The organism is Corynebacterium sp. HMSC055G02 (genome assembly GCF_001809065.1).
GTDB classification, from domain to species: domain Bacteria; phylum Actinomycetota; class Actinomycetes; order Mycobacteriales; family Mycobacteriaceae; genus Corynebacterium; species Corynebacterium jeikeium_D.
Map to the genome: position 1 here is coordinate 1 of NZ_KV795660.1, position 57,671 is coordinate 57,671.

The following is a 57,671-nucleotide window of genomic DNA, read 5'->3' on the forward strand; positions in this document are numbered from 1 at the left end:
CCCGGAAAAGACACACTTTTCTTTACTTAACCCACGATCCCCGCGACAAACACCTGGTAAAACAAAGAATCCCCAGCCCGTTTCCGGACTGGGGATTAATTGTGGCCAGAAGCGGGATCGAACCGCTGACCTTCCACTTTTCAGGCGGACGCTCTACCGACTGAGCTATCTGGCCAGACTTGAAATTAATCAAGTGGCGACCCTGACGGGACTTGAACCCGCGACCTCCGCCGTGACAGGGCGGCGCGCTAACCAACTGCGCCACAGGGCCTTAAATGCCGTGCTCAACTTTCTGGATTACCAGCGCTGTGCACGAGTTGTTACTCTACAGAACAGCGTTGAACATAAGCAAATCGCCAGTTCATGGCGGATATTTTAAGTTGAAAACTGACATCCAGCCCCGGGTCTCGGGACAACCTAGACTGTGGCAAAAGCTCTCCCCACCAAACCCGGGTAAAGCCCCCCCTCTCGCCCAGTGACACCGATGCGAGTTACTGACTACGTTTATGACTGGCGGCGTTGGGGCGATGCAAGTTACTGACTACGTTTATGACAAAAATAGCCCGAAAAATGGCCTGAAAGTGTCATAAACTCATACAGTTTCACATTTGCAGCCCGTAGTTTTTGGCTTCTCACCAGTCACCATCTTGAGAATCAGACACACTTTTTGTCCATTACCCACGCCGACGCCCAGCGCACCACTAACCAAAAGCAAAAAACGCCAGCTCCAACCGGAACTGGCGTTTAGAATTGCGACCCTGACGGGACTTGAACCCGCGACCTCCGCCGTGACAGGGCGGCGCGCTAACCAACTGCGCCACAGGGCCATCATGATTTTTAGTGGTACTCCCAACGGGATTCGAACCCGTGTTGCCGCCGTGAAAGGGCGGAGTCCTAGGCCTCTAGACGATGGGAGCCCGACTTAACGCTGCAAAGAGTTGGCCACTCAATGGCATATTCCGCGTACATCTGCAGTGTATGAACATTGCAATTGCGCGCGCTCTTGGCAACGTAAAGAACTATAGAGGATAAGTACCCTTTTCCCAAAATCCACGGTTGAACTGGAGTTTCTTACTATTTCCGCGGACGCTACTAGTACTCAGATAAGCTCGCAACTATGGCAATTCCGGATTTCATTGTTCAGCTCCGCGAAAAAGTGGGCCACGCTCCGCTCTGGCTCCCCGGTGTCACGGCTATCGTCATTCGCGATGTTCCGCCGAATGCACCGATGTACGCCTTGCCCGAGGTCTTGCTGGTTCGTCGCTCCGATAATGGTGAATGGACCCCAGTCACCGGAATTATCGACCCGGACGAGCAGCCTCACGACGCCGCCGTGCGAGAGGTAAAGGAAGAAACGGGACTCGATGTCACAGTTGAGGCCCTGCTTGGCACTGGCGCCGTTGGCCCTATCGAACACCTCAACGGCGATGTTGCCTCATATCTGGATATCTCCATGCGCTGCAGTGTTGTTGGCGACGACGTCCCCTATGTCGCTGATGATGAATCCACTGATGTCGGATGGTTCCAGATCTCACAGATGCCACCGATGAAGCCACGCTTCCGCCTGATAGTCGCCGATGCAGTGGCGCAGCTCAAGCACCCGGCGGGCTTCAAGCCACGGATGGGCTACCACAAGCGGGAGAAGTAGGTGCCGCAGAAGGAAAAATACAGGCAAGATACGACAAAACCCCAGGCCGTTGATGACCTGGGGTTTTTCGTGCTTGTGGGCCCTGCGGGGCTCGAACCCGCGACCTGCGGATTAAAAGTCCGTAGCTCTACCAGCTGAGCTAAAGGCCCGCGCAACAAAATAGCCTAGCAATAGCGCGCCGATTTTTGATAATTGCCCCCTCGAGAGTCGATAAGTTCACGCCCCGGAACTTTTTACCCCTCCTGTCCGACTGAATTAATAAGCAGGAATACTGCGGACACTTGATGCAGGCTTCGACAAATCCGTCGGAGTACACGCATCGTTTATGTCTACTTTTTCAGTCGAGGAAACATGGATGTCGTCGATATATCTCGTTGGCAATTTGGCATAACCACCGTCTACCACTTCATTTTTGTCCCGCTGACAATTGGTCTAGCTCCGCTCGTCGCGCTCATGCAGACACTGTGGGCCACGACGAAAAATGACCTCTGGTACCGAGCGACACGATTTTTCGGCACCATCTTCATTATTAACTTCGCCATGGGCGTAGCCACGGGTATCGTCCAGGAATTCCAGTTCGGTATGAACTGGTCGGAGTACTCCCGCATGATCGGTGATGTCTTCGGCGGCCCGCTGGCTCTTGAAGGACTCATCGCGTTCTTCCTGGAATCCACCTTCCTGGGCCTATGGATTTTCGGCTGGGGGCGTATCCCCACCTGGATGCACACGCTCTCGATTTGGATTGTCGCTATTGCGGTGAATATCTCGGCGTATTTCATCATCGTCGCCAATTCGTTCATGCAGCATCCTGTAGGCGCGGTCTACAACCCGGAAACCGGCCGCGCAGAGCTTACAGACTTTGGCGCACTGTTGACCAACTCCACTGCCTTGGCAGCTTTCCCGCATGCCGTGGCCAGCTCTTTCCTTACCGCCGGCACGCTCGTTGTCGGCGTCAGTGGCTGGTGGCTGGTTCAGAGCCGCCGCGGTGGCCAGAGCAATACTGTTCACGAACGGACGTTTCACAAGTCCATGAAGGTCGGGCTCTGGACAACTGTGCTCAGCTCGCTGGCGGTGTTTATCACCGGCGATATCCAGGCCAAGCTTATGTTCGAGCAGCAGCCGATGAAGATGGCATCGGCCGAGTCCCTGTGCCACACGCAGACAGATCCAATGTTCTCGATTCTGACCGTCGGTACGCACAACAATTGCGACTCGGTGCTGCATCTCATCGAGGTGCCATGGGTGCTGCCTTTCCTGGCCGAGGGCAAGTTCAGTGGCGTCACGCTCCAGGGCGTGCAGGACCTGCAAGAAAAAGCTGAGGCGGTCTTCGGCCCAGGCAATTACTCTCCGAATCTGTTCGTCACATACTGGTCTTTCCGCGCCATGATTGGGCTCATGGTCGGTTCTCTGGCTATCGCGTTTTTCGCTTGGCTATTTACTCGCAAGGGGCGCGTGCCGACGGGCAAGCGAGCCCGCATTTTCGCCGCTTGCAGTATCCTCGCGATTCCGTTCCCGTTCTTGGCCAGCAGCGCTGGCTGGATCTTTACGGAGATGGGCCGTCAGCCCTGGATTGTGCACCCGAACCCGGATCACGCGGGCGACCCGCGCACCGAGCTGATTCGCATGACCGTCGATATGGGTGTGTCCGACCACGCACCGGCCACGGTGATTATCACCCTGGTGGGCTTTACCCTGCTCTACCTGATTTTGGCAGTGGTGTGGTTCTGGTTGATTCGCCGCGCAGTTATTGCCGGACCTCCGACCGAATCCGCTGAGGCAATCAACGCCATCGGCAATGACCCCGAGCACGCTGGCCCATCGTCCCCAATCGCTACCGATCTGGGCGCGATCATCTCGTCTCCGGTTCGATTCAACAAGGTCCATGCCCAGTCCGCTGCCAGCCCCGACTCCGAAGTCTCCGCGACTGAGGACACAAAGTAGATAAGGATGTATCTCTGACATGTTCGGATTAGATCTTCCCGTTTTGTGGTTTATCCTGATCGCGTTCCTCTTCGCCGGCTACTTCCTGCTCGAGGGCTTTGACTTCGGCGTCGGAATGCTGCTGCCGTTCGTTGGCCGCGATGAACCGCGTCGTAAAGCGATGCTCGGAACTATCGGGCCGGTATGGGACGGCAACGAAGTGTGGCTAATTACCGCTGGCGGCGCGCTCTTCGCGGCATTTCCGGAATGGTATGCGTCCATGTTTTCCGGCTTCTACCTGCCGCTCTTCCTGATTCTGGTGGCGTTGATTGTCCGTATTGTCGGGCTGGAATGGCGCTTCAAAGTCAACGATGAGCGCTGGCGCGCCTGGTGCGACCGCGCAATCATCTTCGGCTCCTGGTTGCCGCCGATTCTGTGGGGCGTAGCGGTCGCGAACCTGGTGCGCGGTGTCCCGCTGAATGCCGACAAGAACTTGGACTCCGGCTTTAGTACCCTGCTCGGGTTGCTGAACCCGTACGCCCTGGTCGGCGGGATTGCGTTTGCGGCTGTGTTCGCTCTTCACGCAGTTACGTTCCTGCGGCTGAAGACCGCCGGCAAGCTACGCGACGAGGTCGGCAACGCCGCTCGAATTCCGGCACTGTCGGCGCTGATATTTGGCGGCGTGTTCCTCATCTGGACACAGCTGGGCTACGGAAAGACCTGGCTGTGGGCTGTTGTCGTCATCGCCGTCGCGGGGTTGGTCATTGCCATCTCCGCAACCGTAGGCAACCGCGATGGCATCGCTTTTTCCGCAACCGCGGTCACCGTGACTGCCGTCACCACCGTTGTCTTCGGCGCCATGTACCCGTACCTGATGCCGACGACGCTTGCCGACGGAGTCTCCCTCGATATCTGGAATTCCGCCTCTAACCCCTACACGCTGAAAATCATGACCTGGACCGCGCTGGTGATTACCCCACTGGTGATTGCCTACCAGGCGTGGACATACTGGGTATTCCGCAAGCGGTTGATGGCTGAACGTAAGGTCTCACAGTAGACCGTCCGTTGGAGGTTAGTTTCTAAAAAGTGGCACCTGTCGATCCGAAACTATTCAAGCTGTCGGCCCCAGCCTGGCGTTGGGTCATTTTCGCGGGCGCACTGACCGCCGCGAGCACAGGTGCCACAATCGCGTTGGGGCTGGCAATCGGCACTATTACGGCGCAGGTTCTGGGTGAGGCAACTCCTAATTGGACATTATTCGCGCTGATAGCCACGGCCGCTGTACTCGTTCGGGTGGCCTGCTCCTACGCGCTCGTGCGTTTCGGCCAATCTGCGGGTGCACGCGTGGCCACAGACCTGCGCAGCCGGGCACTGCGAGCCCTGGCTCTGCGCGATCCTCGCACTGTCGACACCGCGCACTGGCGCGCATTGCTTTCGGTCGGGCTCGATGGTGTGGCCGTCTACGTGGCGGAATTCCTCCCCGCACTGGTGGCCGCAGCGCTGGCTACCCCGATGGCACTGGTCGCAGTCGCATGGTTGGACCTCCCATCGGTTGCCATCGCGGTTGTAACGCTGCCACTCATTCCACTGTTCATGTGGCTGGTAGGTCGCCTCACTGAGGGCCGCACAGAACGCCGTCTGGCCGACATCGGCACGGTGCGTGGTCAGATTCTCGACCTGGTCATCGGCCTGCCAACGCTCAAAGCGCACAACATGGCCGACACCCCCAGCGAGGAAATCAAGCGCCTGTCGACCCGCCACCGGAAATCCACCATGGAGGTCCTGCGCATCGCTTTCCTATCCGCGTCGGTCCTGGAATTCCTCACCACCCTGTCAATCGCCCTCATCGCCGTCGGCATCGGTTTCCGACTTCTGGGAGGCCACATGACGCTGGCAACCGGCCTGGCAGTGCTCATCATCGCCCCAGAAATCTATGGCCCGGTGCGCCAGGTTGGCCAGAAATTCCACGCCGCCCAGGACGGTGTGGTCGCTGCCACCGAAGTCACGGAACTGTTAGACAAGGACGCTGGCCAGACTCCAAACTCCACAGACACCACCTCTGAAACTGTGGAAGAGGTGGCCGAAGGAACGTCGTCAAGCAGTGTCCACAGCGCCCCCACGGTCGTGTTCGAACGCCTTTCCGCGCCGGGGCGAGACGGCGTGCGGCCAAGTGAATTAAGCGCCATCGCGCAGCCAGGCACAGTGACGGTGCTGGCGGGGCCGAACGGCGTGGGCAAGACGACAGCGCTGCTTGCGGTCGCCGGCATCGTGCACGAGGGGTTGGAAGGCTCCGTAACTATTCGCGACGGCCAGCGCATTCTCCGTGACCAGGATCTGCTGCGGCGCATCGCGTGGCTGCCCCAGCGCCCAGTGTTGGACGCAGCGACGGTGGGAGACAATTCGCGGCGCTCGCTCGGGCAACGTCAGCGGGAGGCGCTTCGGCGCGAGCTTGCCGACGACACCCGCGACCTCGTCCTCCTCGATGAACCGACAGCTCACCTGGATACCGACAGTGCGCAGTCCGTGATTAGGCTCCTGCACGCACGTGCCCGGCGCGGAGCCACAGTGATTGCCACCAGCCATGATCCGCTGTTGATTGCGGCCGCCGACGGCGTGGTGGAGGTGCAGTCGCGATGACTACTCTGCAAGCGCTTCGTCGCCTGGTGAAACCCCGCGATCTGGTTTGGCCGGTGTTGGCGGGCACCATCACGCTGCTGTCCGCGCTGAGTCTGACCGTGGTGTCGGCGTGGCTGATTACGCGTTCTTGGCAGATGCCACCGCTGATGGACATCACCTTGGCGGTGACGTCTGTGCGCGCGCTGGGTATTTCGCGAGCTGCGTTTCGATACCTCGACCGGTTGGTCTCCCACGATGTGGCGTTGCGCACCGCCGAGCGCTCGCGCGTGAAGCTATGGGAGCATTTCGTGGCCGACCGTACGCTGGCGCTGCGTGAGCGTTCCGATATTGTCACAGCGCTTGGGGCGAATATTGACGCACTTGCCGATGCCGTCGTGCGATCAATAGTGCCCGCATTGGTGGCGCTGATGACCTCTCTCATCGCCGTCATTTTTGTGGCTCTACTCTCGCCTGCCGCTACGGTTCTCCTGGCGGTGGGACTGCTTCTGGCCGGCGGTGTTGCTCCTTACCTGACGTATCGCACCACTGCGCGCTCAAGTCAGCGTCGCGCGGCCGCGCTTCAGTCGCATGCCGCTGCCGTCGAAGCGCTGCTTTCCGACGCCGCCGGCCTGCGTATCCACGGCCAGTTGGATGAGGCAGTCTCTGCCGCGTCATCCTCCAGCAAAACGGTTGCGGCCATCGATGACGCCGCAGGTCGAGCAAATGCCCGCGCCTCCGCACTGAGCACCGCGGCTAGCGTGTTGACCGCTGTCCTGACCGTGGTCGTAGCGTCATGGTTGGTGACGGATTCGGCCGGGGGCGCTGGAGGCGGTTTGCTGCACTCCCCCGAGTGGCTGACAGTTCTGGTTCTGGTGCCGCTAGCTGCTTTTGAAGCGGTTGGTCCGCTGCCAGCTGCTGCGCAAACACTGGCGCAATCGAGGGAAGCCTTGCTGACGCTCGCGTCAAGTGCGAGCGAATCAGAGGAAGCGGATGCCATGCGCTCGTCCCCAGCCCCCACAGCGCCAATTCACACGTCCACGCTCCCTCAGAACCACCTGGCAGTTCGGCCAACTCTGCAGGTTCAAGACTTGATCGTGGGCTACCCCGACGACAACAGCTCGAATACTGCGGAAGGGCCCGCTGCCCAGCCAGCTCAACTGCCGATGCAAAACTTCGAGGTCACCTTTGGCGACTACCGGGAGATCACGGCGCCGTCGGGAAGCGGAAAGACCACGCTGCTGAAAACAATCGCCGGACTAATCCCGCCGGTTGCGGGCACGGTGACTATCACTGACGGAGACGGACGCGAGCTGTGGCGCAGTGCGACAAGTGCCGGAGAGCCCCACGAAAGCACGCAGCAGTGCGACCTGGTGCGCTTCGTCGCCGAGGATGAGCACATTTTCGCCACGACGGTGCGGGACAACATCTCTATTGGTAACCCGCAGATCAGCGACGATGACATCTACTCCGTGCTGGACGCCGTGGGCCTGCGCAATTGGGTCGATGCCGCACCCGACGGCCTGGACACGATTCTGGACAGCGGCGCGGACAGTCTCTCGGGTGGTCAGCGGCGCAGGCTCATTCTTACCCGTGCGCTTGTCAGCACAGCGCCAATCCTGCTTCTCGACGAACCCACCGAACACCTCGACGAAGAGTCGAACCACATCCTGGAAATTCTCCGCAATACCACCGACCTGCCCGGTGGGAGGGGGCGCCGAACGGTGATCGTCGTCAGGCATCCGCGGACGCAGCGCTAACCGGGGCGATCCGATCCGCCAGATAAAACAGATTCGAAAACGGCAGTTCAGCGTGACACAATACTGTACGTGTTAGATACCTCCACGAGTCCACTCAGCGCCGCCAAGCCCGCCGATGCCACGTCCGCGCACATGCGCATCGGCCCCTTTGAGCTCGCTTCCCCCGTGGTACTCGCTCCGATGGCCGGTGTCACCAACGTGGCATTCCGCACGCTGTGCCGCGAGCAGGAGCTGCAGCGTACAGGCACGGTCTCGGGCCTCTATGTCTGCGAGATGGTCACCGCGCGAGCACTGGTCGAGCACAACGAGAAGACCATGCACATGACCACCTTCGCGCCCGACGAGAACCCCCGCAGCCTGCAGCTCTACACCACTGACCCGAAGTGGACCTACGAGGCCGCGAAGATGATCGTCGACGAAAACCTCGCCGACCACATCGACATGAACTTCGGTTGCCCGGTACCAAAGGTCACCCGCAAGGGCGGCGGCTCGGCGCTGCCATATAAGCGTCGCCTCTTCGGCAACATCGTCGCCGCAGCGGTCAAGGCCACGGAGGGCACGGACATCCCGGTGACCGTGAAGTTCCGCGTCGGCATCGATGACGAGCACCACACGCACCTCGACGCCGGCCGCATCGCCGCCGAGATGGGCGCCCAGGCTGTGGCTCTGCACGCCCGCACTGCAGCGCAGCGCTACTCCGGCCACGCTGACTGGTCACAGATCGCGCGGCTGAAGGAGCACATGGTCGACTCCGGCTTCAGCGATATCCCAGTGCTTGGCAACGGCGATATCTTCGCCTCCACCGATGCCCGCAAAATGCTCGACGAGACCGGCTGCGACGGTGTCGTCGTCGGTCGCGGCTGCCTTGGCCGCCCGTGGCTGTTCGCGCAGTTGTCCGCCGAGCTGCGTGGCGAAGAAGTGCCGCCGGCACCAACATTTGGTGAGGTCGCGGGGATTATCCGTCGTCACGCGGAACTGCTCGTGGAGCACGAGGGCGAGCGTAAGGGCTGCCGCGACCTGCGCAAGCACATTGCCTGGTACCTGCGGGGATACCCTGCCGGCAGTGAGGTGCGGAAGTCTCTTGCGCGCGTCGATTCGCTGGCAACGCTCGACGAGATTCTCGCACCGCTTTACGACGGCCCCAGCGCCCACGCCCGCCCGGAGGACGCCGACGGCGCCCGCGGCCGACAGGGGTCCCCTGCAAAGGTGGTATTGCCGGAGGGCTGGCTGGACGACCCGGAGGACGACACCGTGCCCGAGGGCGCGGAGATTATGCACTCCGGTGGCTAAGCTTCGGTTCTGAGCGAGTGTTTACATAACTTTACGAGGGGTAATTGGGGGCTCCCCACTAACGCGCGACGTTGTTGAGGATTGCCTACTATGGAACGCATGCGCACTGTCTACCGAGAACAAATGGACAACTTGGCTCACAGCCTGATTGTGATGTGTGACCGAGTTGGCTCCATGCACAAGCTTGCGAACAAGGCTCTCTTCGAGGCTGATTTGGTCTCGGCTGAAACAGTTCTTTCCCAGATTGATTCTCTCGAGGACCTGCGCCAGGATGCGGAGCAGCGAGCCTTCGAGCTGTTGGCCCGCGAAGCTCCTGTGGCTGGTGATCTCCGACAGATTGTCAGTGGCCTCTACATTGTCGAGGACATCTCCCGCATGGGCGCGTTGAGTGTGCATATTGCCAACGTTGCCCGGCGTCGCCACCCGAACAAGGCACTGCCGGAGCCCGTGGAGGGGTTCTTCCGCGAGATGGCCTCCGTATCTGAGCAGATGACGCATGAAACCCGTCAGGTGCTCATCGACTACGACGTTGACCAGGCATTGGCCTTGGATAAGACCGATGACAGCATCGATGACATTCACCAGCACCTGTTTACGCTGACCAACGACGATAATTGGCCGCACTCCCCTGCGCAGACAGTGGATGTCACTCTGCTGAGCCGCTTCTACGAGCGTTACGCGGATCACGCTGTCGAGGTTGCCGCCCGGATTATTTACCTGGCCACCGGTTACAAGCGCGATGTCTACCTGGACAAGCTCGAGGATGAGCGCGACCAGCGCAGCTTTAACCAACGCCTGCAGGCCTTGGAGCGTCACCTGCGGATGTAGGTTCGTGAAGCTGCAGGCTGTTGGGGGGGGCTGTTGGGCTGCTCGGCGGGCTGGGTGTTGGGCTGAGCTGTAGGGATGTCGGGGTGGCTGCTGGCCTGGGGCGCGGGTTTTTAGGCCGGAGTGGAGCCGTTTTTAAGCCACACTGGGCTAAACACCTCCCCAGCCAAACACTGTCTCAAACCGAGAAACTGACTAGGTTTATGACACTTTACTGCGAGTAAACGCTATTCATCTGACATAAACCTAGTCAGTAACTGTTTGTGCGATTACTTTTCGCGTTAGATGTCTGGAGAATGCCGATTCTTATATCGTGTCCATCCCCGCGACCCAAGAGACAGCCGCTACTCAAGAGACAGCAACAAAAGACTTCTTTGACATTAAATCTGGGGTGACTGCCAGAACTCCCTGATCTGCCCCATCAATGGGCACAACGATTACCACGTTACCTGCGATTTCGCCGTTCTCATACACCGTCTCGAGGGTGTCAAACTCGTCAGGCGCCACCGCCCAAAGCTCCGTTTCGTCCGTGGTTTGGCCACCTGCAGTTACATAATTAATACCAAGCCAGGAACTCTGCCCCTGAGGGTCATTCCCCTTGTACTTTGCAGTAACATGCACAAGTCCGTATACAAACCCCTCTGGAGCAGGGTCATTGAACTGATTTTCCGCCAGAACCTCATCGTTAGCGTTTAGATTTACGCTATCGATAGTAATGGCCCACTGCTCACTTTCGATGGTCGTTCCAATCGGCAACGGATTCTCCCGACTACTGCCCGCAGCACCAGAATCGGAAGAATCAGATTTGCTTCCATCCGGGCTAGAGGCAGTCGTATCCCGATTGAACGCATCATCCACGGCATTGCCTACCGAAGAAACAAATACAATTGGCGCAATGAGCAATCCCAACACAGAAAGAATCAGAGCGATAAGAGCTGGTTTTTTGGTAGTTGCGCGCTGAAACAGTCCGACGACCGATAAAATAAATGCAACCGGTAGCGCCACCCAACCAATAATCAAAGCCCCCGGGATACAACCGAGTAAACCAATAATCGCAACTACAAGTGCAATGTAACCGACAATTGGCTTCGGCGCTTTCTCTTCGGCGATTACTGGCCAAGATTGCTCACCCACAGGGGAAAACTGAGGATTGAACTGCGCGTTTTGCTGGTTATCCATAATTGAATAACTCCTATGTAAATATATTTACCCAGATCCCTCTACAGTTTTCCGGGGGACGCTCGATTGCGTCTTCGGAAGATTACCCCGCCCGATAACAAACAGACAATTCCGCCCCAAAACAAACATTATTTTCACCCCCGGCCCCACACCGAAACAAACAGCAATCTCATAAACTGCAACAACAAAAAGAACCCCGTACCTCGCGTGAAGACGCGTGAAGTACGGGGCTCTTTCTTTTTGCTTATTACGGCATACGCAAAGCGTTTAACCGAAGCGACCGGAGATGTAGTCCTCGGTTTCCTTCTTGTCTGGATTCTCGAAGATCTTCTTGGTCGGGCCAACCTCGACCAGGCGACCCGGCTTACCGGTTGCCTCGAGGGAGAAGAACGCAGTCTGATCGGACACACGAGCTGCCTGCTGCATGTTGTGGGTCACGATGACGATGGTGAATTCTTCCTTCAGCTCATGAATCAGGTCCTCGATTGCCAGAGTGGAAATCGGGTCCAGTGCGGAACACGGCTCGTCCATCAGCAGAACTTCCGGCTCAACTGCAATTGCGCGTGCGATGCATAGACGCTGCTGCTGACCACCGGAGAGGCCACCGCCCGGCTTGTCCAGGCGGTCCTTCACCTCATCCCAGAGGTTGGCGCCGCGCAGGGACTTCTCGGCAACCTCCTGGAGACGAGCCTTGTTCTTAACACCGGCCAACTTCAGGCCAGCCACGACATTGTCCTCGATGGACATGGTCGGGAACGGGTTCGGACGCTGGAACACCATACCGATGGTGTTACGAACGGAGACCGGGTCAATCTTCGGGCCATAGATGTTTTCGCCGTCGAGAAGCACCTCGCCAGTGACGTAGGCACCCGGGATGACCTCGTGCATACGGTTCAGCGAACGGAGCACGGTGGACTTACCACAGCCGGACGGGCCAATGAATGCGGTAACGGAACGCGGCGGGACGTGCAGGTCGACGTTCTGCACAGCGTGGAAATCGCCGTAGTAGATGTTGACATCGTTAAGGTCTAGGCGCTTAGCCATGGTCTTTCAAAAACCTTCCTTGAAATAGCGGACGTTAGGCGCCCAGCATTAACTGCTCTTGACGGAGAACTTGGCGGATACGACGCGCGCCAGGATATTGATGAGGGCAATGATGAGAACCAGCGTGAGCGCTGCGCCCCACATCTTGTCGAATGCCGCACCGGTATTACCGGCCTTGTACATGTCCAGCATGAACAGTGGCAGCGAGGACTGCGACTGGCCGAACGGGTTGTAGGTAATGATTCGCGAGGTTGCAACCAGGATCAGCATCGGTGCGGACTCACCCATGACGCGGGCGACGGCCAGCATGATGCCGGTGACGATGCCCGACAGTGCGGTCGGAAGCACGATCTTCAAAATGGTCTTCCACTTCGGAACACCCAGAGCGTAAGAGGCTTCACGCAACTCGTGCGGAACGATACGCAGCATTTCCTCGGTGTTGCGGACAACGATTGGCAGCATCAGCAGAACCAGTGCCAGCGACACGGCGAAACCGGAGCGGCTCATGCCGAACATGACCACCCACATCGAGTAGATGAACAGCGACGCAACAATCGACGGCACACCGGAGAGGATGTCGACCATGAAGGTGGTGACCTTGCCCAAGCGGGAGTTACCTGCGTACTCGACCAAGTAGATAGCGACGAAGATACCGAATGGCACGGTCATGAGAGTTGTGACCAGAGCCTGAACCAAGGTACCGACGATTGCGTGAGCAACACCACCGGCAGATGCACCAAGGGTGACACCGCGCTGGGAAGCAGTCCACCACTCACCACTCAGCAGTGACGGGGTACCTCGGACGACAAGCTCAAAGAGAACCCACACCAGCGGGATCAGGGCAAGAGCCATGCAGAAGTAAATGAGGACCGTGGAGACGTTGTCCGCTACCTTGCGGGAACCCTTAATCTGGGTGAATGCCGACTCCGTGGTGGGGACCATGTCTGCGGGGCCGTGAGGCGAAGAATCAGTAGTTGAACTAGTCATTGTTACTTCTCGTTTCTTTTCCTACGACCTTGCTACTTCTTCGCAATGATTCGGGCTGCGGAGTTGACCACGAAGGTCAGCAAGAACAGCACCAAACCTGCGGACATGTATGCGCCGGCCTTGAGGTTGTCATTGAACTCCGGTGCCGCATTGGCAATTGCGGTTGCGAAGGTGGTACCGCCGTCGAAAAGCGAACCACGGAATGCCGAAGACGGAGAGATTACGAGGTACAGAGCCATCGTCTCACCGAGGGCACGTCCCAGACCCAGCATCGAGCCGGAGATAAAGCCAGAACGACCGAATGGCAGAATGGCCAGCTTGACCATCTCCCAACGGGTCGCACCGAGAGCCAGCGATGCCTCAATGTGACCACGCGGGGTCTGAACAAAGACCTCGCGGGTGGTAGCCGCGATAACCGGCAGAATCATAATTGCCAGCACAATGCCACCGGTGAAGAGGTTTCGACCAGTCTCGAAGGCCGGCGAGTTTGGGTACAGGGCAAACATCGGGATAAAGCCCAGTGTCTTAGCCAACCACCCGTACAGACCGGCCAATGCCGGACCGAGAGCCATAAAACCCCACAGACCGTAAACAATCGACGGCACTGCGGCCAGCAAATCCACGAGGTAGCCCAGCGGCTTGACCATCTTCTTTGGAGCATAGGCAGTCAGGAAGATGGCAATACCCAGCGCAACCGGCATCGCCAGAATCAGCGCCAGGATGGAAACCGCGACGGTCACCAGAAACATGTTCGGAATACCGAAGTACATGGCGGAGGTATCCGCCAGGTTCCATCGTTCGGTGTAGGTGAAGAAGTTCGCTTCGTTACGGGACATTGCCGGAACTGCGCGCAGGAGCAGGAACACTGCAATTGCGATGATGGCAGCAGTCACCAATGCGGAAGATCCTACCGCCAGAATCTTGAAGATTCGGTCACCAGGACGAACAACGCCGGACTGAATGGCTTGCTCTTCCGAGCTCTCGTCGCCGGAGGAATCCACCTGCGGTGCTGAGGACTGCAACAGACTGCTGTCTACAGCCTCCTGCTTCCCTTCAATGGGAGTCGAGGAACTCATGATCTCATTTCCTAAGTAGAAGTGATTTGTGCTTCAACGCACATGAAGACCGATTGGCCTCAGTACCCCTCTACGAGCGGTACCCAATCAACTGAGGTGTCGATATATAAAGCCAACCGGTCTACGTCAGGTTTTCGGCCTACAGCTCAAATCTGCGTGGCCGGCTGAAGTAATCCTCGCGCCAATCGGGTAACAACAGAGCCAACTCTGCTTTCACCCGCGTTGCGCGCAACGAATTACTTGATAGCGTCAACCGCTGCGGACAACTTGTCCTTGAACTCACCCTGAACCGGGATGTAACCCCGCTCTTCGAGCTCTGGGCCCTGGCCCTCTTCCAGAACAACCTTCAGGAAGCTCTTAACCAGGTCACGAGTCTCCTCGTCGTAACCAGCGGAGCAGACGATTTCGTAGGTGGTCAGAATCAGCGGGTAAGCGCCATTCTCATCCATTGCGAACAGAGCGTCGGTGTCAACAACCATGTCGTGACCCTCAGTCTTGAACGTGACGGAATCCAGAGCCTTACCGACGGTGTCGTTGTTCAGCTCAACCGGGCCATGACCAAAGTCCATCTTGGCAATGCCCAGGTCCTTGTCCTTAGCGAAACCAGCCTCAACGTAGGTGATAGCACCGTCGATGTTGGAAACCTCGTCGACAACACCAGCCGAGCCGTTAGCGCCCTGTCCAGTAGCAGTCGGGAAGGACTTGGAAGCCTCGTGCTTCCACTGCTCCGGAGCAGCTGCGCTCAGGAACTTCATGAAGTTATCAGTAGTACCGGACTCCTCAGAGCGGTAGACAACCTTGATGTCCTTCTCCGGCAGCTTCGCGTCCTTGTTGACCTCAGCAATCTTCGGGTCGTTCCACTTGGTGATCTTGCCGTCGAAGATTTCAGCAACCAGAGCCGGAGTCAGAGTGACATCAACGCCCTCGAGGTTGTAGGCAACGGCAACCGGACCGATAACCATCGGCAGGTGCCATGCATCGTTACCATCGCAGCGCTTCTTAGCCTCTGCAACCTGGTCCTTGCCGTCCTTCTCCTTCAGCGGAGAGTCGGAGCCAGCGAAAGCAACGGTGCCGGCAATGAACTGAGTTTGACCGGAACCAGAGCCAGATGCGTTGTACGACAGGGTCGAGCCGGCCTCTTCAAACTTGGTGGCGAACAGGTCCATTGCACGCTGCTGCGAGGTAGCGCCCTCGCCCTGCAGCGTTGGCCCTTCAGCACAAGCAGCCAGGGTAAGGCTTGCAACAGCGGCCAGGCCAATGACGGATGCCGCACGGTTCTTCTTCAGCACAGTAAATCCTCCGGGTTTACACAATGAGTGAAACAGTTCTCGTGGAACCGCCACACTCCGGTCCACTGCGCTGAACCTATCTAGCGATAGTAACCGGAACCTTTTCAGAACATTAACAATTGGTGAACGTCGCAAGTAATTCTTTATATATCCTCATTTTCCCTGTAAGAGGCCCTAAAATGCGCCCCTGAAACACTGAAGTTTGGACAGCATCTCCCCAAAATCACAAATATCATTGCCCCGCGACAGAGGAAAACCACCTAAAACTGAGACAAACCTAAGCTCACCCTCTCCAATAAATCACCCCTCCCCAACAACTCGCCTCCAATAAACCGAACCGTCACATTTACGCGCCGTACATCACATCACGGCGAGCCACTTCAAAGCCGACCGCACGGTAAGTGCGCACTGCCGGCGCATTGTCGCCTTCGACATAGAGAATTACCTTTTCCGCTCCCCGGCTCCGGAGATGGGAAAGTCCAACATTGGTCAACCATCGCCCCAGACCGCGTCCGCGCGCCTTCGAGCGCAGTCCAATCACATAGACCTCACCAGTTGGCACAGACTCCTCAGCGTGCCACTTCGTCCAGTGGAAACCGCAAATCTCCTCCGCACTGTCGCGCGCCCCGGCCACATCCGCAGCAAAGAACACGCCCTCCGGGTCGAACCACTGCACATCCCGAGCGCGATCGAGTTGTGGCTGTGACCAACCACCCTGCTCCGGATGCCAATCAAACGCCTCGTTATTCACTGCCAACCACGCTCGATCTACCGCTGCCGCGCCCCACTTCGCACGTGCCGCAGTCAGGGTCAAGGCTTCAACATCATCACGCTTATCGACGTCCCCCGCCGCCTTCTCCAACGCTGAGCCCGAAACGGACATCTGCAACAGCTCGCGGACAACCTTGCGTCCCGTCAACTCTGCCAAGCGGCTGGCACCGGCGACATCACCGTGAGCCCAGATAGGCAGACGCTCGCCGACCTCAGCATCGATGTGCGCAAGCAGCTTCGCCCCCACTCCTTGCTTACGAAACTCCGGGTCAACAACCATCTCCACAGCATCCGGCGCAACGGCGGCCAGGCCCAAGTAACGGTCGTTCTCAATAATCGCAAAGTGTCGATGCCCGAAAGATTCGTCGTCAAGCCCTCGGACGAAAGCCTCGCCGAACGCCTCCACGCCGTCGGCGGAGTGGGCGTGCTGCAGTAGCGTATCGGCGGCGGTGGTGTCTACGTCAAGCAGTTCGGTTACGTTCATACGCCCCACCCTATACACAGCAGCGAATTCAACACTTCCCCGATGTCGTCTGAGCCAAAAGCGATGGGGTACTAATAGAGTGTGTCCATTTCCCGACGACAGAAGAAGATCGGTGGCTCTATCCTCGCCGTTGCCGCGCTGGTGATTGCCACCGACATGGGCTTCGCCAGCCATGCGGAGTACAAGCTCTCCGAGCATATTCAGGAGACTGCTCAGCTGGAGATGACCCCATACGTCGCCATTGGTGGCAAGGCCTACTTGTCCTCTTTTGTTACGGGAAAATGGAGCTCCGTAACCTCGCGCATCCGCGATGTCGAGGTGCCCGACTTCGGCTTGGTATCTCTGGAGTACGGAGCCTCCAACGTTAAGGTCCCGGCATCGGCGGTGCTCAGCGGTAATTTCCCAGAATCGCCGACGAAGCAGTACTTCACTAAGCTCTCGCTCGACGGTGTCTCTCTGGGAAACAAGCTGGGACTGACAGACTTGAGTATCCAGAGCCTGAAGGACTCCTCCCCCACCGGCGGCTGGGAGACCGAGGCTATCTTCGAGGCCACGCCAGCCGGATGGCAGGGAAAAACCCAGGTTACGGCGAAGTTGCGCATTGTCAGCCGCGACGTGGTCATTACGCCGATGGAGATTATTTCTGCGCCCTCGTCCCCAACGGATTCTAAAAGCCACATCAAACCTGAGCTGTCTGAGGCTGATACGCAGCACATCATGGACACCTTCGCTCTGACGCTGCGGGATTCAGAGATACCGATGGGCATGCCGGCGACTCGCGTGTACGTGTCGGGCGGTTCTATCACCATCGAAGGCGAACAGATTCTGTGCACCGTGTCGCCAACAAACTTCATGCCGCCGACATCCCAGCAGGATGCCGAGGCGTCAGCTCAATCCACGGAGAAGCTGCCGGAGAAGAACTGTCGGGTGCGTCGCTAAGGCCGTCGTCAAGCATCGCCGTTAAGCGTCAGTGCAGCGTTAGCACCATGCGACAACAGCCCATACATGGCCACAAGAGCTTCAGCGGTAGAGTGTGAAGCATGACCGAGAAGAATGGCAGCAACCAGACAGACGCCGCTGCACAGGAGCCTGCAGCTGCGGAAGCCCCTCGCCTCGACGGCAACGAGGCCATCAACCGCGCGGCCGAACAGGCCAAGAGCACCGCTACGCGCAACATCACTGAGCTTGAGGGGCTCCCGATCCCCGACGAGACCGCTAACCTGCGCTTCGGCCCGAATATTCACGACGGCCTGCTGGCACTACTGCCGCTGGTCGGCGTGTGGCGCGGTGAGGGGCAGGCGAACACTGTCGTCGACGGCGAGTACAACTTCGGCCAGCAGCTCATTTTCAGCCACGATGGCGAGAACTACCTGAAGTATGAGTCGCGCATCTGGAAGCTGGACGAAGAAGGCAAGCCGACCGGCCCTGACCAGCGCGAAACAGGATTTTGGCGCATTAACAACGAGGACGAGATTGAGTTCATCTGCGTCCACTCCACCGGCGTCACTGAGATCTACTACGGCAAGCCGGTTTCCGAGCGTGCATGGGAACTGCAGGCAGCCTCCACAATGGTCACTGCTACCGGTCCTGCATCCCTTGGCCCGGGCAAGCGCCTCTACGGTCTGATGCCGAACAATGATCTCGGGTGGGTAGACGAGCGCCTGCGGGATGAGGAATTCGCTCCCCGCATGTCCGCGCAGCTCAAGCGCTACGCGGGCTAGGTTCTCCCCGCTTTACGACGGGCGTTGTGGGGCCCTACTGCGTCGCCCAACTGCATCAAGCCCTACTATTTGGGGCCCTACTGCGTCGCCAGCGCCTTGTCACACAGGTCGCGGAATTCCTTTTCCGCGATTGCATCCGGCTGCCGGATGGGCTCACCATCGATGGACTTAACCACGACCGCGATACGCACCGAAGACACCAGCCATACCGCATCGGCGGTGAATAGGTCCCCGGGCACCAGGACCGTCGGGGTGACTTCCCAGCCGCAGTTGGCGGCTGTTTCAAACAGCGCTGCCTGAGTTGTGCCCGGCAGCACTCCTTCACCGGGGTTGGGAGTCAGCAGTTCATTGCCGCGCTGAACGATGATGGTCGATGTTGGGCCTTCCAAGAGCTTGCCCTCTGCGGACGTGAAGATGACATCGTCAAAACCCTTGGACTTGGCATAGCGCAAAGCGGCCATATTAGCTGCGTATGACAACGTTTTCGCGCCGATGAGCGCCCACGGTGCACGGGAGCCAAGGTCGAGCGCGAAACCGCGCTCTGCAAGCATGACCGATACCGGCTTCAGACGGTTTTCCGCCACCTTTTCCGCGGAGCTAGCCAAAACGTAGCCAGTCGGCTCTCCGGTGGACTCACGACCACGCGAGTACACCCACCGCAACGTCGCATCCCCCTCAATTGACCTATCGCGCAACTCCTGTAGTGCGACCTCGGTAGCCGCCCGCCACTGCTGCAGATCTGGGGTTGGCAAATCCAGCATTAGCGCTGACGATGCGAATCGCTTCTCGTGCCGGTCAGTATTACAGGTATGACCACCCCTGACCAGGAGTGTTTCAAAAACTCCGTCGCCGCGAATAGCTCCGAGATCATCCGCGTAGAGGAACGGCTGTCCTGCCTCGACAGCAACCGGGCCGCCGTCTGCGAAGACGTCGATAAGCACTAGAGAAGAAAGCGAATCCGTCATGCACACAAGCTTAATCCATGCTTAATTTGAGGATTTCTGGTTAACATGAGGGAGTGAGTGTTGAGTATGTAAGTCCTTTGATGTCTCACGTGGCTGGCGCCGCTGCCCTCGAACTGGGCGGACAGATGGAAGGTTTGGAGAAGGCCTCAGAGAACGCCCCAGACGGAAACTCAGCGAAAAACGTTGAGCAAACCACAGGGCAAGCTAGCGTGGCATGGCACTACGGCCGTCCGCTGGTAGAGCAACGTCACCTGCAGGAGGACTGCGGCGTAGTAGATCGCTCGTACTACCGCGTTATTGAGGTCACTGGCGAGGATCGCCTGACCTACCTCAACACACTTTTTTCGCAGAAGGTCGACGAAGCCGCTCCCGGCACTGTCACTGAAGCACTGAACCTGGATGCAAACGGTCACGTTCTCCATCACATGACGTTGACTGTTTTGGACGATTCCGTGCTTATCGACGTGCCCCCTGCCGGCTTCGACTCCCTGTTGAAGTACCTGAACATGATGGTGTTCTGGTCCAAGGTGGAAATTGCTGAGGTAGAAAGGGCGATTATTTCCGTCATGGGGCCGAATGCCCCTGAGGTCCTGGTAGCCGCTGGTCTCGCATTCCCGCAGGTGGGTAAAGCTACGACTGTGGGACATTCCTACGTCCGGCACCTGCCGTGGCCACGCGGCGGGCGTGTGGATGTGCTCGTACGCCGACAGGATTTAGTCGGTGCTTGGGACGCGCTGGTGGCCGCTGGCGCCTCCCCAGTCGGCCTGATGGGCTGGGAGGCCGAACGCGTAGTCTCCTTGCGGCCCGAGCTGGGAATCGACGTAGACGAGAAGATGATTCCGCATGAGGCTCCCCGCTGGATTGCTTCTGAATTCGACACGGCTGCCGTGCACTTGGACAAGGGCTGCTATCGCGGCCAAGAGACGGTATCACGTGTCCACAATGTTGGTCGCTCCCCACGAGTTTTGGTGATGCTGCAGCTCGACGGCTCGGCCACCCTGCCGGAAACCGGCAATCCAGTGATGATGGGCAAGCGCGCCGTGGGCCGCGTGGGCACCGTCGTGCAACATGCCGATTACGGCCCGATTGCTTTGGCTCTGCTTAAACGCTCAGCTCAGGAGCGCGAGGGCCTTGTGGTGGGTGACTGCGCCGTGGCCGTCGACCCTTCCTCCATCGACCGCGTTGAGCAGCTGCCGCCGGGCCGTGTGGCCATCAACCGCCTGCGTGGGAAATAGGTAACAGGAAATAGGTAAAGCCACCAGACAGAGTGGTGAAAAAATAACTTTTTCCATTCTTTTTCAGAAAGGACATTTCCCCAGGTCACTACGCATATTGAGTTGCCTGAGCGCGAGGACACGACCCACTATGGGCCTCCCCGCGTAACCCCTTCGTCTAAAAATCAGCTATGGTGTCTTACAGGAATTAACGCAATAAGACATAAGTGGGTCGGCCGTATCCCCGTGCCGTCCCACGGATTACACAAGGGGGTCAGGCCATGGGTCGCGGCCGTGCGAAAGCAAAGCAGGCGAAGGTTGCCCGGCAGCTCAAGTACGATTCACCAGAAATGGATTTGGAACGTCTGCAGCGGGAACTCGTCGGCAAGTCGAACGAGTCCGATCGAGACGACTATTACTCTGACTGGGAGGAATGGGCCTCAGGCGCTGGTCGCGACAGCTAGCGCAAGCTAACCGCTGTCGTATTTTCCGCAAAGCGTTTCTATTTCAATAAAGCAAGCACCCACCAACGATTCCGTTGGTGGGTGCTTGCTTTTGCTTCGTCGACTGCGTTTATGCTCGGCCGATTATGTTCGGCCGCGGCGAATCAATCCGAGTTACTGACTGCGTTTATGACAAAAATCGCCCGAAAAACGGCTCGAAAGTGTCATAAACTCATACAGTTTCACATTTGCAGCCCGTGGTTTTCTGGGATCTCCGTTGTGCAACCCGCATCCCGGCCGCCCGTCGCAGTAAACCGACGGCCGGCCGACGCTTAGAAGCGCGGGTGGCTGCCGCGCAAAACAGCCCCGTCCTCGCCCGCCTCGCTCTTGCGGACAGTACCCAGCTCCCAAGCGTTGATGTGGCGGGCAGTCAGCAGAGCCAGTGCACGATCGCGGTCCTCTGCAGAAACAATCGCAACCATACCAACACCCATGTTGAAGGTCTTCTCCATCTCCTCGCGGGAGACGTTGCCGAGCTCAGCAATGGTCTTGAAGATCGGCCCCGGGGTCCATGTTGCGCGGCTCATGTCAGCGGTCAGGCCTTCCGGCATGATGCGAACCATGTTGCCAGCCAATCCACCACCGGTGACGTGGCAGAAAGTGCGGACCTCGGCCTCGTTCATCAGAGCCAGGCAGTCCTTCGCATAAATCTTGGTTGGCTCCAGCAGCTCCTCCCCGAGGGTGCGGCCGAAGTCCTCGACGTAACCGTCGAGCTCCAGACCGGCCTTCTCCAGGAGAACGTAGCGAGCCAGCGAGTAGCCATTGGAGTGAAGTCCAGAGGACTCCATGGCGATAATGACATCGCCCTCACGCACGCGGTCCGGGCCGAGAAGCTTGTCCTCTTCCACGACACCGACGCCGGTAGCGGAGACATCGTACTCACCCGGTTCCATCACACCCGGGTGCTCTGCAGTCTCGCCACCAAGGAGGGCGCAACCCGCCTGGACGCAACCCTCGGCGATGCCGGAAACGATCTCGGCGACGTGCTCCGGCACGACCTTGCCAATTGCAATGTAGTCCTGCAGGAACAGCGGCTCGGCGCCGCACACAACCAGGTCATCGACGACCATGGCGACCAGGTCCAGGCCAATGGTGTCGTGCTTGCCGACGGCCTGCGCCACGGCCAACTTGGTTCCCACACCATCGGAGGATGCGGCCAGCAGCGGCTTTTCGTAGTTGCCCAGTGCAAACAGGCCGGCAAAACCACCGAGCCCGCCACGGACCTCTGGGCGAGTGGCCTTCTTGGCAATCGGGGCGAATAGTTCAACGGCGCGGTCGCCGGCTTCGATGTCGACACCGGCTGCAGCGTAGGAAGCACCAGAAACGTTCTCGGTCATTAGAGGCTCTCGCTTTAAACTTTCTCCCCCGGGCGGCGTTACTGCCGTATCCGGGAGTATTGGCGGACCGGGAACAAAGCAACGGCTGCAATCTACAGCACCGCTTGCGCTTCGTTCTCGGTTCAGTTCTCGTAGTTCATTCTAAGGAGGTTTCGAGGCTAATTGCTCGTTGCGGCTTTGGCAGCCTGGGCTGCCTGCATCCTCTCAACCGCTGCCGCATTCGGATTGCCCTCCGGCAGACCCAGCGGGTACTTGCCATCGAAGCAGGCACAGCACACTTCGCTCTTTGCCTGTTCGGAAGCGGCGACCATGCCATCGATGGAGACAAATCCCAGGCTGTCGGCACCAATCGCGGTTGCGATACCGGAGACAATGTCATTCTCATCGACACCGTTGGCCAGCAGCTCGCCCGGAGAGGCGAAGTCAATGCCGTAGAAGCACGGCCATTTCACCGGCGGTGCGGCGATGCGCACGTGCACTTCCTTTGCACCGGCCTCACGCAGCATGCGAATCAGGGCACGCTGGGTGTTGCCGCGGACAATGGAATCATCGACCACGACCAAGCGCTTACCGGCGATAACTTCCTTCAGCGGGTTCAGCTTCAGTCGGATGCCCAGCTGACGAATCGTCTGCGAAGGCTGAATGAAGGTACGCCCCACGTAGCCGTTTTTGGTCAGCCCCTGTCCAAACGGGATGCCCGATTCCTGGGCGTAGCCAACAGCGGCCGGGGTACCGGATTCCGGCACCGGCATCACCAGGTCACCGTCAGCCGGGAACTCACGTGCCAACTGGCGGCCCAGCTCAAGACGCACCGCGTTGACGGAGCGACCACGGATGTTGGAGTCCGGGCGCGCCAGGTAGACGTACTCAAAAATGCATCCAGCGTGGGCGGTCTCGGCAAAACGCTGCGAACGCACACCAGAAGCATCAATGGTCACCATCTCGCCTGGCTCGATCTCGCGGACGAACGATGCACCGACGATATCCAGCGCGCAAGTCTCGGATGCGACTACCCAGCCACCGGACAGGCGCCCCAGGCACAGCGGGCGCACACCGTATGGGTCACGCGCGGCGTACAGCGTCTCGCCATCGGTGAAAGTAAGACAGAAAGCACCCTTCAAACGCGGCAGCAGTGCCATCGCGGCCGCTTCTACATTGGTGCTGCAGCCGTAATCTTCGGGGTGGTCAATCTTGCCGGTTTCGTCGGCAAGCAAAGTGGTCATGATTGCGGAGTCACTGGGCAGCTCGCCCTCTTCACGCAGCAGGCCCTTGTCGACCGCCTCATGGAACAGCGTGAGGTGGTTGGTCAGGTTGCCGTTGTGCCCCAGCGCGATGTCCGTGCCGTCAGAGGCCATCTGGAACATCGGCTGTGCATTCTCCCACGCAGGAGCGCCAGCGGTGGTGTAGCGCGTGTGCCCCACCGCTACGTGCCCCTTCAGGGCGTCGAGCGTCTGCTCATCAAAAACCTGGGAAACAAGCCCGAGATCCTTGAATACGAGAATTTGGTCGCCGTCGCCGACTGCGATACCGGCGGCTTCCTGGCCGCGATGCTGCAGGGCAAACAGGCCATAGTAGGTGAGTTTGGACACGTCTTCGCCAGGTGCCCAAACGCCAAAAACGCCACATTCTTCGCGCGGGGATGTCTCCCCCAGATCGTCGTAAGGCGAAATTGGCAAAAGTTTGGACTTTGGTGCACCTGAAATGTTGGTATCGGCCACGACATTCACACTAATAGCCCCACCCGCCTAGGCACCAATTCAGCACCCCCCCCACGGGCTTTAAGAAATGCGCGCCACCGGCAGATGATTCCCAATTTCCGCCGCGCGCGTGCCCGACATATCGATGTGCGCCTGCACCTGCTCTAACGTGATCATTCCGCACGCGAGTCCCAGCCAAATCTCCGGCGACATCTCCACGACATTGGGCGGCGTACCGCGTGTGTGCCTGGGCCCCTCAATACACTGGACCGCGACGAAGGGCGGCACACGCACCTCGACGCTATGCCCCGGCGCCTCTTGGGCGAGCATCCGCACGGACAGACGCACCGCTTTGGCAAGGCTCGCACGCCTTAACGACGACCCCTGCGCCCCATCCGCCCCGATGAAGGGGACAGCCTCTTGGTCAGACAGCAACTCGCGGCCGAGAAGCCGTTGCGCCGCCCAGGGTGCGGCGGTGGAAAGAGCGCTGCGAACGTCGAAAGGCGAGATTTTGGATACCATAACCTCATCCTAGAGTTATGCTTTCATATATGGATACGCAGTCAACTGAAAAAGCTGAACAGGTGCATGCTCCAGCGTCACCATCTCTTGTACTCCGTTTTATGGCGTCGCCGACCGATGTCATTATGGCCGGAACCAATTCCGTCCACGGCGGCCGTGTGTTGCAGTGGATTGACAAGGCCGCTTACGCCTGCGCGACCGGCTGGTCGGGACGCTACTGCGTGACTGCGTACTTCGGTCACATTCACTTCACTCGCCCGATTCCCAGCGGCCACATTGTTGAGGTGCGCTCCAAGATTGCGCATACCGGCCGCAGTTCCATGCACATCGTCAATGAGGTGCTCTCGGCTGATCCGCGCGAGGGCAAGTTCACCCGCGCAGCTGACTGCCTGGTGATCTTCGTAGCCATGGATGAAAACGGTAAGTCGACTCCGGTGCCGAAGTGGGTGCCGCAAACAGAGGAAGAAGAGCGCGTTGAGAAAGCCGCTCTTTCCCGTTTTGAGCTCCGCCGCGACATCGAAGCCAGCATGCGCGCGCAGACCTACTCCGCGGACTCTTCCGCACCCGAACTGACCACACGTTTCCTGGCAAAGCCGACCGATGTCAACTGGGGCGGAAACGTCCACGGCGGCACCGCCATGGAGTGGATCGACGAGGCTGCGACGGCAGTTACCACCAACTGGGCAGGGCGCCAGACCATTTCTGTCTACGCAGGTGGTATTCGCTTCTACAGCCCAATCCACATTGGCGACCTGGTTGAGGTGCGCGCACGCATCCTGCGTACAGGCACGACCTCGATGCACCTGTCGGTGCAGGTCTACTGCTGTGAGCCCCGCAAGGGTGTCGGCGGCCTGCGCAAGGCACTGCATTCGACCATGACGTATGTCGCAATTGATGACGATTTCAACCCGCAGCCGGTACCGCACTTCCAGCCGACGACGGATGAGGACAAGCGCCTGCACGCTCACGATCTGTCACTGAAGGCATTGCGTGACAAGTACAGCCCGCTGCCGCTGATTGAGCGCGAACAGGATTAAGCCGCCTGGCTACCCGGCTTCCTGTTTTTCCACCAGATGGATAGGAACATCCAGCCAATCAGCGCGAAGGTGATGTAGGTGACGTACCGGTCAATCGTCTGCAGGGAGCCCTGGATGCTTGGGCCAAACTTCAGGCCCAAGTACAGGTAGAAGCACTTGAGCATTGCGGCACAGAAGAAGAGGTACACGCCTACTACCCAGCCGCGCACCTTCGCAATACCACCGATGGCCACGACAATCGTGGCCGGAATCGGCGAGAATGGCACAAACGATGCCAGCACACTCAGCCCGATGCGTTCATAGATGAAGTTCTCCATCTTCTTAAACCATCGCGGTGGGTGTCCGCCGAAACTCATCGTTATGAATTCCGGCCCCCACTTCTTGCCCATCCAGTAGAAGAACGGCATGAACTTGATTGTCGAAAGCGCCGCAATCACTACAACAGCGAAGAGGAAGAGCGGCCGGTCCTCGTTTTCCGACGCGAGAATCAGCACCGACAGATTCGATCCTGTCAGCCATGTGTGCAAGAACGTGTACTTGAGCAGCAAAACCGCACGGAACGGGATGATTGCAAAGCCGTACACGGCAACCAGCATCAGCGATGCATAGAGAAGCTTGTCTATTTTGTCCGGCTCACGCAGGAAGCTCGGCAGATCCTCACGAGGGTCGTGCTCGGCCTCGTTACGCATGTCGGGTGAAGTCATGAACCACAGTTTAACTGCACGCCCTCTTCTGCAGCAGGAGCCGCAGACTAGGCCATTACGTACGGCTCAGACGCACTCGCCAAGGACGAGCGCAGCGCCGCCTACTATCCTGAGAAGATATGACCACCGATTCACCCGCGCCTGTGCCCGCACAGCAGCCTCACGCAGCACGGTCTGAGTCTTCCTCACCATCGCTTGACGACGGCCAGGAGAACGCATCCTCACCGAGCATGCTGCAACGTGTTCGCGCCGCTATCCCGCCTGTTTCCATCCTGGTACTGACGGCGGTATTCCTCTTCGCCGGGTGGTTCACGCTCTTCGGTCCTATCAATGTTCTGGCGTGGCGTGGTGGCACGTTCCCCCGCACCGAGGCAGACCGCCCTTACTATCAGCAGGCTCTGAAGGATGTTGCGCGCTATCAGTACGAGGAGCAGCCCTCCCCTGAGGTTTACTTCGGCCTGGCGTGTGGCGCTACTGATGACGACATCCGCAGCGTTATCCCCAAGGTCGGCGAGCACCCGAATTCAGACGCAGACCCAACTGCTGATGCAGATGCCGTCGCCGCCGCTGCTGCCACCAGGCCGGGTTCTGCACCCACAGCTGCGAACCAGACCGCGAAGCTGAATCCAAACCTTGACGCATTCGGCAACACGGTCGACTGCTCCGGTTCCTGGACTGCGCCATTCTTGTCATTCCTGCTCGCGTCCGCGGGTGTTCCGGTCTTTGATACGCCCGAGGATTCGGCTGCCGCAGCCGAGAACCCATGGCTGGTTACGGATGTCGAACAGCTCATGGATGCCTACAAGGCACATGATGCTTTCGTCACCGACAAGGACTTCTCTCCTCAGGTGGGTGACATCATTTTCTACCGCTACCCCGCAGGCCTTGGGGTGCACGCCAACATGGTTGTCGCGGTTCAGGGTGACTGGGTCACCATCGGTGGCGATGAGCTTGGCAAGGTCGGTCTAGCTAGCATGACCCTGCGCAACCGAGGTGGCATCGTGGGCTACGGTGCCACGGGCTACTTCGAGCAGGCACCGCTGGACGCCACCAAATAGCCAAGTTTAAATAGGCAAGTTTTCCTCGATGAGGTCGCGCAGAGCATCGTCGTCAGGCGAGACCTTGGAGCGGAAACGGCCGATGACCTCACCCTCGGGCGAGACAACGAACTTTTCGAAGTTCCACTTCACATCCCCAGCCTCGCCGTCGGCGTCCGGGGTTTCCTTCAACAGCTTGTACAGTGGGTGCGCGCCATGGCCGTTGACCTTCGTCTTTTGGAAGAGCGGGAAGGTAACGCCGAATTCGCGCTGGCAGAACTGCTTGATTTCCTCGGCGTTGCCGGGCTCTTGCCCACCGAACTGATTGCAGGGGAAGCCGAGGACGAAGAAGCCACGGGGTGCGAATTCGTCGAAAAGTCCTTGCAGATCGTCGTACTGATCCGTGAAACCGCACTCCGAGGCGGTGTTGACGATAAGCAGAACGTGGCCTGCCCAGTCATTCATCGTTGCTTCGTTGCCGTCGATGGTGGTCACTGGGATGTCGAAGAGATTGCTCATAAACCCCACACTAGGGCAGTCCCCCGATAGCCGTCAGAGGTAGCGACTAGCCGACCTGCTCCATGCCTTCAAAGAGCTCGCGGCCCAGCGGCACCGAAGAGTGGTTGACCGGCTGCGCACCCCCATCGACCGCCTGGTCAATGATGCCGACAACATCCTGGCGCAGCTTGTGCTCCCGCAGTTTCGAAGCGTTAACGGAGATGCGCACCGCGCGGCCCTTCTCCAGCGAGCGCTGCACCGAGGAGCGCACCGCACGGCGCCACCAACCGGCGCCGCCGAAGCCCTCGCCGATAGCCAGCACGCGAGTCGGATCAACAGCACCAGTGGTCAGGTCGCGGACACCATTTCGGTCCGCTGCCACTCGGAAGCCCAGCTCCGGCAGCACGTTCATGGTCTCGGGCGACATGGTCCACTTCGGTGGTGCAAAGACGTCCGTCTCAAAACCCATCGCACGCATCTGGCGCGTTGCGGCGGTCAGGCGCAAACGCGCTTCATGTTCGCTTAACGACGCAAATTCCGCGCCTCGGCCTCGAACTGACTGATCGAACCCCGCGAGAACAATCTCGATGCCGTCATCGCTACGACGGCGGAGCCAATCCAGCACCGCCGGAGCTTCCCGCAACGACCAGTTTTTACCCGCATGCGGCGCTACCAGCAGAGACGGTGTAATACCGCGCTGTTCCATCGCTGCCACGAAACGAGCGACGTCGAGCAATGTGCCATCGCGCAAACCCGACACCGACACCAAAAGCGGCGAACCGACCACACCACCGTCAACAGTTACGAGCTCTTTGCCCGCTGGACGAATGACCTGGTCGGTCGTCCGAATCTGTTCTTGCACCCCACTGCCTGCCATGGATTCAACAAAAACAGGCGTATGTAAATTTTTGGTAACGGAGAGGACAAGGCTTGGAGAATACTCAGAAGCCTTTCAAATAAGAGTTCAAAAAGCGCCATCGCAGCACATCAATGTGCGTCTGCAGCGCGGATTATCCCCAATGCACAACCTCATCGAGAGCCAGTCCCTTGCGCCAACCGAACTTCTCCAAGTCACGCTCCTCGGCCAGGTGCGTTACTGGACCAATGCACAGCCAGGCCACCGGGCGCACGGGTGCCTCGACACCGACAAAGTCAGCCAGGAAATCCTCATGGTAGAAACTGACCCAGCCGACGCCGAGCCCCTCTGCCGTAGCAGCCAGCCACAGATTCTGAATAGCCAGCGCGACTGACATGAGGCCGGTGTCATCGACGGTGTCGCGGCCGAGAATGTTCTTGCCGCCACGGGTCGGGTCATAGGTGACGACGATGCCCGTTCCCGAGTCCACGATTCCTTCAATCTGAATCGGATTGAAGGTCTCACGCCGCTCGCCTTCGAGCTTGGCCGCGAATTCAGCGCGACGTCCGGCTACGTGGTCGGCAAACTGCTGCAGGCGGTCCGGATTCTGAATGATATGAAAGTCCCACGGTTGGGACAGCCCCACCGACGGGGCTGCATGGGCCGCCGCCAACACGCGCATCAATCGCTCCCTGTCCACCACTTCTCCGGCGAATTCGCGGCGCACATCCCGCCGCCGAAAAAGGGTGTGGTAGACGGCCAACTGATCGTCGGAAAGCGAATCGGTGTCAAAACCCTGCGCGGACAGCAGCGTGCGCATATCCATGCCGTTACTCCACCGCACCAGCAGTGTGGACAATCCAGGCGTACTCGAAGGCAGTCTGACGCCAGCGTTCGTAACGACCGGAAACACCACCATGACCTGCGGACATCTCGGTCTTGAGCAGGAACTGCCCCGGCTGACCTCCGACAACCTCGCGCAGCTTGGCGATCCACTTTGCCGGCTCCACGTAGAGCACGCGGGTGTCGTTCAAACTAGTAATCGCGAGAATCTTCGGGTACTTCGCATCGGCCGAGATGTTCTCGTACGGCGCGTAGGAGGCCATGTAGTCGTAGACCTCCGGGTCGTGGTAGGGATCGCCCCACTCATCCCACTCCACCACGGTCAGCGGCAGCTCTGGCATCAGCATGGATGTCAGGCAGTCGACAAACGGGACCACGGCCTGAATGCCCGCGAACCTATCGCCAGCAATGTTCGCGACCACGCCCATCAGCATGCCGCCCGCCGAACCGCCGAGTGCTACCAGCTGCTCGCGTGTGGTCCACCCAGAATCCAGCAGGTAGTCAGCGACGGCGACGAAGTCAGTGAATGTGTTCTTCTTCGTGGTTGCGCGACCGTTCTCCCACCAGCCGCGGCCCATTTCGCCACCACCGCGGACGTGTGCAATGACAAAAATCATCCCACGATCCAGCAGCGACAGTCGCGCGATGGAAAAGCCAGGATCCATCGAGGCTTCATAGGAACCGTAGCCGTAGAGCAGCGTCGGATTCGGCTTGCTCAGGTCCAGGTCCGCGCGGTGGATAATCGATACCGGAATCTGGGCACCGTCGGCTGCACTCACCCATTCACGCTTGGCGACGTAATCACCGCGATTAAACTTCCCGCGAATCTTCTGCTCCTTGAGCAGCACCCGCTTGCCCGAGGCAATATCAATCTGCCAAAGCTGCGACGGCGTGGTGAAGGAGCCGTAAGCGTAGCGCAACACCGGGGTGTCCCATTCAGCATTGCCGGTAGTGCCTGCAGAGTAGAGCTCTTCGTCGAAGTCGAGCTCGACGAAGTTCACAGCGGACGCTGGCACTGGAGCAGCAGCATGGCTTGTATCAGAGGCATCACCAGCGGAGCCAGCACCATCCTCATCCTGACCCAATACCGCCAGCGCCACACGGCCAATACCGCCACGACGGTAACCAAACGCGATGTGCCCAGCGAAGCAGTCGACGCCCTCAACGCGGACGTCATCGCGGTGCGGAACCAGCTCAGTGAGATCCGAAATGCTGTCGAAAGACCCCGCCGGCACCATGGCCAGTGCGAAGTTCGAACCAGTCATATTGTGTGTAATCAGCCACATATCCCGGCCGCTAATGACGGCGTGATCGATGTCGTATTCAACACCGGCCTCACGCGGGCGCACGCAGGTGAACTCACCGGTCGGGTCACTGGCGTCCAGGTACCAAACCTCGGAAGTAATCTTCGAGGAGCTCTCAATAATTAGGTACTTTTCGCTGCGTACCGTGCCGACTCCAACCCAGTAGGCCTCATCGGGCTCATGGAAGACACAGACATCATCCTCGGTGGAGGTGCCCACGCGGTGACGCCACACGGAATCCGGCCGCCAGGCTTCGTCGACCTTCTGGTAGAAGATCCACTCGGAGCCGACCCAGGTAGCACCTGCGGCGATGCCCGCAATTTCGTCATCAAGCAGTTCACCCGTGCGCAGATCCTTTACGCGCAGCGTGTAGCGTTCGTCGCCTGTGACGTCGGTGGAATAGGCCAGCAGATTGCCGTCCGCGGAGACGCTCGCTGCGCCGAGGGCGAAGAAATCATGGCCTTCGGCCAGCTCGTTGGCATCCAGGATGACCTGTTCTCCTGGTGCTGGGGCATCGTCGGCGATGGTCGGCGGCGTCCACGCGGCAAGACCGTCACCGGCCTCCGCACGCACGCGACAGCTCATCCCGTAGGACTTGCCCTCCTGCGTGCGCGAGTAGTACCACCAGCCGTTAAGGCGAGTTGGGACCGACATGTCGGTCTCCTGCACGCGCGACTTGATCTCCTTAAAAATCGCGTCCGCGGTGCCGTCAAGATCGGAGGTAAAAGCCTCCGTATAGGCATTTTCAGCCTCTAGGTAGTCGATAACCTCGGAGTTTTCCTTATCGCGGAGCCACTCGAAGTTATCGGTGAAGTCCCTTCCGTGGAAGGACCGAGTCACCGGCTTCCGTTGTGCACGGGGTGCGGGCAAATCCTTTTTTGCAGGCTTGCCGACGGATGCCGAGTCCAAGGTCACTTCGCTCACGCAGGTTCTCCAATCCAGTCCGAGAAGCGGCGGCCCGACAGTCGTTCGTAGGCCTCGACGTACCGCTCGCGAGTTGCTTCCACAACACTACCCGGCAGCGCCGGCGGCGGAGTGCCCTCGTCCTTCTTCCAGCCGGACTTGGAGCAGGTCAGCCAGTTTCGGACGTACTGCTTGTCGAAGCTCGGGTTAACCGAACCCTCCTGGTAAGAGTCGGCTGGCCAGTAGCGGGAGGAGTCCGGGGTGAGAACCTCGTCGGCCAGCACCAGGTTGCCGTCGGAGTCGAGGCCGAACTCAAACTTGGTGTCGGCCAGGATGATGCCGCGCTTAGCAGCCAGTTCAGCAGCCTGGGAGTAGATGCGCAGGGTGGCATCGCGAAGCTCTTCGGCGCGCTTCTGCCCCAGGGACTCCACAACGGCGTCGAAGGAGACATTCTCGTCGTGCTCGCCCAGCTCAGCCTTGGTGGCCGGGGTAAAAATCGGTTCTGGCAACTTGGAGCCCTCGACGAGGCCCTCTGGCAGCTCAATGCCACAGACAGTGCCGTTTTCCTTGTACTCGACCAGGCCAGAGCCTGTCAGGTAGCCACGTGCGACGCACTCGAATGGCAGCATGTCCAGCTTCTTGCACACCAGCGCACGACCTAGGCACTCCTCCGGAATGCGCTCATCGTCAGCCGGGCCAGCCATGTGGTTCGGGAAGTCAATCTCATCGAAGAAGAACACGCTCATCGCGGTGAGCACTCGACCCTTGTCAGGAATCGGGGTCTCCAGAATGTGGTCGAAGGCAGAAATACGGTCACTGACCACAAGCAGCAGAGTCTCAGGGTCAATCTCGTAGATTTCCCGGACCTTGCCCGCGGAAAGATGGTTATACGAGGAAAGTTCAGGTCGCATGGCGATAAAGTCTAAACCCCTATACGCCTTTGCACTCTATTGATACCTCCGGCCGCCACCCCAACTAGTGGGGATTGACGCAATTACCGTCGTCAAGCGGGAAAACTTTTGAGATTCCGGAGTGCTGCCCATCGAATTTTTCACAGGTGGACGACGGTGTTTGCCCCTCACCTCCCCCGCTCGGTAGATGACTGGACAAAAATATTTCTAAAAACGTGACAGAAAACACCGATACCAGTATTGTCTAAATTTAGTAATTCACGTCACACTTCAAGGATTTTGAAGGGAACAATCACATGGCAGCTCAGGCCAACAATAACTCTCTGCGCCGCGCAGTCGTCGTCGGTGGTAACCGCATTCCGTTCGCTCGTTCTAACAAGGAATACGCTAACGAGTCGAACCAGGACATGCTGACCGCCGCAATCGACGGTCTCGTCGCTCGCTTCGGTATCGGCGGCGAGCGCCTCGGCGCAGTCTCCGCCGGCGCTGTACTGAAGCACTCCCGTGACTTTAACCTCACCCGTGAGTGTGTCCTCGGCTCCGCACTGGCGCCGGACACCCCGGCTTTCGACATTCAGATGGCATGTGCCACCGGCATGGAAGCCCTCAACTCTGTCTCCAACATGATCAAGCTGGGCCAGATTGACTCCGCCATCGCCGGCGGCGTGGACACCACCTCCGACGCTCCGATTGCTGTCAACGACCGTCTGCGCAAGATCCTGCTGGAGGCCAGCCGCCAGAAGTCCACTCTGGACATGGCAAAGGTCTTCCTGAAGGCTCGTCCGTCCGACCTGGCTCCAGACACTCCGTCGACCGGCGAGCCACGCACTGGCCTGTCCATGGGTGAGCACCAGGCAATCACCACCGCCAAGTGGGGCGTTACCCGCGCCGAGCAGGACGAGCTCGCCGCCGCTTCCCACCAGAACATGGCAAACGCTTACGACGAGGGCTTCTTCACTGACCTCGTCACCCCGTACAAGGGCGTTTCCCGCGACACCAACATGCGCCCGGACTCCACCCCGGAGAAGCTGGCCAAGCTCAAGCCAGTCTTCGGCCGCGGCCTGGAAGCAGAGCCGACCATGACCGCCGGTAACTCCACTCCGCTTACCGACGGCGCCTCCGCCGTCCTCGTCTCCACCCCGGAGTGGGCCGCTGAGCGCGGTCTGCCGGTGCTTGCCGACGTCGTCGATTCCGAGGCGGCCGCAGTTGACTTCGTCCACGGCGACGAGGGCCTGCTGATGGCTCCGGCTTACGCCACCCCGCGCCTGCTGGCCCGCAACGGCTGGACCTTCGACGACTTCGACTTCTTCGAGATCCACGAGGCCTTCGCCGGCACTGTCCTGTCCACCATGAAGGCATGGGAGGACGAGGAGTTCTGCCGCACCAAGCTCGGACTGGAAGGCCCGCTGGGCTCCATCCCGCGCGAGAAGCTCAACGTCAAGGGCTCTTCTCTGGCAGCCGGCCACCCATTCGCCGCTACCGGCGGCCGCATTGTGGCAGCCCTCGCCAAGATGCTGCGCCAGAAGGCAGACGAGACCGGCAAGACCACTCGCGGCCTGATCTCCGTTTGTGCTGCGGGCGGCCAGGGTGTTGTCGCAGTTCTCGAGGCTCGCGTCTAAAAGCGCACCACCGATAAAGACACTTTTACTTTCAAGGAGAATTTTCCATGACCGATAAGTACCAGGAACTCGTCAACGGTGGTCCGCTCACTGGACTGGCTAAGGCCGCTGGCCTGCCGCAGCCACCGTTCCTGCGCCGCCACAAGCCGGGCGGTCCGCTGCTGAACAACGACAAGGTGCTCGTCACCGGCGAGGGTGCAGATGCAGACGCAGTTGCAGCTCAGCTGGCTGAGTGGGGTCTGCAGGTCCGTCGTGGCAACGCCGCTGACGACAAGATTGGTGCCATTGTCCTCGTCGCCACTGAGGCCAAGCGTCCGGCAGAGCTGCAGGGCCCAGTGCTCGCTGCTGCAAAGCACATGCGCAAGCTGGACAAGGGTGGTCGCATCGTCACCGTCTCCCGCGCCAAGGATGCTCACCACAACGCAACCCCGGCCGAGATCGCTGAGAACGCTGTCGCCGGTGGTATCGAGGGCCTGATTCGCTCCCTCGGCCACGAGGTTCGTGGCGGCTCCACCGCCAACGGCATCCTCGTTGCTCCGGGGGTCTCGGTCACCGCGCCATCCGTGATTTCCTCCCTGCACTTCTTCCTCTCCGGCCGCTCGGCCTTCATCGACGGCCAGTTCCTCCGCGTCACCTCCGACGCGGGCGAGATCCCGTCCGACTGGGATAAGCCGCTGGCTGGCAAGGTTGCCGCTGTCACCGGTTCCGCCCGTGGTATCGGTGCCGCTATCGCTCGCCAGCTCAAGGCTGACGGCGCAGAGGTCATCGTCATCGACGTTCCACAGGCGGGCGAGGCTCTGTCCAAGGTTGCCAACGAGCTCGGTGGCCTGGCTCTGCAGCAGGACATCACTGCCGACGACGCCGGCAACGCCATTGCCGATGCCGCTGTGGCCCGCTACGGTCGCCTGGACATCGTCATCCACAACGCAGGCATCACCCGCGACAAGATGTTCGCCAACATGGACGACGCCAAGTGGGGCTCGGTCATCGCCGTCAACATCGAGTCTCAGCTGAAGATGAACGAGCAGCTGCTGAACCACAAGGCCTTCGAGAAGGCTCCGCGTATTGCCACCATGGCTTCCACCTCCGGTATCGCAGGTAACCGCGGCCAGACCAACTACGCCACCTCCAAGGCCGGCGTTATCGCAATGGTCGAGGCTTACGCTGAGGAGTTTGCTAAGCGCGGCGGCAACATCAACGCTGTTGCTCCGGGCTTCATCGAGACCGACATGACCGCTGCTATTCCGTTCGTCAACCGCCAGGTTGCTCGACGCGTGAACTCGCTGCAGCAGGGTGGCCAGCCGGGCGATGTCGCCCAGGCAATCGCCTTCCTGGTCTCCGACCGCGCTCTCGGCGTCAATGGTCACGTCCTGCGCGTCTGCGGTCAGAACATCGTCGGCGCCTAAGCGAAGTCGCGGCTTCCGCATAGGCTCCCGATAAGGAGGAAAGAGGAAAACTTATGGCTAAGACCCTGGATGCCATTCCCAATCTGGTTCCGCTCTACGCCAAGGCAGCTGCTGGTTCGGCGAAGAAACGCCCGAACTCCACCGAAATCAAGGTCGATGAACTAGTGGTCAAGGGCGTCACTGTCGATGCCGACCGTGACCAGGACTTCCGCGACGTCGTTGGCGCCCCGAAGTCTGAACAGGCTTTCTTCGGCCACATCCACGCCCTAATCATGCCCATCCAGATGGAGCTAATGGCTGCGGATGATTTCCCGCTGCCGATGATGGGCCTGGTCCACACCGAGAACACCTACCGCGAAATCTCGCCTGTCACACTCGGTGGCAAAGTTGATATCGCGGTGAAGGTTGCCGCATTCCGCGCTCACCGCTCGGGCACTGAGGTTGTTCTGGAGTCAACTGTTACATCGTCCACATCCGGCGCCACCTTGGTCGAGGAGCAGTCGGTGTATCTGGCCAAGGGCGTTCGCCTGAAGGATGCCGAGGGCTTCGAAGAGGTCCAGGCACAGCGTGAGGCCATCAAGTCCGGCGCCGAGACCATCAAACGCGAGCAGTTCAAGGTTCCCTTCCCCACCGCTCAGTGGAAGCTGGCTGGCAACACCGGCCGCAAGTGGGCCAAGGTTTCCGGTGACTGGAACCCGATTCACATCACCTCTGTCTCCGCGAAGGCTCTGGGCATGCCAGCAGCGATTGCACACGGCATGTACACCGCCTCCCGCGCGCTGGCTGAGGCACAGGTTCTGCCGGGTCAGTCGTACGAGTTCCAGATTTCCTTCGGTGCGCCGGTCGTTCTGCCGACCACCATCAATGTCGCACTCACCCACACCGGTGACGGTGCAGGTGCTGCTCACAACCTGACTGAGGGCAGCTCCAACATCGGCCGCGCAGTCAACATTGTCGCGTGGGATCGCAAGAAGAAGCGTCCGCACTTCACCGGAAGTGTTCGTCCGCTGAAGTAGTTGATGCGAAAGCGCTGTAGAAAACGCCGCGCTTTGGAAAACCAGTCTCCTCATCGACTGGGCCTTTCCAAAGCGCGGCGGTTTTGTTTCCCTGTTGTGCTTTTGCCCGGGGCACGACTGGAGCCCCCTCCGAGAGACACCACCTCCTCCCTCTCCCCCCGGCCGGCAACCCCGCCACTTTCCCGCCTTGAAGATCAGCTGCTGGGTTTTTCCGCCGTTAATGAAGAGTCGCGGCTTTACTTCGCAATTGCGTGACTAAGCACTTTTCAACCGCATGTAGGCAACGCCTTGTTGACACCCCATTCACTCCTCTATTTTATGTTCAATCCATTGAACATAGGAGGTAATCGAGTGTCTTCATCATCGAAGACGCCGCTGACTTTCACGGAACTCCCACCGGAGGAGTCACCCCGAATCGTGTACTTCTCCAGTGCTTCTGAAAACACTCACCGGTTCGTCCAAAAGCTGGCTCAACCAGCAGCACGCATCCCGTTACATCCGCGAAAAGACGGAATGATTCGCGTTTGCAGCCCATTTGTCCTGATCACACCGACTTATGGTGGCGGATGTCGGCGCCGCGCGGTACCTAAGCAAGTCATCGCTTTTCTCAACGACGAAACCAACAGGAGTTTCATCCGCGGTGTCATCACCTCGGGCAACACAAATTTCGGCACCGACTTTTGCATAGCCGGAGCCATCATTTCTGCAAAATGCCAGGTTCCGGAGCTATACCACTATGAGCTACTGGGGACAGACCACGATGTGGAGAACGTCAAAGAGGGCCTGGAAAAATTCTGGAGGAGCGCTACTTCTTGAACATCTACAGCTATTCAACTACGCCACCGTCTTTTCGAAAGGACCCAGCTGCCCGCCTTCGGCCAATCAACTGGAACCGAGTGCAAGATGACAAAGATCTCGAAGTGTGGAATCGCCTAACAGCAAATTTTTGGCTGCCCGAAAAAGTTCCGCTGTCCAATGACCTTGCAGACTGGCGACGTCTCACCGATCTAGAACGCGAGCTGACCATGAAGGTCTTCACCGGACTGACCATGCTCGACACAGTCCAGGCGTCTGTCGGGGAGATTTCCCAAATTCAAGATGCCCGCACCGAACATGAAGAGGCCGTCTACACGAATATCGCTTTCATGCAAGCAGTGCATGCAAAGTCTTATTCTTCAGTATTTTCTACGCTATCCAATACCCCTGACATCGACGCTGCCTACCAATGGGCAGTCGCCAATGACATCCTGCAGGCTCGGTCAAAAGCTGTGCTCAAACACTATTACGGCGACGTTCCACTCAAGCGAAAGGCGGCAGCAACGCTTCTTTCGTCCTTCTCGCTCTACGCCGGCTTCTACCTCCCGCTGCACTTCGCATCACGTGGCATCCTGACCAATACCGCCGACATGGTGCGCCTGATTCTGCGTGACAAAGCTGTTCACGGCTATTACTCCGGCTACAAATTCCAGCGAGGCGTAGAAACCTACGACACCGCCACGCAAACGCAGATGAAGGCTTTCGTCTTCGAACTTCTCGATGATCTATACCAGCTCGAACTGAGGTACTCCGAAGCCCTATACCAACCACTCGGGCTCTACGACGACGTTGCCAACTTCATTCGATACAACGCCAACAAAGCGCTCATGAACTTGGGATACCCGCAGCGGTTTAACCATGAAGAGACCGCCTTCAAGCCCGAAATTCTCGCCGCCCTCACCCCGGGGTCAGATGAAAACCACGACTTTTTCTCCGGTTCCGGCTCCGCATATGTCATCGGAAAAGCCGAAGACACCGCAGATGAAGACTGGGATTTCTAAATCCACGTCTTTCCCCATACATCCTAAGAAAGGAACATTCGCATGACTGCACAGATTTCTATCCTGGTAGGAAGCTTGCGTCGAGCCTCCTATGCACGAAAGATTGCACTCAAGGCAGCCACGTACTTCCCCGATGACTTCAAAGTCGACATCGTCGAGATTCGTGACCTCCCTCTCTACAACTTCGACTACGACGACCCCGCAGTGTCCGATATTGCGACTCCCGCGGAATACACCAGTTTCCGGGAAACCATTAAAGCCAGCGATGGCATCCTATTTGTCACCCCAGAAAACAACCGCACAATTCCTGCAGCTCTGAAGAATGCCGTTGACATCGGATCTAAGCCCAACGGTGATGTGGCATGGAAGAACCTGCCCGCGGGAATTATCAGCCACTCCGTCGGCCGTATGGGCGGTTATAGCTCTCAGAAGAACTTGCGACTCGCGCTGTCGTACTTCGACATGCCGATGCTCGGTCAGCCAGAGGTCTTCCTGGGACAATCGCCAACACTCATTGACGAACAAGGAGAATTCACGTCGTCAAGCACTGAGGACTTTGTTCGCGACTACATCAACAGATTTGCAGACCTAGTTCGCGAGCAGAGCCCACGCCACTAACTGAAATCCCCTAATCAGCGCAGCGTTACTGGGGATATCGCCGTATGAAGATTCTTCACTGACTAGGATCAAACGCTGCGTTCTCTGCGCGGTTAGGCGCTCGTCGTTAGGCTCATTTTCATGACTGTTTCTATCTCGGCCGTGATCGCGCTTAACGACGACCCCCGCGCCGCTGCGCGGTTTTACGCCGAAGGTTTTCACTCCAACATCAAGCCCAACTCCACCACGCTCACCATCGGCGGGATGGACTTTGAACTCATTGAGAACGGGAACCGCCGATTAACCCCCGCTGTGTCTTTTATGGTGCGATTTGCCCCTGGTCAGGAAAACCAGCTGCGCAGACTGTGGGAGCATCTGATGGCGGGTGATGAAACCATCAGCGGTGGTGCTACGCTCATGCCCCTGACCAGCTACGATTTCTCGCCGCTCTTTGGCTGGTTGGTCGACGGCAATGGGGTCAACTGGCAACTGATGATTGATTCCTTAACCAGCGGGGCTGCAAGCACGGACGCTGCCGCAAAGACAGCGAATCCCGCCGTTATTCCCTACTTCATGTGGACAGGCGACGAACCACAGGCTGCCGCCGCCACCGAGGTATACAACCGGCTTTTCGGGTCAGGGAATTTCATGACGCTCGACTCGCCGGGCATGCACAATTTCACCTTCGGCGACGGTGTGGCGATGCGCCTCTCCAGCGATTCGGCCGAAGAGGTCGAAAGCGCCTGCCAAGCGCTTGGCCTAACAGGCGCTGAGGTTGCCGAGGGCACGGAAGCCGTCGTCAAGCCTGACCGATTCGGCGTGTACTGGACGCTCTAGCGTTACTTACGGGTCAACGCGATTGCCGCGCCGACGACGGCTAACAGAACTGCACCAATAGAGAACCACATCATGTTGGAAGAGCCGTCATCCTCGTTTTCTTCGGTGCCCTTCGGATTCTGCTGGCTACTAGTCGGGGCCTCGCTACTTGGCGACTTGTGCGCGACCTGTTCAAAAGCTGGGCCCGGAATCTTCTCGCCGACCAACTCCGTGGTCAGCTGGTAAGTCACCGGGACGTTTTGAACACCCGCGACATCGTGGGATTGACCGGCACCCCAGCTGTTGTTGAAGAAGACAACGATGTACTGGTCGCCATCCAACCAGGCTCTTTCAGCCTCGTAATCGCCCGACTTTTCACTATCTTCGCCGATCCGATTGCGATAGTTAATCCGGGCCGAGTTACCAAATGTAGTCTCTTCACCGATCTGGTGTTCATTGGCCGGACGGTTTTCCTCGCTGCCGGCGAGCTGGCGTGCCGAGTTCAGCGTCTTGATATCCAGGCCGGAGATCTGTGCAAGCTTGTCCGCTTCTGGGGCGTCAATGAGTTTGACGGCGCCGCGGAGCTGCTGCCCATACTCGGACTTGATCTTGTACACGTGCGTCTCACCAGGAACAATGTCGGCCGTGACGCTGCTGATGTTGTCGGCAGTAAGTTCCGTGGCGTCATCGAACCACGAACCTGGGGTGACCTTCTTAGCCTGATCTGCTTCCGGTGTCGCGGGCGGAGGGTTCAAGCTCTCCTTGTCGGACGGGAACGCCTCCGGCACATCAATCAGGTTTTCGTTGGCGAAACGCTTGATGGTTACTTCTGCAGGAATGTCCTGGCCCTCGAAGGAGCCGCCTTTCCGAGCCACGGAGAACACCACATTGCCCGGCTTACAGTCCCCCTCAGCTCCCCCGGACTGCTTGGTTGTTATCGATGCGAAAAAGGGGCCATTGGAGTCGATGATGCCATTGCCGAAATCATTGGCCAGGAAGCAACTGCTGTCATCCAAATGCATAGTGAGCGCGAAGTTACGAACATCTAGGTCCATCAACGTCGCGCCTGACGACGCTCCCGGCACGGTAGCCGCACTAATTGCAAGCCGCTCTCCCTCAGCAACCGGGACGGAGAAGTACTCAGCACCGTCGCCTTCCTGATTACCGATGCTGCGCTCGGACTCAGGAGTCTTTTCCCGCAGCTTGGTCGAGAACGTTTCCACGTCGGCAGGCACCTTGGTAGCGCTCGTAGGAGCGTCGCCGCCCTGTATCTCTTGCGCGCTGGACTGCGCGGTGCGTGCGGTGCGGGTCGCCAGCGTCTTCATGGACTCAGCCAGCGAATCGGAGTCCTGGGCGTCCAGGTACTCACCGCCAGTGGCCTCAGCAATGCACTCCAGTTCAGCACGTGCACCTGCATCAACAAGGAAACCAACTGTGTTGATGACCAGGTCAATGCCCTGCTGCTTGAGTTCCTTGGCTACCTCGCACACCGGTGGCGGAGCACAGGTGTCCTCACCATCGGAGACCAACACAATCGAACGTTGCCCTTCTTTCGGCAACTCATCGGCAGCCTGACGCAGCGCAGGCCCCATCGGGGTGTGGCCGGAGGCTTGGACCTTTCCTACTTCAGCAGGAATCTTCGCCGAGTTACCCGCCTGCACGGGCAGCAGCGTGGTGATGTCCTGACAGCCAGCTTCCCGCTCCTCCGGCGAATTGCCAACTTCCGTGCCGTAGACCATGAACCCAATTTCGGAGTCCTCTGACACCGATCCCGCGAACTTACTCGTGGCAGTCTTCGCTGCCTCCATTCGGGTCTGGCCGCCCGCGTCGTCGGCAAGCATTGACCCTGAAGCATCCAGGATCACCATGGTTGGCGAGATAGTACTCGCGGCCTCTTGCGCCTGTGCACGCCCTGTTGTGATTCCCGCAAAAGAGCCTACGAGCACCAGCAGCATGGAGATGGTGAGCACGACCGCTGAGAGTTGTCTTCTTCTGATCATGTGGTCGGTTCCTTTTCTTCAAGCGTAAATCTTCAAGCGTAAAAAGAACGTTACATGACAAAAGTATGTCTGATTCTCAAGATAATGACTGGGCAGACCCCAAAAATTACGGGCGCCAAATATGATTACGGGCTGCAAATGTGAAACTGTATGAGTTTATGACACTTTCAGGCAATTTTTCAGGCCATTTTTGTCATAAACGCAGTCAGTAACTTGCATCGCCCTGCCGCCGCTGACATAAACGCAGTCAGTAACTCGCATTGGGATAAGTAGCAAAAGATGCCCACCGGTCGACCCGCCGAACGGGCATACTTTTTGTCTATTAACCAGCTCCCCCTAGCGGGACTCCAACCACGCCACAATGTCGGAGTAGACCTCTTCCTTATTCAACTCGTTGAGAATCTCATGGCGACCATCCGGATAGACCTTAAAGCGCACGTCCTTCTTGCCCGCGTTCAGGTATTTGCCCACGACCTCAGTCACACAGGCAGCGCCACCCGCCGGATCAACGGCACCGGAAACCACGAAAAGCGGCAGCTCATCAGGCGCTTTCTCATAGGCTTCAGGCGAGTTCGCGTAGTGCGTGCCGACGAGAAGGTCGCGGAAAAAGGCATTGGTGGGAACGAAACCACACTTGTCGTCCGCAATATAAGCATCGACAATCTTGTGGTCGCGGGTGAGCCAATCAAACTTAGTGCGGCGCTCAAAGTCCTTGTTGTAATCAGCAAAGGTGAGAGTGTTGAGCAGCTTGCCCGGCGCGGTAGGACGAATCTTAGCCAGCAGGTTTGCCACCTTCATTCCCGCGTCGCCCTTAGCCCCTGGCCACGACACAGTGCCCATGATAATGACACCGGTGAGCCCCTCGCCGTACTTGGCGATGTAGTTACGAGTCAGAAGCGACCCCATGGAGTGGCCGAGAATATAGTGCTTGCTACCTGGGAATTCTGCATCAACGTACTGGCGCACCGCGTGGAGGTCTTCGAGAATCAGGTTCCAGCCACCGTAGTCAGCGAAGAAGCCCGGGATGCCAGCATCCGTCTTGGTCATACCGTGGCCGCGATGGTCGTGCGCGACGACGGCATAACCCTGGGATACGAGGTACTCGGCGAACTTGGCGTAGCGGTTGGCGTACTCGACCATGCCGTGGACAATCTGCACCACTCCCTTAGGAGTAATGGGCGCGCCCTTGTCATTTTCTGGAACCCAGCGCAGCACATTCAATGTGGCACCTGGGCGAGAAAGCGAAGTCCTAACAGCCGATGTCACGTCGGGCACCTTTCGAGTAGAGGTTTCGATGCTTATCGCTCATCGTACCGAGGAACTTGGCTGCTCACTGGTGCTTTCGTCAACAAACAAAGAAAAACTCTGCCACCAACGTGACAGAGTTTTTCAAGGGACCTTACGTCTTTACGTTTTTTCGTTTACGTGTTTCGCGCGTGACGCTCGCGAAGCTACAGAATCTCGCCCGGCTTGTAGGCCGCGGCCTCTGGGTACTTGTCCACGACAGCCTGCACACGTGCAACTACGCGGTCAACCTGGGATTCCGCGGCACCGATGAACGCATGGCGGTTCGCCAGAGCGTCGGCAAGCCCTGCGGCATCCAGCGGGAAACGCTCATCTGCAGCGAGACGTTCAGTGAGATTCTGCTCAGCACCCTTTTCGCGCATATCCAGTGCGGTGGCGACGGCGTGCTCCTTGATGATCTCGTGGGCTTCCTCGCGGCCCATACCAGCGCGAACGGCTGCCATGAGGATCTTGGTGGAAGCCAGGAACGGCAGGTAGCGCTCCAGCTCACGGTCGATCATGGCCGGGAATGCACCGAACTCGGACAGGACGGTGAGGAAGGTTTCGAACATGCCGTCCATGGCGAAGAAAGCATCCGGCAGTGCAACGCGGCGAACCACGGAGCAGGAAACGTCGCCTTCGTTCCACTGAGTACCGGCGTATTCGGAGAGCATGGTCATGTAACCACGCAGGATGACCTGGAAACCGTGGACGCGCTCACAGGAGCGGGCGTTCATCTTGTGCGGCATGGCGGAAGAGCCGACCTGGCCTTCCTTGAAGCCCTCGGTGACGGTCTCATTACCGGCCATCAGGCGGATGGTGGTGGCCAGCGACGCCGGGCCTGCGCCCAGCTCGACCAGTGCGGACAGAGCGTCGAAGTCGAGGGTGCGCGGGTAGACCTGACCAACGGAGTCAAAGACGCGGTCGAAGCCGAGGCCTTCAGCGATTTCGTTTTCGAGGGAGGCCAGTGCGGACTCATCACCGTCAAGCAGATCCAGCATGTCCTGGGCGGTACCCATCGGGCCCTTGATGCCACGCAGTGGGTAGCGGGAAATCAGGTCTTCTACGCGCTCGATGCCCAGCAGCATCTCGTCCGCAGCAGAGGCGAAGCGCTTACCCAGGGTTGTTGCCTGTGCGGCGACGTTGTGGGAGCGACCTGCCATCACCAGCGACTGGTACTCGGAGGCCTTTTCCGCAGTGCGGGCGGCAACGGCAACGGCCTTGTCGCGCACGACCTTCAGCGACTGCAGAACCTGCAGCTGCTCAACGTTTTCGGTCAGGTCACGCGAGGTCATACCCTTGTGAATGTGCTCGGTGCCAGCCAGGTCGCAGAACTCTTCAATGCGAGCCTTCACATCGTGGCGAGTAATACGCTCACGGGCGGCAATGGAGTCGAGGTCAACCTGGTCGATGACCTTCTCATACGCCTCGATAGTGCCCTCCGGCACCTCAATTCCGCGAGCGACCTGAGCCTTCAGAACGGCAATCCAGAGCTTGCGCTCGAGGATGATCTTGTACTCAGGGCTCCACAACTCAGCCAGAGTCGCAGAGGCGTATCGGTTAGCAAGGACGTTTGCGATCTTCTTTTTCTCAGCCACGCCCTCAAGTATTCCATGACCACTGCATCCGCGGTTATCTAGGCCATGGATGACCACGCATTTCTTCCACGCCCTCGTTGAATTTGCGCATCAATCGCACGAACTCCGCGAGCTCCGAGTCTTCCCAGCCATGCGTAATGTCATCGACGGTATTCTTACGCGCCTCAATCTCCCGGTGCAGCAGCTCTAGCCCCTTGTCGGTCGCGCTATGCACCTTCGCGCTTGACGACGGCGCGGACCTCTTCGCGATATACCCCTGCCGCATGGCGGCGGCCAGCTGGCGATGCACTGTAGAAATGTCCAGCCCTAGTGCATCGGAGAGCTCGGCGACTGTCATATCCGGCTGTGCTTCCAGCCTAGCCAGCAGTGCTGCGGCGGAGCGATCCAACAGGATGTCCTTACGATGTGGTCGGTAGCCGCTGGAGCTCACCCGGGATAGCAGCATGTTCTCGTAAACGAGCGCGGCCAGGTCGTCGTTTCGCACGGTGGCAGTCAATCCTCTTGTCGCCTTTATGTCGGCCCTTTAATGGGCCTGCGGGATGTATCTGTTTGCTGAACAGCCCCTATTCTAGCGCGCCACGGATGCGGTTAAGGCCGAAAAAGCACATTTGCATCATACAAACCAATTGTTATAATTCGAGCCCTAACTGCATTTTTGCATGATACAAATGCCGGAAAGCAGTTTCGCCAAAGCACTAATTCCACGATCGTTTTCAAACGAGAAAAGAGACCGTATCTTCAGCATGACAACGCATACGACCACACAGAACAGGCACAAACAGAACGAGCAGGACGAGCAGCACGGGCAAGACAAGCTCTTCTCCCCCGCGTTCATCATCAGCTGGCTGATTAACTTCAGCATGTACCTGGTGTTCTACCTTTCAATCACAGTCATGGCGCTCTACGCCGTCCAGCGCTTCTCCGCCTCAGATGCCGCCGGTGGCTTCGCTGCCAGTTCTTTCGTGGTCGGCGCCACCATCGCGCGACTCTTTTCCGGCTACTTGGTGGACACCTTCGGTGGTCGCAGAATCATGCTTGGCTCGCTCGCTGTCATCGTGGCAGCCTGTGCCGCCTACATTTGGGCCGCATCCCTGCCGGTCCTGATTGCAATCCGCATCATCCACGGCCTGACCTACGCATTAGCTTCCACCGCCGTGATGGCCGCCGCCCAGACCGCTATTCCGGCTTCGCGCCGCGCAGAGGGAACTGGCTATATCTCGCTCGGCACCACCCTGGCCACCGCGATTGGCCCAGCTCTCGGCCTAGCCCTTATTGGCTCGGTCGGCTACAGCGTCCTCTTTGCCACAGCCCTCGGCCTGTCCATTGTCGGACTGGTGCTGGCACTCGTTCTGCCACAACACAACGGGCCCACCACTGCGGAAACCAAGGCCGAGGCCACCGAGGATTCGTCGGCAAGCGAGACGAAGCGCACATTTTCCTTCGATGACATCATGACGCCGAGAGTGGTGCCGATCGGTCTGTTCATGCTGCTCATCGGCCTGGCGTATGCGGGCGTGATTACATTCCTGAACCGATACTCGCAGCTGAGCGGCCTGGCTAGAGGCGCCAGCTTCTTCTTCATCGCCTATGCGGTGGCGATGATGGCGGCGCGTTTCTCACTGGGACGCCTACAAGATCGCCGCGGCGACAACCCCGTTATCGCCATCGGCCTGGTGTGCTTCACCATCTCACTGCTTGTTCTGGCTTTCGCAACCGCTGACTGGCACGTTATCGCCGCCGGTGCGCTCTGCGGCCTGGGCTACGGCACGCTGATGCCGGCCTGCCAGACCATCTCCGTGCACCTGGCGCCGGCGCACAAGTTGGGCACGGGCATCTCGACGCTGCTCCTGCTTGTCGACGCAGGCATCGGCCTCGGCCCAATCGTGCTTGGTTCGGTAGCCGCCACTATGGGCTTCGACAAGATGTACGCAGGCCTGGCGGTTGTCGTGGTTCTCGCGGCCGTTTTCTACTGGTTCGTGCATGGCCGCAAGCCTGTTGCGAGGCGCCATCGCGTGGATCTTTAGAACTAATTGGTGTGCAGTCACTTTTCACAAGTGAATATCGCACAAGGAACACCGATAGCAGTGATGTGTCGTGAGTCACCTATACTTTTTCACATGACTGAATCATCCACACCACAGAGCATGATTTCGATTGCCGGGGTGAATAAGCACTACGGCGATTACCACGCTTTGCGCGACATCAATCTGGAAATCCCAGCTGGTCAGGTCGTAGTTGTCCTCGGCCCCTCCGGCTCTGGTAAGTCCACACTGTGCCGAACCATCAACCGCCTCGAGACCATCGACAGCGGCGAGATCCGCATCAACGGCAAACTTCTCCCAGAAGAGGGTAAGGAACTCACCCGTCTGCGTGCTGAGGTCGGCATGGTCTTCCAGCAGTTCAACCTCTTCAGCCACATGACCATTCGCGACAATGTCACGTTGGCCCCACTGAAGGTCCGCAAGATCTCAAAAGCCGAGGCCCGCGAGCGTGCGGACAAGCTGCTCGCCCGTGTCGGCATTGCGGAACAGGCTGACAAGTACCCGGCACAGCTCTCCGGCGGTCAGCAGCAGCGCGTCGCCATCGCACGCGCCCTGGCCATGGACCCGAAGGTCATGCTTTTCGACGAGCCCACCTCCGCGCTCGACCCGGAAATGATTAACGAGGTCCTCGATGTCATGACCGACCTGGCCAAGGGCGGCATGACCATGGTCTGTGTCACCCACGAGATGAGCTTCGCCCGCCGCGTGGCCGACCGCATCCTGTTCATGGCCGACGGTGCGATTGTCGAAGACACCGACCCGGAGACCTTCTTCACCAACCCGCAGAGCGATCGTGCCAAGGACTTCTTGGCCAAGATCGTCGGACACTAGGCGGGGCTGGTCACCATGAAGCTTTCACTACTACGAGGAGGCCAGGGACGCAGTCGCAACCAGGGCCGCCGAGGTGTCGTCGGCAAGCGAGTTGCGGCGGCTGTCGTAGCTGTTGCCACGACGATGAGCCTCGCGGCCTGCGGTAGCGGCGGACCCCGAAACCTGCTGGCCGATATCGAAGCCGGGCACGTGACGCTGGGTACGAAGTTTGACCAGCCGGGTCTCGGCGAGCGCACCCCGGACCGTGAGTTCGCGGGCGTCGACAACGATGTTTCCCGCTACGTCATTGAGTACATCGCCAACAAGAACGGTTGGGATGTGCCCGAGATGGAGTGGCGCGAAACCCCGTCCGCTCAGCGCGAGACGCTGATTAACAACGGCGAGGTCAACATGATCGCCGCCACCTACTCCATCAACGCTGGCCGCCTGGCTGCCGTCGACTTCGCCGGCCCGTACCTGGTCACGCACCAGGCACTGTTGGTGCGCGGTTCCGAGGGCATCCAGGGGCTTGACGACGTCGCCCCGGGCACTCGCCTGTGTTCTGTATCCGGCTCCACCCCAGCGCAGAAGGTCAAGGACGCTCTGCCGGAGGTACAGCTGCAGGAGTTCGATACCTACGCCGCATGTGCCGAAGGTGTGAAGCAGGGTGTCGTCGATGCCCTGACCACCGATGCGACCATTCTCGCGGGCTTCGCCCAGCGCTACAAGGAGCGCTTCGGCGACGACTTCCGCGTGGTCGAGCTGCGCAACCCCGATGGTTCCTACTGGACCAATGAGTACTACGGCATCGGCCTGCCCAAGGGTGATGATGCCAGCCGTGAAGCCATCAATGAGGCGCTGGAGTCGCTGTACGACACCGGTGAGCTTCAGAAGATCCTGAAGAAGCATTTGGGCGACAAGTTCGATCTCGACGACAAGCCGGCAATCGGCGATCTGTCGTTCGTAGAGAAGAAGTAGGAAGGGGTGCGAGCAAACAATGAATCCAGAACTATGGAGTGAAATGGGGCCGGAACTGCTTCCGGCTTTCTGGGTGACCATCAAACTGACGATTGCTTCGGCAATTGGTTCCCTGATTTTTGGCACGCTTCTCACCGCTATGCGCGTGAGCCCCGTGGGAATCCTGCGTACCCTGTCAACTTGGTACATCAACATTGTCCGCAATACCCCGCTGACGTTGATTGTGCTGCTGGCCTCAATGGGTCTCTACTACAACTTGGGGCTGCTGCTGGCTGCGGAGAATGACTCCTTCATTGTCAAGCAGAACTTCCGTCTCGCGGTGTTGGCCTTCGTTGCCTACACCTCGTGCTTCGTTGCGGAGTCCCTGCGCGCCGGTATTAATACTGTGCCGTTCGGGCAGGCCGAAGCCGCCCGCTCCCTGGGGCTTAGCTTCGGCCAAAGCTTCCGCTACATCATCTTCCCGCAGGCGTTCCGTGGCGCTATCGTGCCGCTCGGCAACACCCTGATCGCGCTGACCAAGAACACCACGATTGCCTCGGTAATCGGTGTGGCTGAAGCGTCGCTGCTGATGAAGACCATGACCGAAAACTACGCCAGCGATATCCTGATTATCTTCGGCATCATCGCTGTCGGCTTTATTATTCTGACTCTGCCGACCGGCCTGTTCTTCGGCTGGGCTGGCAAGCGATGGGCGGTGAAGCGCTAATGGCTACTCGCGCAACAGTTCTTTACGACGCGCCGGGCCCCAAGGCTCAGCGCTTCAACCGAACCCTCACCTGGATCGTGGCTGCAATCACCGTTGCGATCCTCGCCGGGGTCGGAATGAAACTGGCCGACAAGGGCCAGTTCGAGGCGAATAAGTGGTCGTTCTTCCTCGAATCCACCACTTGGACCACGTACATTCTGCCCGGCTTGGTCAGCACCATTATCGCGGCTGTGGTCTCTATTGTGTTGGCACTGGTTATTGGCGCTCTCCTGGGCGTCGGCAGGCTGAGCCCGGTCGCACCGGTGCGCTGGCTGTGCTCGGTGATTGTCGAGTTCTTCCGCGCCATTCCGGTGCTGGTGCTCATGCTGTTTGCCTACTCGGTGTTCGCGCTTTGGCAGCTGTTTCCGTCGAACTACCTCGGCTTTGCCGCCGTTGTGTTTGGCCTGACCATGTACAACGGCTCCGTCATTGGCGAGACACTGCGTTCCGGCATCGAGTCGCTGCCGAAGGGCCAGCGTGAGGCTGCGATTGCGCTGGGTCTCTCCCACCGCCAGACGATGGTCACTATTTTGCTGCCGCAGGCAGTCGCCGCCATGCTGCCGGCGATTATCTCGCAGATGGTCATTGCGCTGAAGGACTCCGCGCTGGGTTACATGATTGGCTACGTCGAGGTTGTCCGCTCTGGCCGCCAGCTTGGCGAGTACTACGGCGCCATGATTCCATCGCTGGTCGTCGTAGCAATCATTCTCATTGCCATCAACTTCGGCCTTGCCAACCTTGCTGAGCGCATCGAAAGCCAGCTCCGCGCCGGCCGCGCCCGCCGCAACATCATTGCGAAGGTCCCGCATCAGCCTGATGTCGGTGTCACCACCAAGGACCAGGCCAACGTGGATTGGCACGATGAGGACTACAAGGACCTCCGAGGCACCTACGAGTAAAGCTAATCACGGCTTAACGCCACACTTGCTTTACGACGAACACAGCGACGCCGCCCACGGAAACTGCTTATGGTTTCCGCCGGGCGGCGTTTTTGTTTGGCTACGGCCTTTGCCTTCGCTCCTATCGATGAGCTACTCACTGATGGCCACGCTACAGCGCAACGATAGGTGAATAGCGTGGCCACAAGTGCCGGGCACTACTGCGACCGTGCTCTACTACGACTCAGACTTCGTCCCCGACTCCTCTGGGCTCTCTGATTCCGACTTTTCGCCAGACTCAAACTCGCCTTCAACGACCACATCGGACTGAATAACCAGACGTCCCTCTTCATCGTGGGTGTACTCAAAGCGCGGCAGCTCATTGCCCTCTTCGTCGTAGCCCGGCGCGGGTGCGGCTTCGTGCTTCTCCAACTTCTCTGGAGTATCGGTCTTCTCCCACTGGCGGGTAACCGGCTTGCGCACTGCCATGTGGTCATCACTCATGCCTTTGACCAAGGAGTACATCATCACAAAGTGGAGGAAGAAGAACGGTACACCGATAACAATCACGGCAGACTGCAGCGCTTCCAGTGCGGTTTCACCAGAAATCAGCAGCAGAGAAGCTGCCACAGCACCAATCATGACGCCCCACAGCACGCGGTAGAAGGTCGGAGCCTTGTTTTCCTCACCGGTAGACATCATGTCCATCACCATCGAAGCGGAGTCAATGGAGGTGACGAAGAAGATCATAATCACAAAGAGCGCAAACACACTGACAAGGGTTGCCAGTGGGTACTGCTCCAGCAGGATAAATAGAGCCGGCGAGGGATCCCCTCCTTCGACGACTGGTTCCGTCAGAATGCCCGGCTGCTCATTTTCCAGTTCGAAGCCAGCGCGGCCGAAGATAGAGAACCACATGATTGACACGATTGTCGGCAGTGCAATCACACCGGCAATGAACTGACGCACAGTACGGCCGCGGGAAATACGGGCGACGAACATGCCCACAAATGGCGACCAGCAGATTGTCCAGGCCCAGTAGAAGACCGTCCAGGCGCCCTGTTTCCAATTCGGGTTGACGTCGTAGGAGTCAGTCCAGAACATGATGCGAGGCAGCGCATCCAAGTAGACACCTGTCGTATCGACGGTCTGGCGCAGCAGCGTCAATGTCGGGCCCATGAGCAGCACGAAGACCATCAATGCCATGGCGGCCCAAATGTTCGCATTGGACAACACCTTAATACCTTTGTCCAGACCGCGGGCCACGGAAATCGAGGCAATCACAATAATGATGGCAATCAGAATGAGCTGCACCATCGAGCTTTCCGGGGTACCGATTACACGTGCAGCACCGGAGTTAATCTGCAGCGCACCCATGCCCACCGATACCGCGATACCGACGACGGTACCGATGATGGCGACGGCGTCGATAAGCTTGCCCGGCCATGAGTAGATGCGGGTACCGAGCAGCGGCGCGAAGATGGAGGAGACGCGCGGCGGCAGGTGACGCTTGTAAATGAAGTACCCCAGCGCGAGCCCCGGCAGCGCCATGATGACCCACATGTGAATACCCAGGTGGTAGATGGTAAATGCCATCGCAGTGTTCTGAGCTTCGCGGCTCATCGGCTCTTGACCGAACGGCGGGTTGTAAGCGTGGTTGAGCGGTTCAGCCACGCCCCAGAACATCAGCATGGAGCCAGTACCACCGGCGAAGAGCATGCCGAACCACTCGGCGATGGTGTATTCGGGCTCTTCGTCATCATCGCCAAGCTGGATGCGTCCGTAGCGGGACACAAACAAGCCGATGAGGAAGATAAAGCTTGCCGAGACACCACCGATGAACAGCCAGCCCATGTTAGACGTAACCCAATCGGAAGCGGCCGAGTAGGCATCCCGAGCGGTATCCCCCAGCGCTATGGTCACTGCCACAAAGAGGACAATGAAACCCATCGCTGTCGTGAAGATCAACGGGTCGGTCGGCAGGTTCTTAAGAAAACCGCCCGACTTCTTTTCTTGCGTTTTTACTTGTGGCGTTTGTGTAGATCCCATTATCGGGGTCAGCGCCTTTCACTTCTAGATTGTCTGTCTCAGAAAAGACAGCTCGGAAGACACATTCCTCCCAAGTCGGTTATCTACGTTACAAAAGGAAGCCCAGTCATTCTCAATAACTAAGCCTTTGTGCTGTAATTGCGACTTTTTCCTTCGAGTTCACGCTGGTTTAACTGAACGTCAAAGTGGAAAACCTATCGTTCGACTCCATGCAGCTTTCCCGTCGCAGCGCTCTACGTTTAGGCGCATCCACCGCACTTGCCACTTCAGTCACGCTCGCTCATGCCTCTAGAGCTGCGGCTTCAGCTACACCGGGTTCGCCGTCACTGGCCTCCCCATGGTTACTGCGTTCTCGGCCACAGCTCACCCACGGCGTTGCAAGTGGCGATATCCGCGGCGACGGCGCATTAATTTGGGCTCGCTCAGACCGCCCCGCCCACATGGTGGTTGAAACTGCTGCAACTGAGAGCTTCCAGAATGCCAAGGTATTCCGCAGTAACTCTCTGTTAACTCCAGACACTGACGGCACCGGACGTCTACGTGTCGTCGGTCTCGAACCGGGGCAGGAAATCTTCTATCGCGTCACGCTCGAAGAGGCAGATACTGGAATCTGCTCTGATCCCGTTATCGGCACCTTCCGTACTGCCCCAAACCGCGCATCCAACATCCGCCTGCACTGGTCCGGCGATGTCGCAGGTCAGGGTTGGGGAATTAACGACGAAATCGGTGGCTACACCGGCTTTTCCACCATGATGGAGCGCAATCCAGACCTATTCATTCACTCAGGCGACACCTGCTATGCCGACGGTCCGCTGGATGAATCCGTCACGCTTTCCGACGGCACTGTGTGGCGCAACCATGTCACTCCGGCCAAATCCAAGGTTGCTGAAACTCTCGAAGAGTACCGGGGCCAGTACTCCTACAACCTCATGGACAAGAACTACTTGGCCTTCAATGCGCAGGTTCCGCAGCTAGTCCAGTGGGATGACCACGAAACAGTCAACAACTGGTACCCCAACGAAGTCCTAGACGATGATCGCTATACCGAGCGCGATGTCAACACCCTGGCCAAGCGTGCCTACCAGGCCTTCCATGAGTGGCAGCCAATTGATCAACAAATGGCTGTAGATGGGCGCGTCTACCGCAAGGTTTCCTACGGCCCGTTGCTAGACATATTCATTCTGGATATGCGCAGTTACAAGGGAGAAAACACTTCCAATAATCCGCGCTCGACAACCGAAGAACCAATCCTTGGCGAAAAGCAGACCAACTGGTTAATCGACTCCCTCAAGGACTCCCGCGCGACGTGGAAGATTGTTGCTAATGACCTACCGCTTGGAATCATCGTCCCCGACGGCGACGATGGTGACCAAGAAAGCGTATCCAATGGTGCCGCCGGTGCACCTGCAGGACGTGAACGTGAAATCGCCCGCCTGCTCAGCGCCATTAAAGATGTTTCAAATGTCGTCTGGCTCACCGCCGATGTGCACTACACCGCGGCTCACCACTACAGCCCAGAGCGCGCACAGTTCACCGACTTCGCACCCTTCTGGGAATTCGTCTCCGGTCCTCTCCACGCGGGCGCATTCGGCCCCAACGAAATGGATTCGACCTTCGGGCCGAAGGTGGAGTACGTCCACGCACCGGGTAAAGACAATGCCAACGCCGACCCCACACAGGACTTCCAGCACTTCGGCGAAGTCGATATCGACGGCGACTCACGCGAGATGACCGTCCGTCTGCTCACCACCCGCGGCACCGAGTTGTGGTCGACAACGCTAAAGCCAAAAGCGTAGGCGCACTGTTCAACAGCGCGTGGCGGTAGCCACTAATTAGTGCGTTCCGCCACGCTTTACGACGGTCTCCTGCCCCGCAGCCTGCCAGGCCACAATGCCCCCGTCCAGATTGATGAGCTCCGGTATGGCGCCATCAGCCTCAATCTCGCTGGCCAACAGCTCAATTGCCTGTTGCGAGCGGGCACCCGAGTGGCAGTGAATCAGAACTCGTGGGTAGTTCGACTGGAGGTTCCGCTCAGCCCACGCTTCGCGAATCGCAGCCCACCCACGGCTGCGAATGTTGCCGAGTGGCACAAGCACAGATCCGGCAATGGCAGCCTCCGCGTGTTCTTCAGGCTCGCGTACATCGATGAGAGGCACACCCTCGGCAAGAAGCTCGTGCGCCGTGTTGGGGCCAATGCTGCGCATGCTCTGCGCCGGGGCCTCCTCATCCTCGGTCCACGAAGCTGCGCACACCTGCGCAATTTCGGTCAAGTCGGAAACGGGTTCGCGCTCCGGGTCGGCTGCAAAGGACAGTGGGCGGGTGGTTGCCTCCAGGGCGTCGATAAGCACGAGTTTGCCGACGGCGACCTTGCCGACACCAGTGAGCACCTTGATAGCTTCGACGACCATCATGGAGCCGATCTGTCCGACCATTGCGCCGAGGACACCGCCTGCGGCGCACGACGGCACGGAGCCGGGATCGGGGATGTCGGGGTAAAGATCGCGAAGCATGGGGCCGTGGCCAGGCCAGAAGACGGACAGTTGCCCTGCGAACTGCAGAATCGTGGCCCAGACCAGCGGCGTTCCGGTCAGCTCCGCGGCATCGGAGGACAGGTAGCGCGTGGCGAAGTTGTCCGCGCCGTCGAGCACTACATCGTGAGTGGCGAAGAGCTCCTCAGCATTGTCGACGCTTAACCTGCCGACGATTGCGGTCACCGATGCCTCGGAGTCAAGGCGCCGCACGGCATCCGCGGCAGATTCGGCCTTCGGGCGACCAATGTCGGACTCACGGTGAATGACCTGGCGCTGAAGATTGGACTCGTCGACCACGTCATCGTCAATGATTGTGATATGCCCGACCCCTGCCCCGGCCAGGTATAACAGCGCAGGCGATCCCAAGCCACCAGCTCCGATAACGAGGACGCGGGAGGATCGCAAAGTTCGCTGCCCCTCGGCACCAAAGCCCGGCAGTGTTAGGTGCCGCGCGTACCGGCGCAGGTCGCGGTCCGAAAGATTGACACCCTGCTCCGCCATTACAGAGAATCCTGCTCGCGTGCGCCGCTGACGCGCTCAGTGATGATGCCCTCAAACGACGAGCTCGCCTGGGCCAGTCGACGCCGTGGGATGCGACCCGACTCGCGAGCAGTCAGTCCTGCCTCAACGCCGAAGCGCATCGCTGTGGCCATGCCCACCGGATCATGTGCACGGGTCACTGCGGATGCCAACAGCACTGCATCGCAGCCAAGCTCCATCGCCTGAGCTGCCTCAGACGCGGTACCGATGCCCGCATCCAGGATGATGGGCACATTCGCGCGGTCCACAATCAGCTCGATGTTGTGTGGGTTAAGAATGCCCAGACCAGTGCCAATCGGCGAGCCCGCCGGCATGACAGCTGCACAGCCCAGATCTTCCAGCCGCTTGGCCAGCGCCGGATCGTCGTTGGTGTAGGCGAAAACGACGAAGTCGTCAGCTACCAACTGCTCCGCTGCCGCAACCAGCTCGACCGGGTCCGGCAGCAGCGTGTCCTCGTCGGCGATGACCTCGAGCTTTAGCAGATTGGTCTCCAGCGCCTCGCGGGCCAACTGCGCAGTCAGCACCGCGTCACGAGCGGTATAGCACCCCGCAGTATTCGGCAGCGCCGCAATATTGTTGCGCTGCAGAATCTCAAAAACGTTCTGCTTCGTGCCGGGCGTAAAGCGGCGCATCGCCACCGTAGTCAGCTCGGTGCCCGAAGCCACCAGCGCGCGCTCCAGCGTATCCATGCTGGTCGCACCGCCAGTTCCCATAATCAGACGGGAGTTCAACTCCAGTCCGCCAATGCGCAGCGGTTCGCGTGTAAGTCCGCTCGCCGTCCCGGTTTCATTTTCCTGCGCGGACATATTTGCTTGTGCGGAATTCTCGGTCATCTCTAGCCTCCCTGAACTGCTGTCACGATGTCGATTGCACCTGCCACGGGCGTGCTCGCCCACTTGGCTCGCGGGATTACCGCACCATCCACGGCTACCGCGATTCCCAGGCGGGTGCCGTCCGCGGCAGTGCCGTCGTCGTTAAGCGCGTGCCCCGTGTGCTTTGCGACGAGATCTGCGACCATCTCCCCCGCAGCCGGTGTGTAGCCTTCGCCATTGAGTGTTGTGGTGGACATAAGCGAGCCTCCTCTAATCGCTGAAGCGGAATGGATTGACGGCGGAAAGAAGCACCGGGTCGTTGTCAGTTTCCCGACCTGCGACGACATCGGCCGTGAGCTTGGAACCGATGGCCGTAAGCAGAATGCCGTGACGGAAGTAGCCGGTGGACACGGTCAGTCCTGGAGCCACGCGGCCAATCATGGGGACATCGTCCGGGGAACCCGGCCGGGCGCGGGCGGTCATCTCGTAGATTTCGCAGTCGAGAATGCCGGGCACCAGGCGGTATGCGTCGCGGAGTAGCTGGTGGACTCCTTCGGCGGAGACGCCGGTCAGGTCATCTTCACGCGAGGTAGCGCCGAGCACGACGGTGCCGTCAGCACGCGGGACGATATAAACCGGACGCCCCTGAACCACACCGCGAATAGTGCGGGTGACCAGCGGCCGCAGGCGCTCCGGTACACGCAGACGCAGCACATCCCCATAGACCGGGCGCAGTGGCAGATTCAGATTCTCCGGCAGCCCGGTGATATCGGCAGTGTTCAACCCCGCAGCCAGAACGACCTCATCGGCGAGATAATCACTTCCGTCCGCACCGCGCAGACCGATGGCGCGGTCGGAAGCGTAGATAACCTCTTCCGCGCGGGTGCGGATGACACGGCCTCCCAGGATAGTCAGCAGTGCGTCGGCGAGCAGACGCGGATTGACCTGGTGATCTCCTGGAATATCCACCGCACCAACACAACCCGGCCCCAGTGCCGGCTCGGCCCGGCGCGCTTCGGTGGCGGTAATGCGGTTGATCTCCATACCCATGTCATGCTGCAACTCAACGAGCTCGCTAAGGGTCTGCCGGTCGGCGGCATCACCCGCACAAACAAACGTGGAATTTTCGATATAGCCGACATCGTGGCCCGATTCCTCGGCGATGGCCTGGGCAAAGTCGCGGTAGAGCTTGCCC

The 57,671-nt window shown here is 59.0% G+C and carries 51 protein-coding genes and 5 tRNA genes (1 of these 56 running past the window's edge); 26 read left to right on the plus strand and 30 right to left on the minus strand.

From position 1 onward, the window contains the following. Positions 1 to 102 precede the first annotated feature (102 nt). The 4 genes from HMPREF2547_RS07455 to HMPREF2547_RS07470 form a co-directional block, all read right to left on the minus strand. A tRNA-Phe gene (locus HMPREF2547_RS07455) sits at positions 103 to 175 on the minus strand. A 19-nt stretch (positions 176 to 194) separates the two neighbouring features. Further along, positions 195 to 271 (minus strand) — tRNA-Asp (locus tag HMPREF2547_RS07460). 482 nt (positions 272 to 753) lie between these two features. Beyond that, positions 754 to 827, minus strand: a tRNA-Asp gene (locus HMPREF2547_RS07465). Positions 828 to 841: 14 nt separating this feature from the next. Then, a tRNA-Glu gene (locus HMPREF2547_RS07470) sits at positions 842 to 917 on the minus strand. A gap of 200 nt (positions 918 to 1,117) precedes the next feature. Between HMPREF2547_RS07470 and HMPREF2547_RS07475 the strand changes: the two genes are divergently transcribed. Continuing rightward, a complete protein-coding gene (locus HMPREF2547_RS07475) occupies positions 1,118 to 1,648 on the plus strand; it encodes an NUDIX hydrolase (protein ID WP_016421372.1) in 531 nt (176 codons plus the stop codon). Between the two features lie 76 nt (positions 1,649 to 1,724). Here HMPREF2547_RS07475 and HMPREF2547_RS07480 read toward each other — a convergent pair. Then, positions 1,725 to 1,797, minus strand: a tRNA-Lys gene (locus HMPREF2547_RS07480). 202 nt (positions 1,798 to 1,999) lie between these two features. Between HMPREF2547_RS07480 and HMPREF2547_RS07485 the strand changes: the two genes are divergently transcribed. From HMPREF2547_RS07485 to phoU, 6 genes are all read left to right on the plus strand, one after another. After that, entirely contained in the window at positions 2,000 to 3,589 is a 1,590-nt protein-coding gene (locus HMPREF2547_RS07485; RefSeq protein ID WP_049190245.1) for a cytochrome ubiquinol oxidase subunit I, read from the plus strand. A 19-nt stretch (positions 3,590 to 3,608) separates the two neighbouring features. Next, entirely contained in the window at positions 3,609 to 4,625 is a 1,017-nt protein-coding gene (gene cydB, locus HMPREF2547_RS07490) for a cytochrome d ubiquinol oxidase subunit II (protein ID WP_070605374.1), read from the plus strand. 29 nt (positions 4,626 to 4,654) lie between these two features. Next, positions 4,655 to 6,205 (plus strand): ABC transporter ATP-binding protein/permease, encoded by a 1,551-nt coding sequence (locus tag HMPREF2547_RS07495; protein ID WP_080969598.1) that lies wholly within the window; start codon positions 4,655 to 4,657, stop codon positions 6,203 to 6,205. Further along, complete coding sequence (gene cydC, locus HMPREF2547_RS07500) at positions 6,202 to 7,941, plus strand: thiol reductant ABC exporter subunit CydC (RefSeq protein ID WP_070605376.1); 1,740 nt, start codon at positions 6,202 to 6,204, stop codon at positions 7,939 to 7,941. The genes HMPREF2547_RS07495 and cydC overlap by 4 nt, the downstream gene beginning before the upstream one ends. 132 nt (positions 7,942 to 8,073) lie before the next feature. Beyond that, positions 8,074 to 9,231 (plus strand): tRNA dihydrouridine synthase DusB, encoded by a 1,158-nt coding sequence (gene dusB, locus HMPREF2547_RS07505; RefSeq protein ID WP_070605400.1) that lies wholly within the window; start codon positions 8,074 to 8,076, stop codon positions 9,229 to 9,231. A 90-nt stretch (positions 9,232 to 9,321) separates the two neighbouring features. Next, on the plus strand, positions 9,322 to 10,059 hold the full coding sequence (gene phoU, locus HMPREF2547_RS07510; protein WP_080969597.1) for a phosphate signaling complex protein PhoU: 738 nt from the start codon (positions 9,322 to 9,324) through the stop codon (positions 10,057 to 10,059). Between the two features lie 345 nt (positions 10,060 to 10,404). On the opposite strand, the gene HMPREF2547_RS07515 is transcribed toward phoU, so the two are convergent. From HMPREF2547_RS07515 to mshD, 6 genes are all read right to left on the minus strand, one after another. Then, positions 10,405 to 11,235, minus strand: coding sequence for a hypothetical protein (locus HMPREF2547_RS07515; RefSeq protein WP_049193810.1), 831 nt, complete (start codon positions 11,233 to 11,235; stop codon positions 10,405 to 10,407). A 267-nt stretch (positions 11,236 to 11,502) separates the two neighbouring features. Next, positions 11,503 to 12,279, minus strand: coding sequence for a phosphate ABC transporter ATP-binding protein PstB (gene pstB, locus HMPREF2547_RS07520; protein WP_049193811.1), 777 nt, complete (start codon positions 12,277 to 12,279; stop codon positions 11,503 to 11,505). Positions 12,280 to 12,327: 48 nt separating this feature from the next. Beyond that, positions 12,328 to 13,221 carry a phosphate ABC transporter permease PstA gene (gene pstA / locus HMPREF2547_RS07525; protein ID WP_070605402.1) on the minus strand — a complete coding sequence of 298 codons (894 nt, stop codon included), beginning with the start codon at positions 13,219 to 13,221 and terminating at the stop codon, positions 12,328 to 12,330. Positions 13,222 to 13,298: 77 nt separating this feature from the next. Then, positions 13,299 to 14,342, minus strand: coding sequence for a phosphate ABC transporter permease subunit PstC (gene pstC / locus HMPREF2547_RS07530; RefSeq protein WP_049181149.1), 1,044 nt, complete (start codon positions 14,340 to 14,342; stop codon positions 13,299 to 13,301). A 236-nt stretch (positions 14,343 to 14,578) separates the two neighbouring features. Beyond that, positions 14,579 to 15,631, minus strand: coding sequence for a phosphate ABC transporter substrate-binding protein PstS (pstS, locus tag HMPREF2547_RS07535; protein ID WP_049193813.1), 1,053 nt, complete (start codon positions 15,629 to 15,631; stop codon positions 14,579 to 14,581). A gap of 346 nt (positions 15,632 to 15,977) precedes the next feature. Next, positions 15,978 to 16,886 (minus strand): mycothiol synthase, encoded by a 909-nt coding sequence (gene mshD / locus HMPREF2547_RS07540; protein WP_070605379.1) that lies wholly within the window; start codon positions 16,884 to 16,886, stop codon positions 15,978 to 15,980. An 81-nt stretch (positions 16,887 to 16,967) separates the two neighbouring features. On the opposite strand from mshD, the gene HMPREF2547_RS07545 reads away from it, so the two are divergent. Continuing rightward, positions 16,968 to 17,825 (plus strand): LmeA family phospholipid-binding protein, encoded by an 858-nt coding sequence (locus HMPREF2547_RS07545; RefSeq protein WP_016421385.1) that lies wholly within the window; start codon positions 16,968 to 16,970, stop codon positions 17,823 to 17,825. A gap of 101 nt (positions 17,826 to 17,926) precedes the next feature. Continuing rightward, positions 17,927 to 18,607, plus strand: a complete 681-nt coding sequence (locus HMPREF2547_RS07550) for a heme-binding beta-barrel domain-containing protein (protein WP_016421386.1) — start codon at positions 17,927 to 17,929, stop codon at positions 18,605 to 18,607. Between the two features lie 77 nt (positions 18,608 to 18,684). On the opposite strand, the gene HMPREF2547_RS07555 is transcribed toward HMPREF2547_RS07550, so the two are convergent. Continuing rightward, the gene (locus HMPREF2547_RS07555; RefSeq protein WP_070605383.1) at positions 18,685 to 19,572 is read right to left on the minus strand and encodes an aminodeoxychorismate lyase; all 888 of its coding nucleotides are present in this window, start codon (positions 19,570 to 19,572) and stop codon (positions 18,685 to 18,687) included. 80 nt (positions 19,573 to 19,652) lie between these two features. On the opposite strand from HMPREF2547_RS07555, the gene HMPREF2547_RS07560 reads away from it, so the two are divergent. Together HMPREF2547_RS07560 and HMPREF2547_RS07565 are read left to right on the plus strand one after the other, a co-directional pair. Continuing rightward, positions 19,653 to 20,807: a CAF17-like 4Fe-4S cluster assembly/insertion protein YgfZ gene (locus HMPREF2547_RS07560; protein WP_049190237.1), complete on the plus strand. Its 1,155-nt coding sequence runs from the start codon at positions 19,653 to 19,655 to the stop codon at positions 20,805 to 20,807. A gap of 260 nt (positions 20,808 to 21,067) precedes the next feature. Next, entirely contained in the window at positions 21,068 to 21,250 is a 183-nt protein-coding gene (locus HMPREF2547_RS07565) for a DUF3073 domain-containing protein (protein WP_005511943.1), read from the plus strand. A 311-nt stretch (positions 21,251 to 21,561) separates the two neighbouring features. On the opposite strand, the gene purM is transcribed toward HMPREF2547_RS07565, so the two are convergent. From purM to HMPREF2547_RS07580, 3 genes are all read right to left on the minus strand, one after another. Next, a complete protein-coding gene (gene purM, locus HMPREF2547_RS07570) occupies positions 21,562 to 22,626 on the minus strand; it encodes a phosphoribosylformylglycinamidine cyclo-ligase (RefSeq protein ID WP_016421389.1) in 1,065 nt (354 codons plus the stop codon). 158 nt (positions 22,627 to 22,784) lie between these two features. Then, positions 22,785 to 24,353 carry an amidophosphoribosyltransferase gene (purF, locus tag HMPREF2547_RS07575; protein ID WP_049190235.1) on the minus strand — a complete coding sequence of 523 codons (1,569 nt, stop codon included), beginning with the start codon at positions 24,351 to 24,353 and terminating at the stop codon, positions 22,785 to 22,787. Positions 24,354 to 24,404: 51 nt separating this feature from the next. Next, entirely contained in the window at positions 24,405 to 24,845 is a 441-nt protein-coding gene (locus tag HMPREF2547_RS07580; protein ID WP_049190234.1) for a sterol carrier family protein, read from the minus strand. Between the two features lie 29 nt (positions 24,846 to 24,874). On the opposite strand from HMPREF2547_RS07580, the gene HMPREF2547_RS07585 reads away from it, so the two are divergent. Continuing rightward, positions 24,875 to 25,882 carry an acyl-CoA thioesterase gene (locus tag HMPREF2547_RS07585; RefSeq protein WP_016421392.1) on the plus strand — a complete coding sequence of 336 codons (1,008 nt, stop codon included), beginning with the start codon at positions 24,875 to 24,877 and terminating at the stop codon, positions 25,880 to 25,882. Here HMPREF2547_RS07585 and HMPREF2547_RS07590 read toward each other — a convergent pair. Continuing rightward, positions 25,879 to 26,586, minus strand: a complete 708-nt coding sequence (locus HMPREF2547_RS07590; RefSeq protein WP_070605386.1) for a hypothetical protein — start codon at positions 26,584 to 26,586, stop codon at positions 25,879 to 25,881. The two genes, HMPREF2547_RS07585 and HMPREF2547_RS07590, sit on opposite strands and share 4 nt — an antisense overlap. A gap of 119 nt (positions 26,587 to 26,705) precedes the next feature. Between HMPREF2547_RS07590 and HMPREF2547_RS07595 the strand changes: the two genes are divergently transcribed. Then, positions 26,706 to 27,644 carry a hypothetical protein gene (locus HMPREF2547_RS07595; protein WP_224783816.1) on the plus strand — a complete coding sequence of 313 codons (939 nt, stop codon included), beginning with the start codon at positions 26,706 to 26,708 and terminating at the stop codon, positions 27,642 to 27,644. Positions 27,645 to 27,650: 6 nt separating this feature from the next. On the opposite strand, the gene HMPREF2547_RS07600 is transcribed toward HMPREF2547_RS07595, so the two are convergent. The 5 genes from HMPREF2547_RS07600 to HMPREF2547_RS07620 all read right to left on the minus strand — a co-directional run bounded on the left by HMPREF2547_RS07600 (position 27,651) and on the right by HMPREF2547_RS07620 (position 32,938). Beyond that, entirely contained in the window at positions 27,651 to 28,142 is a 492-nt protein-coding gene (locus HMPREF2547_RS07600; protein ID WP_049173070.1) for a glutathione peroxidase, read from the minus strand. A gap of 46 nt (positions 28,143 to 28,188) precedes the next feature. After that, positions 28,189 to 28,998 (minus strand): polysaccharide deacetylase family protein, encoded by an 810-nt coding sequence (locus tag HMPREF2547_RS07605; protein ID WP_222865562.1) that lies wholly within the window; start codon positions 28,996 to 28,998, stop codon positions 28,189 to 28,191. 133 nt (positions 28,999 to 29,131) lie between these two features. Then, entirely contained in the window at positions 29,132 to 29,803 is a 672-nt protein-coding gene (gene bluB, locus HMPREF2547_RS07610; protein WP_049173072.1) for a 5,6-dimethylbenzimidazole synthase, read from the minus strand. Positions 29,804 to 29,807: 4 nt separating this feature from the next. Beyond that, on the minus strand, positions 29,808 to 32,039 hold the full coding sequence (locus HMPREF2547_RS07615) for a S9 family peptidase (protein ID WP_370449653.1): 2,232 nt from the start codon (positions 32,037 to 32,039) through the stop codon (positions 29,808 to 29,810). Between the two features lie 5 nt (positions 32,040 to 32,044). After that, on the minus strand, positions 32,045 to 32,938 hold the full coding sequence (locus tag HMPREF2547_RS07620) for a phosphoribosylaminoimidazolesuccinocarboxamide synthase (protein WP_049173073.1): 894 nt from the start codon (positions 32,936 to 32,938) through the stop codon (positions 32,045 to 32,047). Positions 32,939 to 33,234: 296 nt separating this feature from the next. On the opposite strand from HMPREF2547_RS07620, the gene HMPREF2547_RS07625 reads away from it, so the two are divergent. The 7 genes from HMPREF2547_RS07625 (at position 33,235) to HMPREF2547_RS07655 (ending at position 40,230) form a co-directional block, all read left to right on the plus strand. Further along, positions 33,235 to 34,557: an acetyl-CoA C-acetyltransferase gene (locus HMPREF2547_RS07625; protein WP_016421400.1), complete on the plus strand. Its 1,323-nt coding sequence runs from the start codon at positions 33,235 to 33,237 to the stop codon at positions 34,555 to 34,557. A 47-nt stretch (positions 34,558 to 34,604) separates the two neighbouring features. Further along, positions 34,605 to 35,963 (plus strand): 3-oxoacyl-ACP reductase, encoded by a 1,359-nt coding sequence (locus tag HMPREF2547_RS07630; protein ID WP_049173074.1) that lies wholly within the window; start codon positions 34,605 to 34,607, stop codon positions 35,961 to 35,963. Positions 35,964 to 36,016: 53 nt separating this feature from the next. Continuing rightward, positions 36,017 to 36,979, plus strand: a complete 963-nt coding sequence (locus HMPREF2547_RS07635) for a MaoC/PaaZ C-terminal domain-containing protein (RefSeq protein WP_016421402.1) — start codon at positions 36,017 to 36,019, stop codon at positions 36,977 to 36,979. Between the two features lie 351 nt (positions 36,980 to 37,330). Next, positions 37,331 to 37,795 carry a class Ib ribonucleoside-diphosphate reductase assembly flavoprotein NrdI gene (gene nrdI / locus HMPREF2547_RS07640; protein ID WP_080971522.1) on the plus strand — a complete coding sequence of 155 codons (465 nt, stop codon included), beginning with the start codon at positions 37,331 to 37,333 and terminating at the stop codon, positions 37,793 to 37,795. After that, positions 37,792 to 38,796, plus strand: coding sequence for a class 1b ribonucleoside-diphosphate reductase subunit beta (gene nrdF / locus HMPREF2547_RS07645; RefSeq protein ID WP_080971523.1), 1,005 nt, complete (start codon positions 37,792 to 37,794; stop codon positions 38,794 to 38,796). Before nrdI ends, nrdF begins: the two co-directional genes overlap by 4 nt. A 42-nt stretch (positions 38,797 to 38,838) precedes the next feature. Continuing rightward, complete coding sequence (locus tag HMPREF2547_RS07650) at positions 38,839 to 39,414, plus strand: NADPH-dependent FMN reductase (RefSeq protein ID WP_016421405.1); 576 nt, start codon at positions 38,839 to 38,841, stop codon at positions 39,412 to 39,414. Between the two features lie 120 nt (positions 39,415 to 39,534). Further along, on the plus strand, positions 39,535 to 40,230 hold the full coding sequence (locus HMPREF2547_RS07655) for a VOC family protein (protein ID WP_049173075.1): 696 nt from the start codon (positions 39,535 to 39,537) through the stop codon (positions 40,228 to 40,230). A 2-nt stretch (positions 40,231 to 40,232) separates the two neighbouring features. Here HMPREF2547_RS07655 and HMPREF2547_RS07660 read toward each other — a convergent pair whose 3' ends face one another. The 4 genes from HMPREF2547_RS07660 to HMPREF2547_RS07675 form a co-directional block, all read right to left on the minus strand. After that, the gene (locus tag HMPREF2547_RS07660) at positions 40,233 to 42,179 is read right to left on the minus strand and encodes a vWA domain-containing protein (RefSeq protein ID WP_224783812.1); all 1,947 of its coding nucleotides are present in this window, start codon (positions 42,177 to 42,179) and stop codon (positions 40,233 to 40,235) included. Positions 42,180 to 42,545: 366 nt separating this feature from the next. Continuing rightward, entirely contained in the window at positions 42,546 to 43,475 is a 930-nt protein-coding gene (locus HMPREF2547_RS07665; protein ID WP_049193820.1) for an alpha/beta fold hydrolase, read from the minus strand. 185 nt (positions 43,476 to 43,660) lie between these two features. Next, on the minus strand, positions 43,661 to 45,091 hold the full coding sequence (purB, locus tag HMPREF2547_RS07670; RefSeq protein WP_069359129.1) for an adenylosuccinate lyase: 1,431 nt from the start codon (positions 45,089 to 45,091) through the stop codon (positions 43,661 to 43,663). Between the two features lie 34 nt (positions 45,092 to 45,125). After that, complete coding sequence (locus tag HMPREF2547_RS07675; RefSeq protein WP_049172172.1) at positions 45,126 to 45,575, minus strand: MarR family winged helix-turn-helix transcriptional regulator; 450 nt, start codon at positions 45,573 to 45,575, stop codon at positions 45,126 to 45,128. Positions 45,576 to 45,834: 259 nt separating this feature from the next. Here HMPREF2547_RS07675 and HMPREF2547_RS07680 point away from each other — a divergent pair, with 259 nt between their 5' ends. The 5 genes from HMPREF2547_RS07680 (at position 45,835) to HMPREF2547_RS07700 (ending at position 50,565) form a co-directional block, all read left to right on the plus strand. Further along, positions 45,835 to 47,115 (plus strand): MFS transporter, encoded by a 1,281-nt coding sequence (locus HMPREF2547_RS07680; protein WP_070605389.1) that lies wholly within the window; start codon positions 45,835 to 45,837, stop codon positions 47,113 to 47,115. Positions 47,116 to 47,235: 120 nt separating this feature from the next. Continuing rightward, positions 47,236 to 47,964, plus strand: coding sequence for an amino acid ABC transporter ATP-binding protein (locus tag HMPREF2547_RS07685; RefSeq protein WP_069359127.1), 729 nt, complete (start codon positions 47,236 to 47,238; stop codon positions 47,962 to 47,964). Positions 47,965 to 47,979: 15 nt separating this feature from the next. Next, positions 47,980 to 48,921 (plus strand): glutamate ABC transporter substrate-binding protein, encoded by a 942-nt coding sequence (locus tag HMPREF2547_RS07690; RefSeq protein WP_070605392.1) that lies wholly within the window; start codon positions 47,980 to 47,982, stop codon positions 48,919 to 48,921. Between the two features lie 19 nt (positions 48,922 to 48,940). Then, the gene (locus HMPREF2547_RS07695) at positions 48,941 to 49,627 is read left to right on the plus strand and encodes an amino acid ABC transporter permease (RefSeq protein ID WP_048733083.1); all 687 of its coding nucleotides are present in this window, start codon (positions 48,941 to 48,943) and stop codon (positions 49,625 to 49,627) included. After that, positions 49,627 to 50,565, plus strand: coding sequence for an amino acid ABC transporter permease (locus HMPREF2547_RS07700; RefSeq protein ID WP_070438833.1), 939 nt, complete (start codon positions 49,627 to 49,629; stop codon positions 50,563 to 50,565). Before HMPREF2547_RS07695 ends, HMPREF2547_RS07700 begins: the two co-directional genes overlap by 1 nt. 216 nt (positions 50,566 to 50,781) lie before the next feature. Here the strand turns inward: HMPREF2547_RS07700 and HMPREF2547_RS07705 are convergent, their stop codons facing one another. Further along, positions 50,782 to 52,593 (minus strand): BCCT family transporter, encoded by a 1,812-nt coding sequence (locus tag HMPREF2547_RS07705; RefSeq protein WP_049189683.1) that lies wholly within the window; start codon positions 52,591 to 52,593, stop codon positions 50,782 to 50,784. 209 nt (positions 52,594 to 52,802) lie between these two features. On the opposite strand from HMPREF2547_RS07705, the gene HMPREF2547_RS07710 reads away from it, so the two are divergent. Further along, positions 52,803 to 54,389, plus strand: a complete 1,587-nt coding sequence (locus tag HMPREF2547_RS07710; protein WP_070605394.1) for an alkaline phosphatase D family protein — start codon at positions 52,803 to 52,805, stop codon at positions 54,387 to 54,389. Between the two features lie 36 nt (positions 54,390 to 54,425). On the opposite strand, the gene HMPREF2547_RS07715 is transcribed toward HMPREF2547_RS07710, so the two are convergent. The 4 genes in view from HMPREF2547_RS07715 to thiO are tightly spaced (at most 29 nt apart) and all read right to left on the minus strand, a layout consistent with a single transcriptional unit that may run on beyond the window. Further along, positions 54,426 to 55,625, minus strand: coding sequence for a ThiF family adenylyltransferase (locus tag HMPREF2547_RS07715; RefSeq protein WP_070438815.1), 1,200 nt, complete (start codon positions 55,623 to 55,625; stop codon positions 54,426 to 54,428). Further along, positions 55,625 to 56,470 carry a thiazole synthase gene (locus HMPREF2547_RS07720; protein ID WP_070601152.1) on the minus strand — a complete coding sequence of 282 codons (846 nt, stop codon included), beginning with the start codon at positions 56,468 to 56,470 and terminating at the stop codon, positions 55,625 to 55,627. Before HMPREF2547_RS07720 ends, HMPREF2547_RS07715 begins: the two co-directional genes overlap by 1 nt. A gap of 29 nt (positions 56,471 to 56,499) precedes the next feature. Beyond that, a complete protein-coding gene (locus tag HMPREF2547_RS07725) occupies positions 56,500 to 56,733 on the minus strand; it encodes a sulfur carrier protein ThiS (RefSeq protein WP_070601122.1) in 234 nt (77 codons plus the stop codon). 13 nt (positions 56,734 to 56,746) lie between these two features. After that, positions 56,747 to 57,671 carry the 3' portion of a glycine oxidase ThiO gene (gene thiO / locus HMPREF2547_RS07730; RefSeq protein WP_070605404.1) on the minus strand. 239 nt of this gene lie beyond the right edge of the window, so the window shows 925 of its 1,164 coding nt (coding positions 240-1,164); its start codon lies off the right edge, out of view; it ends in the stop codon at positions 56,747 to 56,749.

Coding starts and splice junctions, on each gene's coding strand:
- HMPREF2547_RS07475 (WP_016421372.1), top strand. CDS start 1,118: ATGGCAATTCCGGATTTCATTGTTCAGCTCCGCGAAAAAGTGGGCCAC.
- HMPREF2547_RS07485 (WP_049190245.1), top strand. CDS start 2,000: ATGGATGTCGTCGATATATCTCGTTGGCAATTTGGCATAACCACCGTC.
- cydB (WP_070605374.1), top strand. CDS start 3,609: ATGTTCGGATTAGATCTTCCCGTTTTGTGGTTTATCCTGATCGCGTTC.
- cydC (WP_070605376.1), top strand. CDS start 6,202: ATGACTACTCTGCAAGCGCTTCGTCGCCTGGTGAAACCCCGCGATCTG.
- dusB (WP_070605400.1), top strand. CDS start 8,074: ATGCGCATCGGCCCCTTTGAGCTCGCTTCCCCCGTGGTACTCGCTCCG.
- phoU (WP_080969597.1), top strand. CDS start 9,322: ATGGAACGCATGCGCACTGTCTACCGAGAACAAATGGACAACTTGGCT.
- HMPREF2547_RS07515 (WP_049193810.1), bottom strand. CDS start 11,235: ATGGATAACCAGCAAAACGCGCAGTTCAATCCTCAGTTTTCCCCTGTG.
- pstB (WP_049193811.1), bottom strand. CDS start 12,279: ATGGCTAAGCGCCTAGACCTTAACGATGTCAACATCTACTACGGCGAT.
- pstA (WP_070605402.1), bottom strand. CDS start 13,221: ATGGTCCCCACCACGGAGTCGGCATTCACCCAGATTAAGGGTTCCCGC.
- pstC (WP_049181149.1), bottom strand. CDS start 14,342: ATGAGTTCCTCGACTCCCATTGAAGGGAAGCAGGAGGCTGTAGACAGC.
- mshD (WP_070605379.1), bottom strand. CDS start 16,886: ATGAACGTAACCGAACTGCTTGACGTAGACACCACCGCCGCCGATACG.
- HMPREF2547_RS07550 (WP_016421386.1), top strand. CDS start 17,927: ATGACCGAGAAGAATGGCAGCAACCAGACAGACGCCGCTGCACAGGAG.
- HMPREF2547_RS07555 (WP_070605383.1), bottom strand. CDS start 19,572: ATGACGGATTCGCTTTCTTCTCTAGTGCTTATCGACGTCTTCGCAGAC.
- HMPREF2547_RS07560 (WP_049190237.1), top strand. CDS start 19,653: ATGTCTCACGTGGCTGGCGCCGCTGCCCTCGAACTGGGCGGACAGATG.
- HMPREF2547_RS07565 (WP_005511943.1), top strand. CDS start 21,068: ATGGGTCGCGGCCGTGCGAAAGCAAAGCAGGCGAAGGTTGCCCGGCAG.
- purM (WP_016421389.1), bottom strand. CDS start 22,626: ATGACCGAGAACGTTTCTGGTGCTTCCTACGCTGCAGCCGGTGTCGAC.
- HMPREF2547_RS07580 (WP_049190234.1), bottom strand. CDS start 24,845: ATGGTATCCAAAATCTCGCCTTTCGACGTTCGCAGCGCTCTTTCCACC.
- HMPREF2547_RS07585 (WP_016421392.1), top strand. CDS start 24,875: ATGGATACGCAGTCAACTGAAAAAGCTGAACAGGTGCATGCTCCAGCG.
- HMPREF2547_RS07590 (WP_070605386.1), bottom strand. CDS start 26,586: ATGACTTCACCCGACATGCGTAACGAGGCCGAGCACGACCCTCGTGAG.
- HMPREF2547_RS07595 (WP_224783816.1), top strand. CDS start 26,706: ATGACCACCGATTCACCCGCGCCTGTGCCCGCACAGCAGCCTCACGCA.
- HMPREF2547_RS07600 (WP_049173070.1), bottom strand. CDS start 28,142: ATGAGCAATCTCTTCGACATCCCAGTGACCACCATCGACGGCAACGAA.
- HMPREF2547_RS07605 (WP_222865562.1), bottom strand. CDS start 28,998: ATGGCAGGCAGTGGGGTGCAAGAACAGATTCGGACGACCGACCAGGTC.
- bluB (WP_049173072.1), bottom strand. CDS start 29,803: ATGGATATGCGCACGCTGCTGTCCGCGCAGGGTTTTGACACCGATTCG.
- HMPREF2547_RS07620 (WP_049173073.1), bottom strand. CDS start 32,938: ATGCGACCTGAACTTTCCTCGTATAACCATCTTTCCGCGGGCAAGGTC.
- HMPREF2547_RS07625 (WP_016421400.1), top strand. CDS start 33,235: ATGGCAGCTCAGGCCAACAATAACTCTCTGCGCCGCGCAGTCGTCGTC.
- HMPREF2547_RS07630 (WP_049173074.1), top strand. CDS start 34,605: ATGACCGATAAGTACCAGGAACTCGTCAACGGTGGTCCGCTCACTGGA.
- HMPREF2547_RS07635 (WP_016421402.1), top strand. CDS start 36,017: ATGGCTAAGACCCTGGATGCCATTCCCAATCTGGTTCCGCTCTACGCC.
- HMPREF2547_RS07650 (WP_016421405.1), top strand. CDS start 38,839: ATGACTGCACAGATTTCTATCCTGGTAGGAAGCTTGCGTCGAGCCTCC.
- HMPREF2547_RS07655 (WP_049173075.1), top strand. CDS start 39,535: ATGACTGTTTCTATCTCGGCCGTGATCGCGCTTAACGACGACCCCCGC.
- HMPREF2547_RS07680 (WP_070605389.1), top strand. CDS start 45,835: ATGACAACGCATACGACCACACAGAACAGGCACAAACAGAACGAGCAG.
- HMPREF2547_RS07685 (WP_069359127.1), top strand. CDS start 47,236: ATGATTTCGATTGCCGGGGTGAATAAGCACTACGGCGATTACCACGCT.
- HMPREF2547_RS07690 (WP_070605392.1), top strand. CDS start 47,980: ATGAAGCTTTCACTACTACGAGGAGGCCAGGGACGCAGTCGCAACCAG.
- HMPREF2547_RS07695 (WP_048733083.1), top strand. CDS start 48,941: ATGAATCCAGAACTATGGAGTGAAATGGGGCCGGAACTGCTTCCGGCT.
- HMPREF2547_RS07700 (WP_070438833.1), top strand. CDS start 49,627: ATGGCTACTCGCGCAACAGTTCTTTACGACGCGCCGGGCCCCAAGGCT.
- HMPREF2547_RS07705 (WP_049189683.1), bottom strand. CDS start 52,593: ATGGGATCTACACAAACGCCACAAGTAAAAACGCAAGAAAAGAAGTCG.
- HMPREF2547_RS07710 (WP_070605394.1), top strand. CDS start 52,803: ATGCAGCTTTCCCGTCGCAGCGCTCTACGTTTAGGCGCATCCACCGCA.
- HMPREF2547_RS07715 (WP_070438815.1), bottom strand. CDS start 55,625: ATGGCGGAGCAGGGTGTCAATCTTTCGGACCGCGACCTGCGCCGGTAC.
- HMPREF2547_RS07720 (WP_070601152.1), bottom strand. CDS start 56,470: ATGTCCGCGCAGGAAAATGAAACCGGGACGGCGAGCGGACTTACACGC.
- HMPREF2547_RS07725 (WP_070601122.1), bottom strand. CDS start 56,733: ATGTCCACCACAACACTCAATGGCGAAGGCTACACACCGGCTGCGGGG.